This is a genomic window from Stenotrophomonas sp. TEPEL, assembly GCF_004348785.1.
In the GTDB taxonomy this organism is placed as follows: domain Bacteria; phylum Pseudomonadota; class Gammaproteobacteria; order Xanthomonadales; family Xanthomonadaceae; genus Stenotrophomonas; species Stenotrophomonas indicatrix.
In genome coordinates, this window is the sequence record NZ_QQXJ01000001.1 from 2854569 (window position 1) to 2908970 (window position 54402).

At 66.7% G+C, this 54402-nt stretch carries 46 protein-coding genes and 1 pseudogene; 27 read left to right on the forward strand and 20 right to left on the reverse strand.

Annotated elements, in window-relative coordinates; all coding sequences use genetic code 11:
- The first annotated feature begins 83 nt into the window (after positions 1-83).
- The 17 genes and pseudogenes from tsf (at position 84) to TEP_RS13060 (ending at position 21232) form a co-directional block, all read left to right on the forward strand.
- Positions 84-908, forward strand: coding sequence for a translation elongation factor Ts (tsf, locus tag TEP_RS12980; protein ID WP_132826536.1), 825 nt, complete (start codon positions 84-86; stop codon positions 906-908).
- A 270-nt stretch (positions 909-1178) separates the two neighbouring features.
- On the forward strand, positions 1179-2717 hold the full coding sequence (locus TEP_RS12985) for a GGDEF domain-containing protein (RefSeq protein WP_132825538.1): 1539 nt from the start codon (positions 1179-1181) through the stop codon (positions 2715-2717).
- 119 nt (positions 2718-2836) lie between these two features.
- Positions 2837-3565 (forward strand): UMP kinase, encoded by a 729-nt coding sequence (gene pyrH / locus TEP_RS12990; RefSeq protein ID WP_025877663.1) that lies wholly within the window; start codon positions 2837-2839, stop codon positions 3563-3565.
- Between the two features lie 97 nt (positions 3566-3662).
- Positions 3663-4217, forward strand: coding sequence for a ribosome recycling factor (frr, locus tag TEP_RS12995; RefSeq protein ID WP_049465365.1), 555 nt, complete (start codon positions 3663-3665; stop codon positions 4215-4217).
- Positions 4218-4222: 5 nt separating this feature from the next.
- Positions 4223-4990 (forward strand): polyprenyl diphosphate synthase, encoded by a 768-nt coding sequence (gene uppS / locus TEP_RS13000; RefSeq protein WP_132825539.1) that lies wholly within the window; start codon positions 4223-4225, stop codon positions 4988-4990.
- Positions 4987-5823, forward strand: a complete 837-nt coding sequence (locus tag TEP_RS13005; RefSeq protein ID WP_132825540.1) for a phosphatidate cytidylyltransferase — start codon at positions 4987-4989, stop codon at positions 5821-5823. Before uppS ends, TEP_RS13005 begins: the two co-directional genes overlap by 4 nt.
- Before the next feature lie 2 nt (positions 5824-5825).
- Positions 5826-7016 carry a 1-deoxy-D-xylulose-5-phosphate reductoisomerase gene (locus tag TEP_RS13010; protein WP_132825541.1) on the forward strand — a complete coding sequence of 397 codons (1191 nt, stop codon included), beginning with the start codon at positions 5826-5828 and terminating at the stop codon, positions 7014-7016.
- Between the two features lie 55 nt (positions 7017-7071).
- Positions 7072-8430, forward strand: a complete 1359-nt coding sequence (rseP, locus tag TEP_RS13015; protein ID WP_132825542.1) for an RIP metalloprotease RseP — start codon at positions 7072-7074, stop codon at positions 8428-8430.
- Positions 8431-8504: 74 nt separating this feature from the next.
- Positions 8505-10868: an outer membrane protein assembly factor BamA gene (bamA, locus tag TEP_RS13020; protein ID WP_132825543.1), complete on the forward strand. Its 2364-nt coding sequence runs from the start codon at positions 8505-8507 to the stop codon at positions 10866-10868.
- A 421-nt stretch (positions 10869-11289) separates the two neighbouring features.
- A pseudogene (lpxD, locus tag TEP_RS13025) lies at positions 11290-12301 on the forward strand (UDP-3-O-(3-hydroxymyristoyl)glucosamine N-acyltransferase).
- Entirely contained in the window at positions 12298-12753 is a 456-nt protein-coding gene (gene fabZ / locus TEP_RS13030; RefSeq protein ID WP_025877675.1) for a 3-hydroxyacyl-ACP dehydratase FabZ, read from the forward strand. The pseudogene lpxD and the gene fabZ overlap by 4 nt, the downstream one beginning before the upstream one ends.
- 19 nt (positions 12754-12772) lie before the next feature.
- The gene (gene lpxA / locus TEP_RS13035; protein ID WP_132825544.1) at positions 12773-13564 is read left to right on the forward strand and encodes an acyl-ACP--UDP-N-acetylglucosamine O-acyltransferase; all 792 of its coding nucleotides are present in this window, start codon (positions 12773-12775) and stop codon (positions 13562-13564) included.
- A gap of 53 nt (positions 13565-13617) precedes the next feature.
- On the forward strand, positions 13618-14820 hold the full coding sequence (gene lpxB / locus TEP_RS13040) for a lipid-A-disaccharide synthase (RefSeq protein WP_240790759.1): 1203 nt from the start codon (positions 13618-13620) through the stop codon (positions 14818-14820).
- On the forward strand, positions 14817-15488 hold the full coding sequence (locus TEP_RS13045; protein WP_132825546.1) for a ribonuclease HII: 672 nt from the start codon (positions 14817-14819) through the stop codon (positions 15486-15488). The genes lpxB and TEP_RS13045 overlap by 4 nt, the downstream gene beginning before the upstream one ends.
- A gap of 153 nt (positions 15489-15641) precedes the next feature.
- The gene (gene dnaE / locus TEP_RS13050) at positions 15642-19220 is read left to right on the forward strand and encodes a DNA polymerase III subunit alpha (RefSeq protein ID WP_132825547.1); all 3579 of its coding nucleotides are present in this window, start codon (positions 15642-15644) and stop codon (positions 19218-19220) included.
- A 59-nt stretch (positions 19221-19279) separates the two neighbouring features.
- Positions 19280-20143, forward strand: coding sequence for a hypothetical protein (locus tag TEP_RS13055; RefSeq protein ID WP_132825548.1), 864 nt, complete (start codon positions 19280-19282; stop codon positions 20141-20143).
- Positions 20144-20272: 129 nt separating this feature from the next.
- On the forward strand, positions 20273-21232 hold the full coding sequence (locus TEP_RS13060) for an acetyl-CoA carboxylase carboxyltransferase subunit alpha (RefSeq protein ID WP_132825549.1): 960 nt from the start codon (positions 20273-20275) through the stop codon (positions 21230-21232).
- 484 nt (positions 21233-21716) lie between these two features.
- On the opposite strand, the gene TEP_RS13065 is transcribed toward TEP_RS13060, so the two are convergent.
- Positions 21717-22172 (reverse strand): CopD family protein, encoded by a 456-nt coding sequence (locus TEP_RS13065; protein WP_132825550.1) that lies wholly within the window; start codon positions 22170-22172, stop codon positions 21717-21719.
- Positions 22173-22314: 142 nt separating this feature from the next.
- Here TEP_RS13065 and TEP_RS13070 point away from each other — a divergent pair, with 142 nt between their 5' ends.
- Both TEP_RS13070 and phaZ read left to right on the forward strand, forming a co-directional pair.
- Complete coding sequence (locus TEP_RS13070) at positions 22315-22911, forward strand: class I SAM-dependent methyltransferase (protein WP_132825551.1); 597 nt, start codon at positions 22315-22317, stop codon at positions 22909-22911.
- Between the two features lie 86 nt (positions 22912-22997).
- Complete coding sequence (gene phaZ / locus TEP_RS13075; RefSeq protein WP_025877691.1) at positions 22998-24305, forward strand: polyhydroxyalkanoate depolymerase; 1308 nt, start codon at positions 22998-23000, stop codon at positions 24303-24305.
- A 175-nt stretch (positions 24306-24480) separates the two neighbouring features.
- Here the strand turns inward: phaZ and TEP_RS13080 are convergent, their stop codons facing one another.
- The gene (locus tag TEP_RS13080; protein ID WP_132825552.1) at positions 24481-25470 is read right to left on the reverse strand and encodes a sensor domain-containing protein; all 990 of its coding nucleotides are present in this window, start codon (positions 25468-25470) and stop codon (positions 24481-24483) included.
- Positions 25467-25832 (reverse strand): PadR family transcriptional regulator, encoded by a 366-nt coding sequence (locus TEP_RS13085; RefSeq protein ID WP_032975774.1) that lies wholly within the window; start codon positions 25830-25832, stop codon positions 25467-25469. Before TEP_RS13085 ends, TEP_RS13080 begins: the two co-directional genes overlap by 4 nt.
- Positions 25833-25968: 136 nt before the next feature.
- Here TEP_RS13085 and TEP_RS13090 point away from each other — a divergent pair, with 136 nt between their 5' ends.
- Positions 25969-26871, forward strand: coding sequence for a peptidylprolyl isomerase (locus TEP_RS13090; RefSeq protein WP_132825553.1), 903 nt, complete (start codon positions 25969-25971; stop codon positions 26869-26871).
- A 568-nt stretch (positions 26872-27439) separates the two neighbouring features.
- Here TEP_RS13090 and TEP_RS13095 read toward each other — a convergent pair.
- Positions 27440-28312, reverse strand: coding sequence for an EamA family transporter (locus TEP_RS13095; RefSeq protein ID WP_132825554.1), 873 nt, complete (start codon positions 28310-28312; stop codon positions 27440-27442).
- Between the two features lie 116 nt (positions 28313-28428).
- On the opposite strand from TEP_RS13095, the gene TEP_RS13100 reads away from it, so the two are divergent.
- Both TEP_RS13100 and TEP_RS13105 read left to right on the forward strand, forming a co-directional pair.
- On the forward strand, positions 28429-29373 hold the full coding sequence (locus TEP_RS13100; RefSeq protein WP_117309888.1) for a LysR substrate-binding domain-containing protein: 945 nt from the start codon (positions 28429-28431) through the stop codon (positions 29371-29373).
- A gap of 69 nt (positions 29374-29442) precedes the next feature.
- A complete protein-coding gene (locus tag TEP_RS13105; protein WP_025877698.1) occupies positions 29443-29736 on the forward strand; it encodes a hypothetical protein in 294 nt (97 codons plus the stop codon).
- A 119-nt stretch (positions 29737-29855) separates the two neighbouring features.
- On the opposite strand, the gene TEP_RS13110 is transcribed toward TEP_RS13105, so the two are convergent.
- On the reverse strand, positions 29856-30656 hold the full coding sequence (locus TEP_RS13110; protein WP_132825555.1) for a DUF4349 domain-containing protein: 801 nt from the start codon (positions 30654-30656) through the stop codon (positions 29856-29858).
- Positions 30653-31009 carry a GFA family protein gene (locus TEP_RS13115; RefSeq protein ID WP_025877700.1) on the reverse strand — a complete coding sequence of 119 codons (357 nt, stop codon included), beginning with the start codon at positions 31007-31009 and terminating at the stop codon, positions 30653-30655. The genes TEP_RS13110 and TEP_RS13115 overlap by 4 nt, the downstream gene beginning before the upstream one ends.
- A 112-nt stretch (positions 31010-31121) precedes the next feature.
- Here TEP_RS13115 and TEP_RS13120 point away from each other — a divergent pair, with 112 nt between their 5' ends.
- Positions 31122-32930: a DUF885 domain-containing protein gene (locus tag TEP_RS13120; protein ID WP_132825556.1), complete on the forward strand. Its 1809-nt coding sequence runs from the start codon at positions 31122-31124 to the stop codon at positions 32928-32930.
- 129 nt (positions 32931-33059) lie between these two features.
- On the opposite strand, the gene TEP_RS13125 is transcribed toward TEP_RS13120, so the two are convergent.
- The 3 genes from TEP_RS13125 to TEP_RS13135 all read right to left on the reverse strand — a co-directional run bounded on the left by TEP_RS13125 (position 33060) and on the right by TEP_RS13135 (position 37002).
- The gene (locus tag TEP_RS13125) at positions 33060-33296 is read right to left on the reverse strand and encodes a hypothetical protein (RefSeq protein WP_132825557.1); all 237 of its coding nucleotides are present in this window, start codon (positions 33294-33296) and stop codon (positions 33060-33062) included.
- Positions 33297-33432: 136 nt separating this feature from the next.
- Positions 33433-35265 carry a multidrug efflux ABC transporter SmrA gene (gene smrA / locus TEP_RS13130; RefSeq protein ID WP_132825558.1) on the reverse strand — a complete coding sequence of 611 codons (1833 nt, stop codon included), beginning with the start codon at positions 35263-35265 and terminating at the stop codon, positions 33433-33435.
- Positions 35266-35439: 174 nt separating this feature from the next.
- A complete protein-coding gene (locus TEP_RS13135; protein WP_132825559.1) occupies positions 35440-37002 on the reverse strand; it encodes a serine hydrolase in 1563 nt (520 codons plus the stop codon).
- Between the two features lie 110 nt (positions 37003-37112).
- Here TEP_RS13135 and TEP_RS13140 point away from each other — a divergent pair, with 110 nt between their 5' ends.
- On the forward strand, positions 37113-37556 hold the full coding sequence (locus TEP_RS13140; protein WP_132825560.1) for a VOC family protein: 444 nt from the start codon (positions 37113-37115) through the stop codon (positions 37554-37556).
- Positions 37553-38431 carry a DUF72 domain-containing protein gene (locus TEP_RS13145; protein ID WP_132825561.1) on the forward strand — a complete coding sequence of 293 codons (879 nt, stop codon included), beginning with the start codon at positions 37553-37555 and terminating at the stop codon, positions 38429-38431. The genes TEP_RS13140 and TEP_RS13145 overlap by 4 nt, the downstream gene beginning before the upstream one ends.
- Here TEP_RS13145 and TEP_RS13150 read toward each other — a convergent pair.
- A complete protein-coding gene (locus tag TEP_RS13150) occupies positions 38352-38969 on the reverse strand; it encodes a Pr6Pr family membrane protein (RefSeq protein ID WP_132825562.1) in 618 nt (205 codons plus the stop codon). The two genes, TEP_RS13145 and TEP_RS13150, sit on opposite strands and share 80 nt — an antisense overlap.
- Before the next feature lie 77 nt (positions 38970-39046).
- Here TEP_RS13150 and TEP_RS13155 point away from each other — a divergent pair, with 77 nt between their 5' ends.
- Positions 39047-39994, forward strand: coding sequence for a DMT family transporter (locus TEP_RS13155; RefSeq protein ID WP_132825563.1), 948 nt, complete (start codon positions 39047-39049; stop codon positions 39992-39994).
- Positions 39995-40033: 39 nt separating this feature from the next.
- Here the strand turns inward: TEP_RS13155 and TEP_RS13160 are convergent, their stop codons facing one another.
- From TEP_RS13160 to TEP_RS13185, 6 genes are all read right to left on the reverse strand, one after another.
- On the reverse strand, positions 40034-41194 hold the full coding sequence (locus TEP_RS13160; protein WP_132825564.1) for an AAA family ATPase: 1161 nt from the start codon (positions 41192-41194) through the stop codon (positions 40034-40036).
- Positions 41195-41314: 120 nt separating this feature from the next.
- The gene (locus TEP_RS13165; protein ID WP_132825565.1) at positions 41315-42385 is read right to left on the reverse strand and encodes a sensor domain-containing diguanylate cyclase; all 1071 of its coding nucleotides are present in this window, start codon (positions 42383-42385) and stop codon (positions 41315-41317) included.
- An 82-nt stretch (positions 42386-42467) separates the two neighbouring features.
- The gene (locus TEP_RS13170; RefSeq protein ID WP_132825566.1) at positions 42468-43190 is read right to left on the reverse strand and encodes a pseudouridine synthase; all 723 of its coding nucleotides are present in this window, start codon (positions 43188-43190) and stop codon (positions 42468-42470) included.
- A gap of 34 nt (positions 43191-43224) precedes the next feature.
- Positions 43225-44889, reverse strand: coding sequence for a GGDEF domain-containing protein (locus TEP_RS13175; protein ID WP_132825567.1), 1665 nt, complete (start codon positions 44887-44889; stop codon positions 43225-43227).
- A 726-nt stretch (positions 44890-45615) separates the two neighbouring features.
- The gene (locus TEP_RS13180) at positions 45616-48042 is read right to left on the reverse strand and encodes an EAL domain-containing protein (protein ID WP_132825568.1); all 2427 of its coding nucleotides are present in this window, start codon (positions 48040-48042) and stop codon (positions 45616-45618) included.
- A 188-nt stretch (positions 48043-48230) separates the two neighbouring features.
- The gene (locus TEP_RS13185) at positions 48231-50159 is read right to left on the reverse strand and encodes a DEAD/DEAH box helicase (RefSeq protein ID WP_132825569.1); all 1929 of its coding nucleotides are present in this window, start codon (positions 50157-50159) and stop codon (positions 48231-48233) included.
- Between the two features lie 268 nt (positions 50160-50427).
- On the opposite strand from TEP_RS13185, the gene TEP_RS13190 reads away from it, so the two are divergent.
- Positions 50428-50649, forward strand: coding sequence for an RNA-binding S4 domain-containing protein (locus TEP_RS13190; protein WP_132825570.1), 222 nt, complete (start codon positions 50428-50430; stop codon positions 50647-50649).
- 15 nt (positions 50650-50664) lie between these two features.
- On the opposite strand, the gene ubiM is transcribed toward TEP_RS13190, so the two are convergent.
- The 4 genes from ubiM to TEP_RS13210 all read right to left on the reverse strand — a co-directional run bounded on the left by ubiM (position 50665) and on the right by TEP_RS13210 (position 54093).
- Complete coding sequence (gene ubiM / locus TEP_RS13195) at positions 50665-51843, reverse strand: 5-demethoxyubiquinol-8 5-hydroxylase UbiM (protein ID WP_132825571.1); 1179 nt, start codon at positions 51841-51843, stop codon at positions 50665-50667.
- Positions 51844-51923: 80 nt separating this feature from the next.
- On the reverse strand, positions 51924-52313 hold the full coding sequence (locus TEP_RS13200) for an MAPEG family protein (RefSeq protein ID WP_025877726.1): 390 nt from the start codon (positions 52311-52313) through the stop codon (positions 51924-51926).
- 12 nt (positions 52314-52325) lie between these two features.
- Positions 52326-52871: a DUF4019 domain-containing protein gene (locus TEP_RS13205; RefSeq protein ID WP_032975755.1), complete on the reverse strand. Its 546-nt coding sequence runs from the start codon at positions 52869-52871 to the stop codon at positions 52326-52328.
- A 58-nt stretch (positions 52872-52929) separates the two neighbouring features.
- Entirely contained in the window at positions 52930-54093 is a 1164-nt protein-coding gene (locus TEP_RS13210; RefSeq protein ID WP_132825572.1) for a hypothetical protein, read from the reverse strand.
- Between the last annotated feature and the right edge of the window lie 309 nt (positions 54094-54402).

A 54402-nucleotide genomic window follows, 5' to 3' on the forward strand; every position in this document is an offset into this window, starting at 1 on the left:
CCGTCGAGGCTGGCATCACGTGAGCGCAGGCACTGGAAGATCGCGCTGTGCTCGCTGTCGATCGGGATGATCTCGGCGCCGGCATGATGGAATGCAAGAAGGCGCTCACCGAGGCCGGCGGCAACATCGACGCCGCTGCTGAAGCGCTGCGCAAGTCCGGCGCTGCCAAGGCCGACAAGAAGGCTGACCGCGTGGCCGCCGAAGGTCGTCTGGGCCTGGCCCAGGACGGCGGCAAGGCCGTGCTGGTCGAGATCAACTCGGAAACCGACTTCGTCGCCAACGACATCAACTTCAAGAACTTCGTCGATTCCGTCGCTGCCGCTGCCCTGGCATCGGGCGCCGCCGACGTGGAAGCCCTGAAGTCGGCCACCCTGCCGAGCGGCCAGACCGTCGAAGAAACCCGCGCGACCGCCGTGCAGACCCTGGGTGAGAACATCCAGATCCGTCGCCTGGTCAAGCTGGACACCACCGGCAACATCGGTTCCTACGTCCACACCAACGGCAAGGTCGGCGTGCTGGTCGACCTGATCGGCGGCGACGTCGAACTGGCTCGCGGCCTGGCCATGCACGTGGCTGCGCTGAAGCCGCCGCACAACAAGGCTGCCGATGTGCCGGCCGAGTTCGTGGAAAAGGAAAAGGAAATCGAACTGGCCAAGATGTCCGAGAAGGACAAGTCCAAGCCGGCCGACATCCTGGAAAAGATCATCAGCGGCAAGATCAACAAGATCGTCAGCGAAGTGACCCTGTACGGCCAGAGCTACGTGCTGGACGGCGACAAGACCGTCGAGCAGGTGGTCAAGGCTGCTGGCGCCGACGTGGCTGGCTTCCAGCTGCTGGTCGTTGGCGAAGGCATCGAGAAGGTGGTGGAAGACTACGCCGCCGAAGTTGCCAAGGCGATGCAGGTCTGATTCCAGCCTCACGGCTGTAATGAAACCAGAAGGAGCCGCGGGAAACCGCGGCTCTTTTTTTATGCCGCCGGGCCTGTGGGTGCCCTTCACCTGTGGGTGGCCGAATCTGTGGGTGCACACCGTTGGTGCGCACACCGACACCTTTGCGTTGCAAGCGAATCAAGCCGATACTCGGCACAAGGGAACCTGCAGTCACATAACAGGAACGAAAGTCGCGGACTGTGATGCATTCCTAGGTATTCTTGTCCTAATGGAATTGAACGACCCGACATGCCTCCCGAGCTGACAGCTGCCCTGGCGCTTTGCCGCAACCTCCCCTCGCCGCCCGGTATTGCCCTGCGCATCATCGAACTGGCACAGGATCCGGAAGCGGACATCGCAACCGCTGCGGACATCATCGCCATCGACATGGCGTTGAGTGCGCGCATGCTGCGTATCGCCAATTCACCGCTGTATGCCAGCCGGCGCCGGATCGAGAACCTCGGCCAGGCACTGACCATGCTCGGGCTGAATGCCACGATCAGCCTCGCCCTGGGCTTCACTGTCACCCAGGGCCTGACCGGCAACGGCGGCGCCGACCACGACCTGCGCCAACGCGCCTGGAAGCGCAGCATCCTCAGCGCACTGGCTGCCAGCCAGCTCGGCCAGGCACGCGGCCTGCGCCGGCTGGAGGAACTGATGCTGGCCGGGCTGCTGCAGGACATGGGAGTGCTGTGCCTGGCCCAGGCCGAATCCGAACGCTACCTGCCGCTGCTACGCGAGGCGCGCGACAACCCCGACCTGATCGCGCGCGAGCGCCAGGAACTGGGCTGCAGCCACGCCGACGTCGGCGCATGGGTGGCCGAGGAGTGGGGCCTGCCGCGCTATCTGGTGGACAGCATCCGCCACAGCGAGGACGAGGGCACCGCCGAGAATCCGTTCCAGGCCTGCGTACAGCTGTCTGGCGCGGTCGCCGACATCTGGCTGGATGAAGACGCAGATGGCGCACGCGAACGCGCTCTGCAGCAGGTCCATGACCACCTGCAGATGGACAGCGCCCGCTTCGACCAGGTCCTGGCGCGGATCAGCGAAGCGCTGCCGGACATCGCCAGCCTGTTCGAGAACGGCCTGAACTCGCCGGCACGGGTGCGTGAGCTGATCGACCACGCCCAGGAGCTGGCCACCCTGCGCAACCTGCGCGAACTGCAGGACGCCGACCAGGCCCGGCGCCGCGCCGACGAATTCGAGGCCCGCGCCAAGCGCCTGGCCGACCAGGCCCATCGCGATGCCTTGACCGGCGTCCTCAACCGCCGCCAGCTCGAAGCCGTGCTTGAAGAGGAATTCCTGCGCGCCGGCCGCCACGGCTGGCCGTTGTCGGTGGCCTTCATCGACCTGGACGATTTCAAGAAGATCAACGATGCGCACGGCCACCTGACCGGCGACGAGGTGCTGCGCGCCTTTGCCGGCAAACTGCAGGGGCAGCTGCGCAACAGCGACACCGTGGCCCGTTTCGGCGGCGAGGAGTTTGTCGCGCTGCTGCCCAATACCAGCGAATCGGTGGCCCTGGACGTGATCCGCCGGGTGCTGGCGAACATCGTCGCCACCCCGATGGCGGAACTGGAAGGTGGCCCGCTGTTCATCACCTTCTCGGCCGGCGTGGCCACCCAGGGCGGCTACGAGCGCTTTGCCGGCGTGCAGGACCTGCTGCGCGCGGCGGATGACGTGCTCTACCGCTCCAAGAACCTGGGCCGCAACCGGGTCATCGCACGCTCTCCCGGCGAGCTGGGGCATCATGAACAGCCTGCCACGGCTGGCGCCGAGCTGGGCTGAACGATGCGCCCCGGATGTACGGGGCATACCGGTATTTTACGCCGCAGTGCACAAAACGCTTTGGCCGCGCGCCGCTTGCGCGTAGAATCGCCCGCGATTTCCACGCACCCGAGGTCCCTATGTCCAAGCTCGCCTATCGCCGCATCCTGTTGAAACTTTCCGGGGAGGCGCTGATGGGAGATGAGGACTACGGCATCGACCCAAAGATCATCAACCGCCTGGCCCGTGAAGTCGTCGAGGCCCAGCAGGCGGGCGCAGAAGTCGCCCTGGTCATCGGCGGTGGCAACATCTTCCGCGGTGCGGGCCTCGCCGCCGGCGGCATGGACCGGGTCACCGGCGACCAGATGGGCATGCTGGCCACGGTCATCAATGCGCTGGCCATGCAGGATGCGCTGGAAAAAGTGGGCGCCAAGGCCCGCGTGATGAGCGCGATCAAGATCAACGACGTGTGCGAGGACTACATCCGCCGCCGCGCCATCCGCCACCTGGAAAAGGGCCGCCTGGTGATCTTCGCCGCTGGTGTTGGCAGCCCGTTCTTCACCACCGACTCCGGCGCGGCCCTGCGCGCGATCGAGATCGGCGCCGACCTGCTGCTGAAGGCAACCAAGGTCGATGGCGTGTACGACAAGGATCCGAACAAGTACAGCGACGCTGTCCGCTTCGACAGCCTGAGCTACGACGAAGTGATCCGCCGCGGCCTGGAAGTGATGGATACCGCCGCCTTCGCCCTGGCGCGCGACAGCGACCTGCCGATGCGCGTGTTCGACATGGGCCAACCGGGCGAACTGCTGAAGATCCTGCACGGCGAGAACATCGGCACCCTCGTCCAGGGCCGCGACCCGGCCTGAGGCTGAGCGCAAGGCGACCTCCGGGCCGATTCAGGCCCGGCGGCGTCCCGTATTCGCCTATAATCGCCCGATTCCAGTTACATCCAGGACCCTGGCGATGCTCAACGACATCAAGAACAACGCGCAGACGCGCATGGCCAAGAGCATCGACGCTCTTAAGCACACCCTCACCTCGATCCGCACCGGTCGCGCCACGCCGGCCCTGCTGGACCGCGTCACGGTCAATGCTTACGGCAACGCCAGCACCCCGCTGAACCAGGTTGCGTCGATCTCCAACGCCGATGCCCATTCCCTGCTGGTCACGCCCTTCGACAAGAGCATGATCAAGGAGATCGAAAAGGGCCTGTACAACATCGAGCTGACCCCGAACACCATCGGCACCTCGATCCGCGTCAACCTGCCGCCGCCGACCGAAGAGCGCCGCAAGGAACTGGCCAAGCAGGTACAGAAGGAAGGCGAAGGCGCCAAGATCGCCATCCGCAACATCCGCCAGGACGCGAACAAGGAAATCGCCAAGCTGCTGAAGGACAAGGCGATCAGCGAAGACGACAAGAAGCGCGGCGAAGACGATATCCAGAAGCTGACCGACAGCAACATCAAGGATGTCGATAAAGTCGTCGCCGACAAGGAAAAGGAACTGATGTCGGTCTGAAGTCGATGCCTTCAGTCCCGCCTCCCCTGCCGGCCGCCCTGCCCCGCCACGTTGCCATCATCATGGATGGCAACGGGCGTTGGGCGCAGCTGCGCCGTCGCCCCCGCGTGATCGGCCATCGTGCCGGCGCGCGCGCGGTCAACCGCACCATCGAACGCTGCCTGGAACTGGGCATTCCGGCCCTGACCCTGTTCGCGTTCTCCAGCGAGAACTGGGGCCGGCCACAGGAAGAAGTCGATGCCTTGATGAAGCTGTTCCTCGGCGCGCTCGACCGCGAAGTGGATGAGCTGCATCGGCGTGGCGTACGCGTGCGCTTCATCGGCGAACGCGAGCGCTTCGGTGCTGCCCTCGTCAGCCGCATGCAGCTGGCCGAACAGCGCACCGCCGACAACACCACACTGACCCTGTCGATCGCCGCCAGCTATGGTGGCCGTCAGGACATCGCCCGTGCCGCACGCGCACTGGCCGCTGAAGTGGCCGCCGGCCGCCTGCTGCCCGAGCAGATCGACGAATCCCTGCTGGGGCGACAGGTGGCCCTGGCCGATCTGCCGCCACCGGACCTGTTCATCCGCACCGGCGGCGATACCCGCATCAGCAACTTCCTGCTGTGGCAGCTGGCGTATACCGAGCTGTGGTTCACCGAAGCGCTGTGGCCGGATTTCGACGCCGCGCAGCTGCAGCTGGCGCTGGATGCCTACGCCAGCCGTGAGCGCCGCTTCGGCCTGACCAGCGCCCAGATCGCCGCCCTGGCCACCGAGACGTCCAGCCCATGACCAAGACCCGAGTCCTCGCCGCGCTGATCATGGCGCCGGTCGCCATTGCGGCGATCCTGTTGCTGCCGACGCAATGGCTGGCCGCCGCCGCCGCTGCCGTGCTGCTGATCGGCCTGTGGGAATGGCTGAAGCTGGCCGATGTCGAAGACACCCTCGCCCGCACCGTGCTGCTGGTCCTCAACCTGCTACTGATGGTGCTGCTGGTGTGGGCCGATGCCGGCACCCTGGTACTGTTCCAGATCGCGACCCTGGCAGGCGTGGCCTGGTGGCTGGGTGCGCTGGTGTGGCTGCGCTTCTTCAACTTCGGCGCACAGCCCGGCAGCCCGGCGCGCATCCTCAAGCTGCTGGCCGGCACCCTGGCCATCGTGCCGGCGTGGGCCGCGCTGGTACTGATCCATGCCGGCGGCGACCCGCCCGGGCATCAGGGCCACCTGTGGCTGCTGGCCGCGCTGGCACTGGTCTGGGCCGCTGATTCGGGCGCCTACTTTGCTGGCCGTCACTTCGGCAAGCACAAGCTGGCACCGCGGATCAGCCCGAACAAGACCTGGGAAGGCCTCGTCGGCGGGCTGATCGCCGGCGTTGCGGTGGCCGTCGGCCTCGGCTGGCTGGCCGGCATCGATGCCGCGCACCTGCCCGGCCTGCTGGTCACCTCGGTGGTGGCGGTATTCGCCTCGGTACTGGGCGACCTGTTCGAAAGCCTGATCAAGCGCCATGCCGGCGCCAAGGATTCAGGCCACCTGATCCCCGGCCACGGCGGCGTGCTCGACCGCGTCGACGGCGTGCTGGCGGCCATCCCGGTGTTCGCACTGGGCAAGGAAATCTTCGGGTTCTGACCATGGACGCTGCTGCAGACCTGCGCCGGGTCGCCGTATTCGGCGCCACCGGCTCGATTGGTGCCTCCACGCTTGACGTGATCGCCCGCCATCCGCTGCGGTACCAGGCCACCGTGCTTGCCGCCGGCCGCCAGGTCCAGGCGCTGCTGGCCCTGTGCCGGCAGCACCGGCCCGCGCATGCGGTGATCGCCGATGAAACCCTGTATGCCGAACTGCGCGACGGCCTGCGCGACGCCGGCCTGGCCACCCAGGCCCACGCCGGCCATGCCGCGCTGGACCAGCTGGCGGCCAGCGACGCCTGCGACACCGTGGTCGCCGCGATCGTCGGCGCCGCCGGCCTGTCCTCGACCCTGGCCGCCGCTGCGGCCGGCAAGCGCATCCTGCTGGCCAACAAGGAATCGCTGGTACTGGCTGGCGAACTGCTGACCCGTACCGCCGAACGTGCCGGCGCCGAGATCATCCCGATCGACAGCGAGCACAGCGCGATCTTCCAGTGCCTGCGCTCACGTGATGCCAGCCTCGACGGTGCGGGCGTGCGCCGCATCCTGCTGACCGCCTCGGGTGGTCCATTCCGCGGGCGCAGCCGCGCCGAACTGCAGCAGGTCACCCCGGCCCAGGCCGTGGCGCATCCGAAGTGGTCGATGGGGCCGAAGATCTCGGTCGATTCGGCGACGTTGATGAACAAAGGCCTGGAGGTCATCGAGGCCCACCACCTGTTCGGCATCCCCGGCGAACGCATCGAGGTGCTGGTGCATCCGCAGAGCCTGGTGCATTCGCTGGTGGAGTTCGTTGACGGCTCCACGCTGGCGCAGATGGGCCTGCCGGACATGCGCACCACCCTGGCCGTGGGCCTGGGCTGGCCGCAACGGATCGAATCGGGCGTGTCCGGGCTGGACCTGCTCGCCCAGGGCCGGCTGGATTTCGAGCCCCCCGACACCGACGCCTTCCCCTGCCTGGCGCTGGCATGGCAGGCGATGCGCGCCGGTGGCACTGCCCCGGCCGTGCTGAACGCCGCCAACGAAGAGGCTGTTTCAGCGTTTCTTCAGGGCCGCATAGGCTTCCTGACCATTCCGGCGCTGGTTGCTAACGCTCTTTCAACACTGCCGACCGAACCAGCCGATACACTTGAGGTTCTGTTGTCCGCCGACCAGCGGGCCCGCCAGCTGACCCTGAACGCCATCGCCGCCACCTGAACAGCGCACCCATCCCGTATGACGCCGCCGCCCGTGTCCGCCAATGTGAACCTGCATGACTGACTTCATCGGATCGGTCTGGTGGATGATCGTCAGCCTTGGGCTGCTGGTCACCTTCCACGAATTCGGGCACTACTGGGTCGGGCGCCTGTGCGGGGTCAAGGTGCTGCGCTTCTCGGTCGGCTTCGGCCGTCCGCTGTGGTCGCGCCGGGACCGCCATGGCACCGAGTTCGCCATTGCCGCCATCCCGCTGGGCGGTTATGTGAAATTCCTCGACGAACGCGAAGTCGAGGTCCATCCGCACGAGCGCGGCCAGGCCTTCAACCACAAGACCGTGTGGCAGCGCATCGCCATCGTCGCGGCCGGCCCGATCGCCAACCTGCTGCTGTGCATCCTGCTGCTGTGGGCGATGTTCGTGATCGGCAAGCAGGACTATTCGGCAACCGTCGGCCGCGCTACCGGTATGGCCGCCACGGCCGGGCTCGGCAGTGGTGACCGCCTGTTGCGCGTGGACGGCCGCGATGTGATCACCCTGGGCGAGGCCAGCATGGCCCTGACTGCGGCGGCGATGGACCGTCGCGACGTGACCCTGGAGGTGCTCGACCCCGCCGACCAGCTGCGCTCGCGCACCCTGCCGCTGTCGCAGCTGCCGGCCGGCTTCGATGAACGCCGGGTTCCGATCCTGGCCGGCGTGTACTGGCGTGCGTGGCTGCAGCCGCCGCTGGTGGACACCATCGTGAAGGGTTCGGCCGCAGAGGGTCACCTGCAGACCGGCGATCTGATCGTGGCGATCGACGGTCAGCGCATCGACAGCGTCGAACAGGCCATCAGCGAAGTGGGCAGCCTCGGCCGCCGCGGTGGCCCGGCGATGATCGAGGTGCTGCGGGGTGGCGAGCGCCTGGCGCTGGAGATCACCCCGCGCCAGGGCAAGGACGGCAAGGGCCAGCCTATCTGGCAGATCGGCGCCGGCTTTGCCCAGAGCTACAGCCCCGCCTACGACACCCTGCTCAAGTTCGGCCCGCTGCAGTCGGTCACGGTCGCGGTGCGCGAAACCGGCAGGATGGCCGCCGATTCATTGGCCATGATGGGCCGGATCGTGACCGGCAAAGCCTCGCTGCAGAACGTTTCCGGCCCGGTCACCATTGCCCGGGTCGCCAATGTTTCGGCCAAACGTGGCGTGGATTGGTTCATCCAGTTCCTCGCCCTGCTGTCGCTCAGCTTGTGCATCATCAACCTGCTGCCGATCCCCATCTTGGACGGCGGCCACCTGCTGTATTACCTTATCGAGTTGGTCAAGGGCAGCCCGCTGAGCGAGCGTGCCGTCGCCGCCGGCCAATACATCGGCCTGGCGTTGCTGGCCGGGCTGATGGGATTGGCGTTCTACAACGACATCCTCGGCCTGGTCCCGCGATGAACTTTTCCATGTTTTTGCCGTCTACAGCGTCGGCATCCCTTACCAATGAAATCGACCTTCCTACCGGACGTGACATGACGCGACTCCCCAATCGCCGCCTGCTGGCCCTCGCCCTCGCCGCCGTCACCGGCGCTCCCGCCCTGGCCCAGGCAGCCGAGCCCTTCACTGTCAGCGACATCCGCGTCGACGGCCTGCAGCGCATCAGTTCCGGTACGGTGTTCACCTACCTGCCGGTCGAGCGTGGCGAGACGGTCACCGACAGCAAGGTCGGCGAGACCATCCGCGCCCTGTACAAGACCGGCTTCTTCGAAGACGTGCAGCTGGATCGCCAGGGCAGCATCCTGGTGGTGACCGTCAAGGAGCGTCCGGCGATCAACAAGCTGACCGTCACCGGCAACAAGGACATCAAGTCCGACCAGCTGCTCAAGGGCCTGTCCGACATCGGCCTGACCGAAGGCGGCACCTTCGATCGCCTGAGCCTGGATCGCGTCACCCAGGAACTTCGCCGCCAGTACAACGATCGTGGCAAGTACACCGTCGACATCACCCCGACCGTGAGCCCGCTGGACCGCAACCGTGTCGACATCGCCATCGCGATCAAGGAAGGCAAGGCGGCCAAGATCCGCCACGTCAACATCGTCGGCACCGAGAAGTACGACAGCAAGGACATCCTGGAATACTGGGAGTCCAAGGAGCACAACTGGGCGTCGTGGTACCGCCGTGACGACCAGTACTCCAAGGAAAAGCTGTCCGGCGACCTGGAAAAGCTCAACTCCTGGTACCTGGACCGCGGCTATGTCGACTTCAGCATCGACTCGACGCAGGTGTCGATCAGCCCCGACAAGCGCGACATGTTCATCACCGCCGGCGTGACCGAAGGCGACCAGTACAAGATCTCCGAGATCAAGGTCAGCGGCGATACGATCCTGCCGCAGGAAGACGTCGAGCGCATGGTCGTGCAGAAGTCCGGCGACACGTTCTCGCGTGCCCTGCTGGAATTCAGCTCCGACTCGATCACCAACTCGCTGTCCAACATCGGTTATGCCTTCGCCAAGGTGAACCCGATTCCGACCACCAACCGCGCCGAGCAGACCGTGGCGGTCAACATGCAGGTCGTGCCGGGCCCGCGCGTGACCGTCCGCCGCATCATCTTCAAGGGCAATACCCGCACCTCCGATGAGGTGATGCGCCGCGAAATGCGCCAGTTCGAGAACAGCTGGTACTCGCAGGCCGCGATCGACCGTTCCAAGATCCGCCTGCAGCGCCTGGGCTACTTCGAAGCGGTGGACGTGGAAACCCCGCCGGTCAGCGGCAGCAACGACCAGGTCGACGTCGTCTACAACGTCAAGGAAACCACCTCGGGCAGCTTCGTGTTCGGCCTGGGCTATTCGCAGTCCTACGGCATGACCACCTCGGTGCAGCTGTCGCAGAACAACTTCCTGGGCGGCGGCAACCGCGTGTCGGTCGAGGCCTCGCGCAGCAGCTACCTGCAGCGCTACGGCTTCAGCTACACCAACCCGTACTTCACCGATGACGGCGTTTCGCTGGGCTACAACCTGTCCTGGCGCGAACTGGACTACTCCGACTTCAACACCGCGCAGTACAACAGCACCAACGGTTCGGCGCAGGTGGTGTTCGGCGTGCCGATCACCGAGACCGACACCGTCTCGCTGATGTTCGGCATCGACAGCAACCAGATCACCACGTACGCGGGCTCGACCCCGCAGTCGATCATCGACTACATCGATGCCGTCGGCAGCCGCACCTTCCATGCGTGGCGCACCGAGCTTGGCTGGGCCCGCGATTCGCGCAACGACTACTTCATGCCGACCCGCGGCACCTACCAGCGCGTGGGCCTGGAAACCACCCTGCCGGGCTCGACCATCGAGTACTACAAGCTGAACTACCAGATCAGCAAGTACTGGCCGATCATCCCTTCGCTGGTGATCAACACCCGCGCCGAGATCGGCTACGGCGATGCCTACGGCAACGACAAGACCCGCGTGATCGACAACGGCGACGGCACCACCCGTACCGTCACCGCCTCGGGCCTGCCGTTCTACGAGAACTTCTACGCCGGCGGTACCAACTCGGTGCGCGGCTTCGAGGACAATACCCTCGGCCCGCGCGAGGTGACCCGCGGCTACCCGAACGGCCAGCCGCTGGGTGGTTCGCTGAAGACCGTTGGTTCGGTCGAAGCCTACTTCCCTCGCCTGTTCGACAGCCCGTCGGCCCGCGTGTCGGCCTTCGTCGACTTCGGCAACGTCTACAACGGCACCGACAACTTCAAGGCCAACGAGCTGCGCGTGTCCACCGGTGTGGCCCTGCTGTGGCGCGCCCCGGTCGGCCCGATCTCGATCAGCTACGCGTTCCCGCTGAAGAAGAAGGACGGCGACGAGATCGAACGTCTGCAATTCACGTTCGGTGGCCAGTTCTGAGGAACAACGTTCCTCAGAACTGATCCACCTCCGGTGAATTGCCCGCGCATTTCACCTATCCCCCGCGCCGCTGGCGCGCCCCCCTTAACAGAAGGGGGGCTTTCCACCAGACGGGTCTCGAATCGCCGGGCATTGCCCGGCGTTTCCGTTATTGAAGCGCTCGCTGACGCGCGGTGAGCCGAGTATGGCCCGGTGCTGCAGGCGACTGTGGACGTTGGATCCGCTCGCGCGCGGAAGACTATCCGGCGATGGCGCAGGGGGCTGACCAGGACCGTTGGCGCCATGGATGGCGCCAACGAGCCCCCAGTGATGGGTTTACGGCGTGTTCCGGGCAGCCCCTGCGCCATCGCCCCACGGATCAACCAGGCGCCGGCTTTTGCTCCCGCATGACCGCAATGGCGTCACACGTTAAACTCCCGCCGTGAATACTCCTACCTACACCGCCCAGCAACTCGCCGATCAGTTCGGCCTGCAGGTCCATGGCGACCCAGGCAGCGCCATCCATGGCGTGGCCACCCTCGCCCATGCCGGTGCCGGCCAGCTGACCTTCCTTGCCAACCCGCGCTACCGCGCCCAGCTGGCCGACAGCCAGGCCGGCATCGTGGTGCTGCGCGCCGAGGATGCCGACGCAGCTCCCGGTACCGCGCTGGTCGCCAAGGACCCTTACACCACCTTTGCCAAGATCGGCGCGCTGTTCGACATCGCCCCGACCCATCCATCCCAGCGCTGTGATCGATCCGCAGGCGCAGGTCGCCGCCAGCGCCCACATCGGTCCGTTCGTCACCATCGGCGCACGCAGCGTCATCGGCGAGAACTGCATCATCGGCGCTGGCAGCATCATCGGCGAAGACTGCACCCTCGACAGCGGCTGTGAACTGATCGCCCGCGTCACCCTGGTCACCCGCGTCAAGCTGGGCAAGCGCGTGCGCATCCATCCCGGCGCCGTGCTGGGCGCCGATGGCTTCGGCCTGGCCATGGACGCTGGCAAATGGATCAAGGTGCCGCAGCTTGGCGGCGTCCGCATCGGCGACGACTGCGAGATCGGCGCCAACACCTGTGTTGACCGTGGCGCGCTGGAAGACACCGTGCTGGCCGAGGACGTCCGCCTGGACAACCTGGTGCAGATCGCACACAACGTGCAGATCGGCGCCCATTCGGCCATCGCAGGCTGCACCGGCATTGCCGGCAGCGCCAAGATCGGCCGTTACTGCCTGCTCGGCGGCGCCGTTGGCGTCGTCGGTCATCTGGAAATCTGCGACAAGGTCGTGATCACCGGCAAATCGGTGGTCCGCAACTCCATCACCGAGCCGGGCGAGTATTCCTCCGGCACGCCCCTGACCGACAACCGCACGTGGCGCAAGAATGCCGCGCGCTTCAAGCAGCTCGATGCACTGGCCCGTCGCATCCTGTCTGTGAGCAAGGAGAAAGAATGAGCCACACCCAGACCCTGCCGGACATGGCGCAGATCCAGACGCTGCTTCCGCACCGCTACCCGTTCCTGCTGGTGGACAAGGTGGTGTCGATCGACTATGAGAAGCGCACGATCGTCGCGACCAAGAACGTCAGCATCAACGAGCCGTTCTTCCAGGGCCACTTCCCGGGCCAGCCGATCATGCCCGGCGTGCTGATCATCGAAGCCATGGCCCAGGCCGGCGGCGTGCTGACCCAGTTGACGCTTGGCCGCGATGCGCAGTCCAAGCTGTTCTACATGGTCAAGGTCGACAAGGCCCGCTTCACCAAGCAGGTGGTGCCCGGTGACGTGCTGGAGATGCACGTGGAGATCAAGCGGGTGATCCGCAACATGGCCGTGTACGACTGCGTGGCCAAGGTCGACGGCGAAGTCGTCGCCTGCGCCGAGGTGTTGTGCGCCGGCACCCGCGAATGACCCTGGCTGGAGGTCCGAGATGAGCGACAACGCCCCCCTGATCCACCCCACTGCCGTGATCGATCCGTCGGCGCGCTTGGCCGACGATGTCCGCGTGGGCGCGTTCACGATCATCGGGCCGGAGGTTGAGATCGGTGCCGGCACCGAGGTCGGTCCGCACTGCAGCATCCATGGCCCGACCCGGATCGGCCGCGACAACCGTTTCATCGGTCATGTCGCGGTCGGCGGCGAACCGCAGGACAAGAAGTACGGCGGTGAACGCACCGAACTGGTGATCGGCGACCGCAACGTGTTCCGCGAGTTCGTCACCCTCAACCGTGGCACTGGCGGCGGCGGTGGCATCACCACCATCGGCGATGACAACTGGATGCTGGCCTACACGCACGTGGCCCACGATTGCCACGTCGGCAACTTCTGCGTGTTCTCCAACAACACCACGCTGGCGGGCCACGTGACCGTGGGTGACTACGTGATCATCAGCGGCTTCGCCGGTGCGCACCAGTTCTGCCGCATCGGTGCCCATGCTTTCCTCGGCATGGGCGCGCTGACCAATGGCGACGTCCCGCCGTTCACCATGGTCGGCACCGACTCGCTGGGCCGCCCGCGCGGCATCAACAGTGAGGGCCTGAAGCGTCGCGGCTTCGATCCCGAGCGCATCACCGCCATCAAGCGTGCCTACCGCACGCTGTACGTGGCGGGCCTGCCGCTGGCCGAAGCCAAGGCACAGCTGGCCGAGCAGGCGCGCGACAGTGACGACGTCAAGTCGATGCTGGACTTCATCGAACATACCGAGAGGCACCTGCTGCGATGAGCAGCGCGACCGGCCAGGCGCCGGCCGGCGCCGAGGTGATTTCGCTGGCCTCGATGGCCGGCAGCGTGCCTGCACACCGGGTGCTCAGCGAGCGCCCGTTGCGGATCGCCCTGGTCGCCGGTGAAGCCTCCGGCGACCTGCTCGGCGCAGGCCTGGTGCGCGAACTGAAAGCCCGCTTCCCGCATGCCGAATTCGCCGGCATCGGCGGCGATGCCATGCGCAGCGCCGGTTGCCAGACCTGGCACGATGCCAGCGAACTGGCGGTGATGGGCCTGACCGAAGTCCTGCGCCATCTGCCGCGCCTGCTCAAGCTGCGTTCGGCCTTCCGCCAGCGTGCGCTGGAGTGGCAACCGGATGTGTTCATCGGCATCGACGCGCCGGACTTCAATCTGGGTATCGAACGCTGGCTGAAACAGCGTGGCGTGCGCACCGTGCACTACGTCAGCCCTTCGGTATGGGCATGGCGCGAGAAGCGTGCCGAGAAGATTGGCAGCAGCGCCGACCTGGTGCTGTGCCTGTTCCCGATGGAACCACCGATCTACGCCAAGCACGGCATCGACGCGCGCTTCGTCGGCCATCCGATGGCCGATGACATCCCGCTGCACGTCGACCGGGAAGCGGCCCGGATCGAGCTCGGCCTGCCCGCCTCGGCCAAGGTGCTGGCCGTGCTTCCCGGCAGCCGCCTGGGCGAGATATCCAAGCTCGGCGAAGCCTTCTTCGAGGCCGCCTGGCAGGTATCCGAGCGTATTCCCGGCCTGCACGTGGTGGTCCCGGCGGCCAACGCGGCCTGCCGGCGCCTGATCGAAGAGCAGCTGTCACGCTCGGCGCTGCCGGTGGCCTATTCGCATGTACTGGACGGCCAGGCACGCAACGCGATGATCGCCGCCGACGTGGTGGTGCTGGCCTCCGGTACCGCCACCCTGGAGGCGATGCTGGTGAAGCGGCCGATGGTGGTCGGCTACCGGGTCAACGAACTGACGTACCGCTTGGTGAAGGCGCTGGGCTTGATCAAGGTCGACCGCTTCGCCCTGCCCAACATCCTGGCCGGCCAGGACCTTGCGCCAGAGCTGATGCAGCACGACTGCACGCCGGAAAAACTGGCCGCCGCCATCCAGCAGTGGTTCGACCATCCGCAGCGGATCGCCGACCTGCAGGGCACCTACACTCGCCTGCATGAACGCCTGCGCCGCAACGCATCGGCGCGCGCCGCCGATGCCGTTGGCGAGCTGCTGGTGCGCGGCCTGGAAAAGGCATGAGCCGCCGTCACGCCGCAGCCGCCAGCCTGGCCCTGTTCGATGGCACGGCCGTGATCGACCCCGGCCACCGCATCGCCGGTGTCGACGAAGCCGGCCGCGGACCACTGGCTGGCCCGGTGGCGGTGGCAGCGGTGGTGTTCGACCCGCAGCGGCCACGACTGAACGGCCTGGATGATTCCAAGCAGCTGACCGCGGCCCGCCGCGAGCAGCTGCATGACCGCATCCTCGACCGCGCCCTGGCCTGGCACGTGGTGCTGGTGGACGTGGAAGCCATCGATCGCCTGAACATCTATCAAGCCACCCTGCAAGGCATGCGCGATGTCGTCGCGGCGGTGGCCCACGTGGCCGGCTTCGCCCGCATCGACGGCAACGTGGTGCCCAAGGGGCTGGTGCTGCCGGCGCAGGCGCTGGTCGGCGGCGATGGCATCGACCGCGCGATCATGGCGGCCTCGATCCTGGCCAAGGTCTCGCGCGACCGCTACATGCTGGACCTGCACGCACGCCACCCGCAGTATGGCTTCGACCAGCACAAGGGATACGGCACCCCGGCGCATCTGGCCGCCCTGCGTGAACACGGCCCGTGCGCCGAGCACCGGCGCAGCTTCGCCCCGGTGCGCGAGTGCCTGGAGGCACCGCCGGCTGTGGCGGCCGCCATCGCGGTCGCCTGACCGTTCACCGGGCATGCGCGCAATCGCCGTACCGTCAAGCCTTGTCGCCACCCCCTGCCCTCGCTACCCTGACCGGGCACTCCAGCGCTTCCCGACCCCGGCGACGATTCCCGCGTCTGCACCCGGGGCCTGCGCGCTCCAACCTGGTCCGGCATGTCCAACTCCCGCTTCGTACATCTCCACGTCCACACCGAGTTCTCGCTGGCGGACTCCACCATCCGTGTGCCGGCAAAGCCGGACCAGGCCGACCCGAAGAAGGCCAAGCAGGCCAACCTGCTGTCGCGCTCGGTCGAACTCGGCCTGCCTGCGCTGGCGGTGACCGACCTCAACAACCTGTTCGCCCTGGTCAAGTTCTACAAGGCCGCCGAAGGCGTGGGCATCAAGCCCATCGCCGGCGCCGACGTGATGATCGCCGAAGAAGGCCAGGACCCGTGGCGGATGACCCTGCTGTGCCGCGACCGCGAGGGCTACCTGAGCCTGTCGCGTCTGCTGACGCGGGCATGGATGGAAGGCCATCGCCCCGAGGGCGGCGTGGCGGTGCATCCGGACTGGCTGAAGGCCGGCAACGCCAACCTGTTCGCCCTGGCCGGCCGTGAGAGCCTGGCCGGGCGCCTGGCGCTGGATGGCAAGCACGATCTGGCCGAGCAGCAGCTGGCCGACTGGCAGCGCGTGTTCGGCGACGGCCTGCACCTGGAGCTGACCCGCACCGGCCGTGACGGGGAAGAGAGCTTCAACCAGTTCGCGCTGATGGCCGCCGGCCAGCGTGGCCTGCCGGTGGTCGCCAGCAACGACGTCCGCTTCCTGTCACCGTCCGATTTCAGCGCGCACGAAGCACGCGTGTGCATCTCCACCGGCCGCGTGCTGGATGACCCCAAGCGCCCACGCGAGTACAGCGACCAGCAGTACCTGAAGTCGGCCGAAGAGATGTGCGCGCTGTTCGCCGACATCCCCGATGCGATCGACAACACGCTGGCGCTGGCCGAGCGCTGCAACATCGAGATGCGCCTGGGCACCTACTTCCTGCCCGACTATCCGGTGCCCGACGAGGAGACGCTGGACAGCTGGATCCGCAGCGAGTCGCGCAAGGGCCTGGCCGCACGCCTGGAAAAGAATCCCATCGCGCCCGGCATGACCGCGCAGGATTACAGCGACCGCCTCGAGTTCGAGCTGGACACCATCATCAAGATGGGCTTCCCCGGCTACTTCCTGATCGTGGCCGACTTCATCCAGTGGGGCAAGGCACAGGGCATCCCGATCGGCCCGGGCCGTGGTTCGGGTGCCGGCTCGCTGGTGGCATGGGCGCTGCAGATCACCGATCTGGACCCGCTGCCGTACAACCTGCTGTTCGAGCGCTTCCTCAACCCCGAACGCGTGTCGATGCCCGACTTCGACATCGACTTCTGCATGGACCGCCGCGACGAAGTCATCGACTACGTCGCGCGCAAGTATGGCCGCGAGCGGGTCAGCCAGATCATCACGTACGGCACCATGGCGGCCAAGGCAGTGGTGCGCGACTCCGGTCGCGTGCTCGGCTTCCCCTACGGCCTGGTCGACGGCGTCGCCAAGCTGATCCCGAACATCCTCGGCATCTCGCTGAAGGATGCGATGGGTGAGGGCAAGGACAGCGAGATGGCCTCGCCCGAGCTGATCCAGCGCTACCAGAGCGAGGACGATGTCCGCGACCTGATCGACCTGGCACGGCAGCTGGAGGACCTGACCCGCAACGCCGGCAAGCACGCCGGTGGCGTGGTGATCGCGCCCGAGCCGTTGAGCGAGTTCTGCCCGCTGTTCGCCGAACACGATGAAGACGGCCGCGGCAAGAATCCGGTCACCCAGTTCGACAAGAACGACGTTGAAGAAGTCGGCCTGGTGAAGTTCGACTTCCTCGGCCTGCGCACGCTGACGATCATCGACTGGGCGGTGAAGGCGATCAACAAGCGCCACGAGCGCGCCGGCATTCCGCCGGTGGACATCACCCAGCTGCCGCTGGACGATGCGCCCACCTACAAGGACATCTTCGCCTCGGGCAATACCGGCGCGGTGTTCCAGTTCGAATCCTCGGGCATGCGCCGCCTGCTGAAGGACGCCAAGCCCGACCGTTTCGAAGACCTGATCGCGCTGGTGTCGCTGTACCGACCCGGCCCGATGGACCTGATTCCCTCCTTCGTCGACCGCAAGCACGGGCGCGAAGACGTGGAGTACCCCGATCCGCGCACCGAGCGCATCCTGCGCGACACCTACGGCATCATGGTGTACCAGGAGCAGGTGATGCAGATGGCGCAGATCGTCGGCGGCTACTCGCTGGGCGGCGCCGACCTGCTGCGCCGTGCGATGGGCAAGAAGGTGCCGGCGGAAATGGCCAAGCACCGCGAAATCTTCCGTGAGGGTGCAGCCAAGGGCGGTGTCGACGGTCCCAAGGCCGACGAGATCTTCGACCTGATGGAGAAGTTCGCCGGCTACGGCTTCAACAAGTCGCACGCCGCCGCCTACGCCCTGGTGAGTTACCAGACGGCCTGGCTCAAGCGCCATTACCCGGCCGAGTTCATGGCCGCGACGCTGTCTTCGGACATGGACAACACCGAAAAGGTGGTCGGCTTCCTGGACGAGGTGCGCAACCTTGGCCTGACCGTGCTGCCGCCGAAGGTGAACCAGTCCGCCTTCATGTTTGAAGCGGCCACGCCGGACACCATCCAGTACGGCCTGGGAGCGATCAAGGGCGTCGGCCAGGGTGCCTGCGAAGCGGTGGTGGAGGAACGCCTTCGCGGCGGCCACTACACCGACCTGCTCGACTTCTGCACCCGCATCGGTTCGGCCAAGCTCAACCGGCGCACGCTGGAAGCGATGATCAACTGCGGCGCGCTGGATGAGCTGGGCCACAACCGAGCCTCGCTGATGCTGCAGCTGCCGGAAGTGATCAAGGCGACCGAACAGATGGCGCGCGAGCGTGCGTCCGGCCAGAACTCGCTGTTCGGCGGTCCGGATCCGGGCGCGACGACGATCCAGCTGGACCTGCCGCAAGCCGACGAGTGGCCGTTGCTGCAGCGCCTCAACGGCGAGCGCGACACGCTGGGCTTCTACCTCAGCGGCCACCCGTTCGACCCATGGCGCGATGACGTGCGCGATCTGGTCGGTACCGACCTCGGCTCGGTGGAAAAGATCTGGAGCGCCAACAGCAACAGTGGTGGCGGCGAGAAGCGCTGGCGTCCGGAAGTGCAGACCGTGCTTGCCGGCCAGGTGGTCGGCGTGCGCCGCAAGGGCGAGAGCCAGATCTTCATCCAATTGGAAGATGGCCGTGGCCGCGTCGAATGCAGCGCGTTCTCCGATGCCATGGCCGAGTTCGGCCACCTGATGACCAAGGACCGCATCCTGGTGGTCAAGGGCGGCCTGCGCGAAGACGAATTCAATGGCGGCTTCGCCCTGCGCATCCGCCAGTGCTGGGACTTCGACGAGGTCTGTGCGAACTACGCCACGCGCCTGTCGCTGCGGCTGGACCTGCGCCATCAGCGGCCGGTGTGGGAACGCATCGACGCCCTGCTCGACCGCCATCGCCCCGGCCGCACGCCCCTGCGCCTGGACCTGCTGCTGAAGGGACCCGATGGCGGCATCGCCGGCATGCTCGATGTTTCCGGGCAGAGCGCGGTGCGCGTCGATTCCAGGCTGATGGAGGCGCTGCGCGCCGAACCGGCCGTGCGCACGCTGAAGGTGCGCTACAGCCCGCCATGGGCCAGCTGAGACTGGCCCCGGATCCGTTGCTGTTTTCCCGCTGCATACGTCAAGGACGATTGCCCGTAATGAAGAACCTGCTGTTGCCGATGATGGCCGCGCTCGCGCTGGCCGGCTGTTCCTCCAAGGTCGATTTCGAGATCGACAACCCGACCGATGCGCCGCTGGCGATCAGCATCGATGGCAAGGACCTGCCGGTGGCTGCGCACGCCTCGCGACCGATCAGCCTGGCTGCCGGTGAGCATCACCTGCACACCGACCGCCTGGGCGATGTGCGCTTCATCGTCTACGCCGATGGCCGCGGTGGCCTGATCAATCCCAGCCTCAGCGAGTACGTGACGGCGCGCGAGATCTATGTGACCGGCGAGGACAAGCTGAAGAACTTCGGCGTCAGCGGCCTGGGCATCGAGCTGGGCGGCGTCGAGTTCAAGGGACCGTTCGAAAAGCACCACGGCCTGTTCATCGACAAGACCTGGAACTTCGGCGTGCGCGAGCCGTTCCCCGAGGAGCAGGTGGTTGCGCACGTGGATTCGACCGGCGGCAGGATCAGCACCAAGATCTTCACCGCGCCGGAGTTCATCACCTACATCGAGGCCAGCATGGGCGAACCTGGTGCCTACAAGCGCGAGCAGCCCGCCGGCTACGTGGCCCCGGCCTACACGCTGGAACCGGCGCCGGCGCTGCCCGCGCTGGCCCCGGCCTTCGAAGCCCATGCCGGTCCGATGCGCGACCTCTATGCCCGCTGGCTGAAGGCCACCACGGCCAGCGAACAGAAGGCCCTGCGCAAGGAAGACTTCCAGGCGCAGATGGCCTTCACCCAGGCCACCATGACGCTCGGGGCGAAGCTGCCGGTGGCGGCCAACCAGGCCTACAACGACTTCGTGACGATCCGCAGCACCGAAATGGCCCGCAGCGCGCTGGTCCTGCCCTGAACCGGCGGCCGCCGGCCCGACTGGCGCCGCCGGCCCCCACTGCGCTACCGTCGGCTTCCAGACGAAGGCGTACGGGCCGTTCCTGCGCATTCGGCTAGAATTCCCCTCTTCTTTACACGACGGCTTCCGATGAATCCGAACTACCTCGACTTCGAGCAACCCATCGCCGACCTGGAAGCCAAGATCCAGGAACTGCGCAACGCCAGTGCCGGGCCGGCGGTCAATGTCGAGGCCGAAGTGCATGCGCTGCAGGACAAGCTGCGCGTGCGCACCGCACAGATCTTCCGCAACCTGACCTCGTGGCAGGTGCTGCAGCTGGCCCGCCATCCGTCGCGCCCGTACACCGCCGACTACATCCGCATCATCTGTGATGAGTTCCAGGAACTGGCCGGCGACCGTGCCTTCGCCGACGACAAGGCGATCATGGGCGGCCTGGCCCGCATCAATGGCCGCTCGGTGATGGTCATCGGCCACCAGAAGGGCCGCGACACCAAGGAAAAGATCAAGCGCAACTTCGGCATGCCCAAGCCCGAGGGCTACCGCAAGGCCCTGCGCCTGATGAAGATGGCCGAGCGTTTCGGCCTTCCGGTGCTGACCCTGATCGACACCGCCGGTGCCTGGCCGGGTATCGATGCCGAGTCGCGCGGCCAGTCCGAAGCGATCGCGCGCAACCTGATCGAAATGGCCGAGCTGAAGGTGCCGATCATCTGCACCGTGATCGGTGAAGGCGGCTCCGGTGGCGCACTGGCGCTGGGCGTGGGCGATCGTACCGTGATGCTGGAATACGCGGTGTACTCGACCATCACCCCGGAAGGCTGTGCTTCGATCCTGTGGAAGGACGCCGGCAAGGCCAAGGATGCCGCCGAGCAGCTGGGCCTGACCGCGCCGCGCCTGAAGGACCTGGGCCTGGTCGACAAGGTCGTGCGCGAGCCGACCGGCGGCGCCCACCGCAACCCGACGCAGATGGCCAAGCGGTTGAAGGCCGTGCTGCTGAACGAGCTGGAAGCGCTGGATGCGCTGTCCACCGAAGAGCTGCTGGACCAGCGCTACAAGCGCCTGCGCAGCTACGGTACTTACGAAGCGGCCTGAGCCTCTGCTCGAAGCGTTACTTTTCTTTTCGCGAAGAGAAAAGTAACCAAAAGAAACGCTCCGCCAGCCGCGAACCGGTGTGCTCTGCACACCGGTTCCCTGCGCTCCTCAGTCCGCCAAGGGACGGCGCGGAACTCGCTACGCTCAGACATCCGCGCCTCTACGCTCTTGCCGGACCTCCGGTGCTCGGCTCGCTTGAAGGCGGATTGGGAAAGCAGAGCGAAAAGCATCCACGCATGGCGTGGATCTACTGGGTGCAGGTGTGGCGTTTGACGTTGGGTCCGCCTTTTAGCGAGCCGAGCATCGCAGGGGAATCAGGGGCGTAGAGGCGCCGATGTCTGAGCGCAGCGAGTTCGGCGCCGTCCCCTGATTCACCGAGAAGCACAGGGCACCGGTGCGTAGCATCGGCTCGCGACCTGGCGGCGTGTTCTTTGGTTACTATCTTGCACGAGCAAGAAAGTGACATGTTCGAGAGCTCCAGATCTCAGAACGGCTTGGCCAGCACCAGCCAGACGATCGGGATGAAGGCCAGCAGCGGGATCTCGTTGATCCAGCGCAGCGCACGCGAGGATGGCAGGGCCCTGCCCTTGGCCACGCCTTTCAGCAGCCGCCCGATCCAGATGAAGTACGCCAGCAGCACCACCACCAGGCCCAGCTTGGCGTGCAGCCAGCCCGCGCCACCCGGGGCGACCATGGTCGGGAAATCCGGAATCACCTTGTAGCCCAGCCACAGCACCAGGCCGAGCACGAACGCCAGGCCGAACATCGAATGGCCGAAGCGGTACAGGCGCATGCCCATCAGCTGCAGGCGCTCGACCACCGCAGTTTGCCCGGCGGTCTCGGACAGATTCACCAGGATGCGCGGCAGGTAGAACACCGTGGCCATCCACGCCACCACGAACACGATGTGGAAGGTCTTGACCCAGTAGTAGCTCTGCATGCGCTTGCTCCGGCGGCTGGCGTGGATATGCGCTCATTGTCGCAGCAGAGCCAGCCCATGGGTGGCTGCCGCGACACATCGACGCATGACGTGCTGCAACGCCGTACGATAGGCGCCGATTTCACGACTGCACCCGAACGCCATGGACAAGACCTACGACGCCGCCTACTTCCAGCGCTGGTACCGGCACGCCGACATCGGCGGCAGCGCGCGCCTGGCGCGCAAGGTCGCCCTCGCCGTGGCGACGGCCGAGTACTACCTGGAACGACCGATCCGCAGCGTGCTGGACGTCGGCTGTGGCGAAGGGGCGTGGCGCGCGCCGCTGCTGAAACTGCGTCCGAAGGTCGAATACCTCGGTTTCGACAGCAGCGAGTACGCTGTGCGCCGCTACGGCCGCACCCGCAACCTGCACCTGGCCAGCTTCGGCGATTTCGCCTGGCTGCGGCCCTGCGCCCCGGTCGACCTGCTGATCTGTTCGGACGTGATGCATTACGTGCCCAACCGCGAACTTCGCGCGGGCCTGGCCGGGCTGGCCGAGCTGACCGCAGGGGTGGCCTTCCTGGAGACCTTTGCCGCCGAAGATGAATTCGAGGGCGACCATGACGGCTTCCAGTCGCGTCCGGCTCGCTGGTATCGGCGCGAGCTGGCCCGGCAGGGCCTGCAGGCAGTGGGTTCCCACCTCTGGCTGGGGCCAGCGCTGGCCACCGAAGCGACTGCGCTGGAACAGGCAGCCCGCTGAATACGGGTAGTGCGTCTGCTTAACGTCCGGGACAGTCGGATGCGCTATGCTGCGCGGCAACATAAGACCATACATATTCGGTCGGCATGCTCTATCAACTGCACGAACTGACCCGCAACCTGCTCGCCCCCTGGGTGCACCAGGCCCAGGCCAACGCCAAGTTCTTCGCCAACCAGGGACACTGGTGGTCGCAGATGCCCGGCGCTGATCGTCTGGCCGCGGTCAATGAGCTGTTCCATCGCATCGGCAAGGATTACGAGAAGCCCGAATGGGGCATCAACGAAATCGAGGTCGAGGGCGAGCGCGTGCCGATCGTGGTGCACGAGGAACTCAGCAAGCCGTTCTGCAAGCTGCTGCGCTTCAAGCGCCACAGCAATGAAGCCGACCAGCTGCACACCATGCTCAACCAGCCGTTCGTGCTGGTGGTGGCGCCGTTGTCGGGCCATCACGCCACGCTGCTGCGCGACACCGTGCGCACGCTGCTGCGCGACCATCGCGTCTATGTGACCGACTGGGTGGACGCGCGCATGGTGCCCGGCAGCGAGGGCGAGTTCGGGCTGGACGACTACATCGCCTACATCCAGGAGTTCATCCGCCATCTCGGCGTGGAGCGCCTGCACGTGGTGAGTGTCTGCCAGCCGACCGTACCGGTACTGGCCGCGGTTTCATTGATGGCCAGCCGCGGCGAACCGACGCCGCGCACGCTGGTGATGATGGGTGGCCCGATCGATGCGCGCTGCAGCCCGACCGCGGTCAACAACCTGGCCACGCAGAACCCGTTGTCGTGGTTCGAGAACAACGTCATCCACACCGTACCGGCCAGCTATCCCGGTGCCGGCCGCCGCGTGTATCCCGGTTTCCTGCAGCACGCCGGCTTCCTGTCGATGAATCCCAGCCGCCACTTCAGCTCGCACTGGGATTTCTACACCGACCTGGTGAAGGGCGATCTGGAGGATGCCGACGCGCACCGTCGCTTCTACGACGAGTACAACGCGGTGCTGGACATGCCGGCCAAGTACTACCTGGACACCATTTCCGTGGTGTTCCAGGACTTCCTGCTGCCGCGTGGCGAGTGGGTGGTCAATGGCGAAAAGGTCGACCCGTCGGCAATCCGCGATACCGCGCTGCTGAGCATCGAAGGCGAGCTGGACGACATTGCCGGCCTCGGCCAGACCGAAGCGGCACAGGCACTGTGCAGCGGCATTCCGGCCGAGCGCCGTGAACATTTCATCGTGGATGGCGCCGGCCACTATGGCATCTTCAGCGGCCGCCGCTGGCGCGAAGTGGTGTACCCGAAGGTGCGCGACTTCTTCGCCGCGCATGCCGAAGCCCCGGCAGCCAAGGCCACGAAGAAGAAGAGCAACGTCACCCCGCTGCGCCGCAAGGCGGGGTAACCCGCCCTGCTTCCGGTAGTGCCGGCCGCTGGCCGGCAGCTGCTGGTAGATGCCAACCTTGGTTGGCGCTCTGCCGTGAACCCCGATGCCGGCGGCATCGTGCCAACCAAGGTTGGCACCTGCCATGGCGAAGTGCCGACCGAGGTCGGCACCCACCAGAGAACAGATCACTGCCTTACAGGCGCACCAGCAGGTTCTTGGCCAGCATGCCGTGCAGCTTGCCGATGCCGCGTGCCAGGTGCATCGTCAGCAGCAGCAGCAACGCACCCACCGCTGCTACCCCGATCGCCACCAGCGGCGATGCCGCCATCGGCAGTACGTTCACGTCGTTGATGTAGATGCCGGGGATGTCGCCGCTGAAGATCGCCGCCACCGGTGCCCAGATCAAGCCCAGCGACAGCGACAGCAGGGTCACCGCGATGGTGAAGTAGACGATGCCCAGCGGCAGCATCAGCACGAAGTACAGCAGGGTCAGCCAGGTGCGGCCATCGGTGAACATGTCGCCGATACGCTGCAGCCAGCTGCGGCTGCGGTCGGTGTACTGCGGCCGGCGCGGCATGCGCTCGCCCAGCAGCGCTTCCACCAGCCGCCCTTCCAGCAACGCCAGTCCACGCACCGAGCCGAAGAACAGCACGGTCAACGGTACGCCGATGATCAGGATCAGCAGGCCCAGCGACAGCGACAGGCCGGTGACCACCCAGGTGAAGAAGAAGATGCCGGTGCCCAGCGACAACAGCATGTAGAACAGCGCGCCGTAGGTGTGCGGGTCCGTCACTACGCCGAAGAAGCGCGCCAGCAGCGAGCGGTGCACGGGTGCTGCCGGCTGCGCCGCCGGTGCAGCACCGCTGGCCTCGGCCGCTGCACGCAGCACCGGGCCGGTGTCGGCCCGCGGCGTGCGCAGGGCGCGGTTCACCGTGAGCTCGGTTTCGCGGTAGATCTCCGCCACCTCGTCCGGTGCGCCGTAGCTGCCGGCGACGTCCGCGATGACCTCGGCTTCGCTGCGGCCGGGTTGCGCCGCCAGTTCAGAGCGCAGGTATTCCTCGGCGTCGTACAGGGCGTCCTGCACCATCGCCGGATCGGCACCGTCCAGCGCCGCACGCAGCTGCGCCAGGTACTGCGGGATGGTGCTGGGCAGACGGTTGCCTGCCAGGTCCAGGTCGTTCATTGCGGTACCCCCTCCAACACGGAATCGACGGAATCACGGGTGTCGCGCCAAGCCTGGCGCCATTGCTGCAGCACCTCCCGGCCGCGCGCGTTGATGCGGTAGTAGCGGCGCGGCGGCCCGCTGCTGGACGGCTCCACATGGCTCTCCAGCAGGCCGGCGCCCTCCAGGTTGCGCAGCACCGGGTACAGCGCGCTCTGCTTGCCACTGAGCACGCCCTCGCCCACCCGTTCCAGCTCCTTGGCGATCAGGTAGCCGTACAGCGGCTCACCGGCGCGGGCCAGCACTGCCAGCAGGGCCAGCGACACGGTGCCGGCGCTGAGCTCCTTCTGGAACTTCTTCAGGTGGACATCGTCCTCGGACATGACCGGCCCTCCACTACGTTGAAGTCAACAGTAGTGCGAAGTTCGGTATAGCGAATGTGTCGTTAGTCATCCTGCCGGTTGGCGTGGCCGTGCCGCTCGCGCAGAATCGAAGCCTCGTTCATGTTCCGGGGATCACATGCCGCACCGTCGCCGTCTTGCCCTGACCACCCTCGCCCTGGCCTGCCTGCTGCCCGCCCTCGCCTGTGCAGCCGCGCCCTACCGCAGCCCGCAGCAGATTCTTGATGCCTCCGCGGCCAGCGACTGGCGCACGCCGGACCCGGCCAACCTGCTGTACATGGACCTGCCGGCCGGGCGGGTGATCATCGAGCTGGCGCCGCAGTTTGCCCCACGCCATGTCGCCAACATCCAGACCTTCGCCCACGAGCACTTCTGGGACGGCACCAGCATCTACCGTTCGCAGGACAACTTCGTGGTGCAGTTCGGCGATGCCGACGCCGACGATGCGGCCAAGGCCAAGCCGTTCGGCAGCGCGCAGCGCAAGCTGCCGGCCGAGTTCGAGCGCGCCAGCGCTGGCCTGAAGGTGAGCGTGCTGCCCGACCGCGATGGATGGGCAGCACAGACCGGCTTCGTCGACGGCTTCCCGGTCGGCCAGGACCCGCGGGCCGGCAAGGCCTGGCTGGCGCACTGCTACGGCATGCTCGGTGCCGGCCGCAGCAACGAGGAAGACAGCAGCATCGGTGCCGAACTGTATGTGGTGACCGGCCAGTCGCCGCGCCAGCTGGACCGCAACATCACCCTGGTCGGCCGCGTGCTGAAGGGCATGGAACTGCTCAGCGCGATCCCGCGCGGACCGGCACCGATGGGCTTCTACACCGACCCGAAGCTGCGCACACCGATCATGTCGATCCGCCGCGCCAGTGACGTGCCTGCGGCCGAGCGCACACCGATCCAGGTGCTGCGCACCGATTCAAAGACCTTCGCCGATACGGTGGAAGCGCGGCGCAACCGCGTGGATGATTTCTACAAGCGCCCGGCGGGGCATATCGACCTCTGCAATATTCCGGTGCCGGTGAAGTAACGCCGTCGCGGGTTCTGCGCGTGGCGCGTGCTGAAGGTGCTTCATCGTTCATGGGCGTTACTTTTCTTTGTACGCAAAGAAAAGTAACCAAAAGAAACGTTCCGCCGGTCACGAGCCGATGCGCGTTGCGCATCGGTGCCCTGCGCTGCTCGGCCCGTCGAGGGATGGCGCGGGAACTCGCTGCGCTCAGACACCCGCGCCTCTTCGCCCTCGCCGGACCTGCGGTGCTCGGCTCGCTCAAGGCGGACTGGAAGGTCAAGACCAACAGCAAGAGCATCCACGCATGGCGTGGATCTACTGGGTGCAGCTGCGGCCTTTGATCTTGGGTCCGCCTTGAGCGAGCCGAGCATCGCAGGGGAATCAGGGGCGAAGAGGTGCCGATGTCTGAGCGCAGCGAGTTCGGCACCGTCCCCTGATTCACCGAGAAGCGCAGGGGACCGACGTGCGAAGCACGGCGGCTCGCGACTTGGCGGCGCGTTTCTTTTGGTTACTTTTCTTTTCGCGCGAAAAGAAAAGTGACGCCCATGAACGATGAANCACCTTCAGCACGCGCCACGTGCAAAACACCTCAGCCCTTCTGACTCACTGCCACGCTACCCAGAATCAACGCACCCGCAATCAGCATCTGCAGCGTCACCGGCTCGCCCAGGAAAAACCAGGCGAACGCAGCGCCGAACAGCGGAACCAGATAGGTTACCGTTGACGCGCGCGACGGGCCGATACGGCCGATCAGGCGATAGAACATCAGGAAAGCGAATCCGGTGCAGACCACGCCCAGCGCGATCGCCGCGCCCCATGCCTTGCCCGGGATCGGCCCCTGCGGCAGATGAGTGAGCGCCATCGGCAACAACCACAATGAGGCGCACGACAGCGTGGCAGCGGCGGCCGCAGCCGAAGGCAGACCGGTCATGTGCCGCTTCACCAGGTTCACGCCCAGCCCGTAAAGCAGCGAGGCGGCGGCACCGGCCAGTACGGCCGTGCCAATGCTCAGCCCCGAGATCTTGGCCGTGGCCAGCACCACCACGCCGGCAAACCCCACCAGCAGCGCGCCGGCACGGCGCACACCGATCTTCTCGCCGAAGAACAGGAAGGCGATCAGTGCGGCAAACAGCACCGTCATCGCATTGCAGATCGCACCGATGGCCGCCGGCGCGCGCTCTGCGGCGTAAGCGAACAGCACGAACGGCAACGCCGAATTGACCAGACCGATCGGCGCCAACCACAACCAGCGGCGCGGTGGGAACTGCGCGCGTGCGCGCCACAGGAACGGCAGCAACACCAGTGCGCCCAGTACCAGCCGTACCTCGACCAGGGCGAACGGCCCGAATGAAGGCACGGCCACCCGCATGAACAGGAACGAGCAGCCCCAGATCGCGCCAAGCAGGGTCAGTTCCAGCGGTGTGCGCCAATCACGCTCGGTCGCTTGGGGTATCGCATTCATGTGCTGTGTCCGTTGCTCATCGTGGCGCTGTTCCGGCCACACAGGATCAGCCGCAGACGCCCGCTGCACAAGCGCGTAGTATCGCTGCCAGCCACAAATATGGTTTGAGGCTGGACATGCTGCTACGCCCTTCCCTGCTCCCCGCCCTGGCCGTTTTCGCGGTCGCTGCGCGCCATCAGAACTTCGCCCAGGCCGCGCAGGAACTGCATCTGACCGCCAGCGCGGTCAGCCACCATGTGCGACGCCTGGAAGAGGTGCTGGCCACGCGCCTGTTCCTGCGCCATGCACGCGGGGTACGCCTGACCGCCGAAGGCCGGCAGTTGGCCGACGCCGCCAGCGCGGCGTTCACCGATGTCGCCGCCGTCGCCCACCATCTGCAGCCGGACGCGGACAGCGTGCCGCTGCGGATCGCGACGCTGCGCTCGCTGTCGTACTGCTGGCTGCTGCCTCGGCTGCCGCGTTTCACCCAGGCCCATCCACACATCCGCATCGAGCTGCACACCGGCAGTGGCCTGGACCGTTACGACGAGAACGGCCCGGAGGTCGGCATCCGCTACGGACTGGGCCAATGGCCCGGACTGCACGCGCAGCACCTGATGGACGACAACCTGTTTCCCGTCGCGTCCCCGGCGCTGCCGGGAGTCGAAGCACTGCAGGACCCGGCACGCATCGCCGAGCTGCCGCTGCTGAGCGATCTGTCACCACAGGGCTGGCGCGATTGGTTCCGCCATGCCGGCGTGCGTCCGCCGTCACCGCTGCCGGCGATGCACACCTTTGCCGACAGTACCGACGCGATGCGCGCGGCGGTGTACGGCATGGGCGCGGTGCTGGCGCGTACCCACGTCGCCCAACCGTACCTGCAGCGCTATGAGCTGGTACGCCTGCCGGGCCCTGCACTGAAGGCACGCTATGCCTATTACGTGGTGCATGCCGAAGGGCGACCGCCCAGCCCCGCCGCACGGCTGTTCATCGACTGGCTGCTGGGCCAGGCAGCGGATGAGCGCACGCCGGTGCCGGCGTTGCCGGACAGTCTGCTGGGCCGCCCGACCACGCCCGGCTGACTGCGCCCTCACCCGATCTTTGCCCAGCGCTGGCTAGGCTGCAGGCGAACCCCACAATGTGCTTCCGCCATGGCCCTGCTGCGACTGAGAATTACCGGAACCGAAGACGATGCCCGCGCGATCAGCGACCTGCTGCTCGGCCTGGAAGGCATCGAACACGTCGAAGAGACCGACGACCTGATGCCGCACATGGATGACGACGATTCCAGCTCGGCCGGCCTGTCCGACGACATCGGCCCGGGCACCCACGAACTGGAAGTGGAAGTAGGCAACGAGAGCACCGCGCAGAAAGTGCGCGATGCGGTGCAGGAACTGGCACTGGAACTGGATGTGTTCGTCGAATACGAGACCGACGAAGGCTGAGCGTCCGCCGGGCATGGCCCGGCGCTACCCGATGCTCGAGGCACGTCGGTAGCGTCGGCCATGCGCCGTCTGTTCCGGTAGCGCCGGGCCATGCCCGGCGAATACGCGGCGCGGTTCGATCAGGGCTTGCGGCGTCGGCGACGGATCAGCGCACGGACGATCCAGGCCATCACCAGCGCCACCACGCCCACCGGCAGCAAAGCGGCCGCGGCACGGATCAGGAATGCCACGCTGGTGCTGAGAATGCTGCCCGACTCGCTCAACGCTTCGCCGATCTCGCTGCGGCTGCGCTGGCCGGACGTCGTGTCGAAGTGCATGGTCACCAGCTGGGTATCGATGCGCCTGCGCTGCTGGGCGGCGTCCTTGTTGGCCTGCTCCACCCCCGCCTCGATCTCCGACAGGCGCGTGGTGATGGCCATCAGGTCCTCGATCTTCAGATCGCCGCGGTCCTGGTAGGACAGCAACCGCGCATGCTCCTTCTCCAGCCGTGCCTTGGTCAGCGCGGTGTCGGCCACCTGCTGGGCCAGGTCCTCGGCCCGCGTGTTGCGCGCCTGCAGCGTGCCGCCCTCGCCGGCCAGGCCGATCAGCGATTCCACGCCCTTCGGCGCGATGCGTACCTTGACCTCGCCACTGGGCTGTTCGCCACTGCGCTGATCCACCTGCAGCACCGCGCACTCACCGAACTTCGCGTTCTGGCACGCCTGCGCGACCTGCTGGATGCGCGGGGCGATCTGCGCTGCTTCCAGCTGTACCTGCACATCGTGCTCATACGCCAGGAACGCGCCTTCAGGCGAGGCTACACCCGCTTCGGCGGCACCACCGGCATCGGCGGCCCCCTCACCCTGCTTGGCGCAGGCAGCCAACGCCAGCAGCAATGTCGGCACGATCATCACGCGCGTCCACACGCGAGGCGCCGTCATCGCGAGGCTCCGTCGAACGCGGTGATCGACAATCCACCCAGCTCGACCTGTGGCAGGCAGCGCACGTTGATCGCCACCATCGGCAGGCCGCTGCGCGGATCCACCGCCTCGCTGTACGGCGCGGTGCCGCACTCGCGGCAGTGATGGTGATCGATGTTATGGGTGTTGAACTGGTAGGTCGCCACGTCGGCGATATCGGTGCCCAGCTGGAACGCCTCGCGCGGGGCGAACCAGAGCAGGCTGCCGCGGCGGCGGCACATCGAGCAGTTGCAGTCGATGACGTCCTTGATGGGGGCGTCGGCCTGCACGGTGAATGCGATCCTGCCGCAATGGCAGCTTCCCTGGTATTCCATGTCCCGCGCTCCGCTGGAGAGTCCTTGTAGTCGCCCATGGTAATCCTATGGCACGGGGACAAAGCAGCCCCGGGGGCCTATGCTCGAGGATTGACCCCGTACAGGAATGCCGATGCGCCCGCATCTTCTTGCCCTCGCCCTCGTCGCCGCCCTCGCCGGTTGCCAGCCGGCCGATGCCCCGACCAACGGTTCCACCCCGGCCGCCAGCCAGCAGGCCGGAAATGCGGCGGTCGACGCCGCCTTCGCCGACCTGTCCAAGCGTGCCCTGGATACCTGGATGCAGCTGTCCCCGGTCAGCGCCACCCAGATCGGCGACCACCGCTATGACAGCGAGATCGACGACCTGAGCGCGGCTGGCCAGCAGAAGACCGTGGACGCCTACAAGGGTCTGCTGGGCGAGCTGGACAAGATCGAGGTGGCCAAGCTGGGCCGCGAAAACCAGGTGGATGCAGCGATCCTGCGCAACCAGCTGCAGTCGGAAATCTGGAATGCCGAGGTCATGCAGTCCGGCAAGTGGGATCCGCAGCTGTACAACGGCGTTGCCGGCAGCGCGATCTACGGCCTGATGGCACGCGAGTTCGCGCCGCTGCCGGAGCGCCTGAAGGCCGCCACCGCGCGCATGGAGAAACTGCCGGCGATCTTCGCCCAGGCCCGCGAAAACCTGGATCCGGCACGCGTGCCGAAGATCCATGCCGAGACCGTGGCCAAGCAGAACAAGGGTATCCTCAGCATCGTCGATACCTTCATCACCCCGCACATCGGCGAGCTGCCGCAGGCTGACCAGCAGCGCCTGCAGGCCGCCATCGACGGCCTGAAGAAAGCGGTGGACGAGCAGCAGACCTGGCTGGACGAGACCCTGGTGCCGAACGCCAAGGGCGACTTCCGCATCGGTGCGGAAAAGTACGACCAGAAGCTGAAGTTCGCGCTGAATTCCTCGCTGTCGCGGCAGGAGATCGGTGAGCGTGCACGCGCCGAACTCAAGCGCGTGCGCGAGGACATGTACGGCATCGCGCAGACCGTGCTGAAGGACAAGCCGGGCGCACCGGAAATGCCGGCGCAGCCGACCGACGAGCAGCAGCAGAAGGCGATCGAGGCCGCGCTGGAGCTGGCCTACGCTGACAAGCCGGCGCGCGACAAGGTGGTCGACGACGCCAAGGCCGCACTGGAGCAGTCCACTGCGTTCGTCCGCGAGCACGACCTGATGACCCTGCCCGACGCGCCGGTGGACATCATCCTGATGCCGGAATTCCAGCGTGGCGTGGCCGTGGCCTATTGCGATTCGCCGGGCCCGCTGGACAAGAACCTGAAGACCTTCTACGCGGTTTCGCCGATTCCGGACGACTGGAACGACAAGCAGGTTGATTCGTTCCTGCGTGAGTACAACTCGCGCATGATCCACCTGCTCAGCATCCACGAGGGCACCCCGGGCCACTATCTGGAAGGCTGGCATTCGGCCAAGTTCCCCTCCACCCTGCGCGCGGTGCTGCGCTCGGGCCTGTTCGCCGAGGGCTGGGCGGTCTACACCGAGCGCATGATGCAGGAGCAGGGGTATCTCAACAACGACCCGCTGTTCCACCTGGTGCAGCTGAAGTTCTACCTGCGCACGATCTCCAACGCGATCCTCGACCAGGGTGTGCACGTGGACAACTGGGATCGCGAGAAGGCGATGCACCTGATGACCCACGACGCCTTCCAGCAGGAAAGCGAAGCCTCGGGCAAGTGGGTGCGTGCGCAGCTGACCTCGGCTCAGCTGCCGACCTACTTCGTCGGTGCGCAGGAACACTTCGACACCCGCAAGGCGATGCAGGACAAGCTGGGTGACAAGTTCAACCTGAAGGCCTACCACGACCAGATGCTGTCCTACGGCGCACCGCCGGTGCGCTTCGCACGCCAGCTGATGCTGGACCAGCCGATCGAGTGATGGATCGGGTGTGAGATGAATGAAAACGGCCCGGGGAGACCCGGGCCGTTTCTGTTTCCATGTGTGCGGACGCATCCGATCCATCCGGATCCTGCAGTAGATCCACGCCATGCGTGGATGCTCCTCGGCTCAAAGCATGTGGATGTAGAGCTTTTCTGCGTGCAGCCGGACATCGAGAAAATAGCCGGCACCACAGCCCTGGCATCTGGACGGATGTTCCTCGTCGCTGCCGCGCTGCTCATCCAATGTGCTGGCCAGCACCGGATGCCCGCAGTCGAAGCAGAGGAAGGCGATGTTGCTGCCATGCGCATCCGCTTCGATTTCGTCACCTTCATGGTCCATCAGAAGAAAGCCGGTAATGTTCAAGGCGCACCTCTTCGTAGTGTTGGTGGCAGGAAATCAGCCCGTTTCCTTTCATACGTCGGTGCGGGACATCGCCTTCCGACCGATGCATCCACGCATGGCGTGGATCTACTGTTGCGCATCCATCGTGCGGCGTGGGTCATTGCTCCGCGGCGACAAAGCCGCCGGTCTGCCGCGCCCACAAGCGCGCGTACAGTCCACCGGCCTCGATCAGCTCGGCATGGCTACCGGTTTCGACGATCCGGCCCTGGTCCATCACCACCAGCCGGTCCATGCGCGCGATGGTCGACAGGCGATGGGCGATCGCGATCACCGTCTTGCCGCCCATCAGTTCGTCCAGGTTGTCCTGGATGGCCGCCTCCACTTCCGAGTCCAGTGCCGAGGTCGCCTCGTCCAGCACCAGGATCGGGGCGTCCTTCAGCAGCACACGGGCAATGGCGATGCGCTGGCGCTGGCCACCGGACAGCTTCACCCCGCGCTCGCCGACGTGTGCGTCGTAGCCACGACGCCCTTCGCCGTCGACCAGCGTGTCGATGAAGGCCTCCGCGCGCGCCTTGGCCACGGCCGCGCGCAGCTGCGCGTCGGTCGCATCGGGACGGCCGTACAGCAGGTTGTCGCGGATCGAACGGTGCAGCAGCGAGGTGTCCTGGGTGACCACGCCGATCTGCTGGCGCAGGCTTTCCTGGGTGACGTAGGCGATGTCCTGATCATCGATCAGGATGCGACCGCTTTCCAGGTCGTACAGCCGCAGCAGTACGTTCACCAGCGTCGACTTGCCGGCACCGGAGGGGCCGACCAGGCCGATCTTCTCGCCCGGCTTCACCACCAGGTCCAGGCCGGCGATCACGCCGCCCTTCTTGCCGTAGTGGAAATGGACATCCTGGAAGTGCACACCGCCACGAGTCACCTGCAGCGGCACCGCATCCTCGCGGTCCTGTACGGTCAGCGGCTGGGCGATGGTGGTGATGCCATCCTGCACGGTACCGATGTCTTCGAAGATGCCGTTGATGGTCCACATGATCCAGCCGGACATGTTGTGGATGCGGATCACCAGGCCGGTTGCCAGGGTGATCGCGCCGACGGTGATGTGTCCGCCGTTCCACAGCCACAGTGCCAGGCCACAGGTGCCGGCGATGAGGAAACCATTGACGATGGCGATGGTCAGGTCCATGCCGGTGGTGATCCGGGTCTGCGCGCGGTGCTTGACCGCCAGCTCCTGGATCGAATCGGCGACATAGGCCTGCTCGCGGCCACCGTGGGCGAACAGCTTCAGCGTGGGAATGTTGGTGTAGCCATCAACGATGCGTCCCATCGCCTTGGAGCGCGCCTCCGAGGCGATCCAGGCCCGTTCCTTCGCGCGCGGCACGAAGTAGATCATGATCACCACGTAGGCCAGCAGCCACAGGATCAGCGGCACCATCAACCGCCAGTCGGCCTGCGCGAACAGGTACAGCGCGGTACCGGTATAGACCACGATGTACCACAGCGAATCGACCATCTGCACCGCCGACTCGCGCAGCGAGGTGCCGGTCTGCATCACCCGGTTGGCCATGCTGCCGGCGAAGTCGTTCTGGAAGAAGCTCAGGCTCTGCCGCACCACGTAGTTGTGCATCAGCCAGCGCGATCGATTGCTCAGCCCCGGCACGATGGCCTGGTTGACCAGCAGGTTGTGCAGGCCGACCAGGACCGGGCGCGCGATGACGGTGATGAACAGCATCCAGCCGAGGGTATCGGCATGGCGCTGGAAGAAGTCCGCGCCGGGCTGCTCGGCAACCATGTCGACGATGCGGCCGAGGAAGTCGAACATCGCCACTTCCACCAGCGCCAGCAGCAGGCCAGCGACCAGGGTGGCCAGCAGCACCGGCCACACCGGCCGCAGGTAGTGCAGGTAGAACGGCACCACGGTGCGCGGCGGCATGCGCCCGTCAATGGGCGGAAACACCGGAATCAGGGATTCAAACCAACGGAACATCGCATTCCCTCGCCATCGATAGCCGGCGGAGTATCCCACGGCGCGTGTGTACGCCGGCCGACGATCACCACCGGTTCCCGCACGCTCTGGTAGTCGCCCACCTTGGCGGGCGCTCTACCGTATGCCGACCAAGGTCGGCATCTACCGGGCAATGGGGCCGACCAAGGTCGGCTTCTACCGGGCAGTGGGCGTGAACAGCAGGTCCTGGAAATCGAAGCTGAAATCGGTCAGGTCCGAGATCGGCTGCATGCGCACCTCGCGCACTTTTCCGTCCGGGTCCAGGCTGAAATTGACGAACGCATCGGCATTGAGCGAGCGGTCGTCCCAGCGCACGATGAAGGTGTCGTGCTGCCAATGCTCCAGGCGGCCGTTCAACTGTGCGGTCTTCGCAAAGCGCAGGCGCAGGCCCTTGCCTTCCGCCGTCACCACCATGTCGCCGTACCAGCGGTCGCGGTAGGTGGCCGCATACCCGGCCAGCGGCAACGACGGCCTGCTGCCCTTGTCACGCTCGGCCTGGTGCCTGGCCCACGCTTCGTCGGCCTTGTCCTGGCCCTTGGCCACGCCCTTGGCATAGGCATCCACCCAGTCGTGCCTTTCACCGCCAAGGTAGGCATCGAGCACGCTCAGCGTGATCGCATTGAAGGCCGCACCCACTTCCTGGTTGGTCAGCACGACCACGCCCAGCTTCTCGCCTGGCACCAGGGTCAGCCGCGAAACCATGCCCGGCCAGCCGCCGGTATGCCAGACCAGCTTCTGCCCGCGATAGTCGCTCAGGCTCCAGCCCTCGCCATAGCCGGCGAAGTTGGCCCGCGCCGGTGCCAGCTCCGGCACGCTCGGCGCCGGGATCGTCTGCGGCGTGATCATCTGCCACATCTGCTGCTGGCTCTTGGCGGTGAACAGCGCAGTGCCGTCGGCCAGCTTGCCTTCGGCCAGCTGCACCTGCATCCAGCGCGCCATGTCGTGGGCGCTGGAATAGATGCCGCCGGCACCGGCATTGTTCGACCAGGTCAACGGTGCAACGGTGCGCAGGTCCTTGAAATCGTACTTGGCGTGGCCGACCGCAGCGTTGTCGCCAGCCTTGAGGTGATCGGCGTTGTAGCGCGTGCCGGCCATGCCGACCTTGTCGAAGATGCGTGTCTGCAGGAACTGCTGGTAGCTCGTTCCCGAAACCTGCTCGATCACCTGCTGGGCGACCGCATACAGGATGTTGTCGTAGGCATAGCGCTCGCGGAAACCGCCCTTCAGCGGCACCTGGCCGAGGCGCTGCACGACTTCGGCATTGCTGTAGGAGGTGGTCGGCCAGAACAGCAGGTCGCCCGCGCCCAGGCTCAGGCCACTACGGTGGGAAAGCAGGTCGCGGATCGTCATCTGCCCGGTCACGAACGGATCGGACATGCGGAACGATGGCAGGTGGTCGATCACCTTGTCGTCCATCTTCAGCTTGCCGTCCTCGGCCAGCAGATTCAGCGAGGTGGCAGTGAAGGCCTTGGTGTTGGAGGCGATGGCGAACAGGGTATCGGCCTCGACCGGCGCCGGCTTGCCCAGCTCACGCACGCCCCAGCCGCGTTCCAGCACCACCTGCCCGTCCTTGACCACGGCCACGGCGATACCGGGCACGTCGAACTGCGCGCGCACGCGCTCCACGGTCGCATCCAGGTCCTGCAGCTGTTGCGGGGTCGCCGCATTGGCCATGGTCGTGCACGCAAGCAGCACGGCTCCTCCGATCCAGGTTTTCATCCAGCACCATCTCCGAACAGGGGTAGCGGCCATGTGCAGGCCGTCACCGGGGTTTCGCGCGATGGTAACGGCCCCGGGTGCAGCCTGCCCTGTGCCATAGGAGGGGTGTCATGGGTGCGAACGGCCAGAGCAACAACGGCTCCACCATCATTTCGTGCCTGCGCTACCGCGATGCGCTGGCGGCCATCGACTGGCTGCAGCGCGCGTTCGGTTTCCACGCGCAGGCCGTGCATGCCGACGGCGATACAGTGCATCACGCGCAGCTGGTGTTCGGCCAGGGCATGATCATGCTCGGATCTGCCAGCAACAGCGGCGAATGGGCCAGGCTGGCGGTGATGCCCGATGAAGTCGGCGGCCGGCAGACCCAGAGTGCCTGCGTGATCGTCACCGATGTCGACGCCCACTATGCCCGGGCCACGGCTGCCGGTGCGCGCATCGTCATCGACATTGCCGACCAGGCCTACGGTGGACGTGGCTATGCCTGCGCCGACCCGGAAGGCTACCTGTGGTGGTTCGGCAGTTACGATCCGTGGCGGGCGGAACAAACGCAATGACGGCACGGCAAGCGTCTGCAGCGCCGGTCCGCTGCGGTATCGGCGGCTGGGTGTTCCCGCAATGGCGTGGTGGCGCCTTCTATCCGCCAGGGCTGATCCAGCGCGAAGAGCTGGCCTATGCCAGTCGTGCGTTGCGCTGCATCGAGATCAACGGCACCTTCTACCGCACCCCGACAGCGGCCCAGTGCGCGCAGTGGGCAGCGCAGACGCCGGACGGTTTCCGGTTCTCGATGAAGGCCCCGCGTCATCTGGTGCAGCGTCGCGACCTGTCGTCCACGATCGAGGCGGCCAGCGCGTTCCTGCAGGCGGCCATCGCGCTGGGCGACCGGCTGGGTCCGTTGCTGTGGCAGTTCGACCCGCAGCACCCGGCCGATGCCGCCGCACTGGATGCCTTCATGGCACAGCTGCCCAGGCAGCGGGATGGAACGGGGTTGCAGCATGCATTGGAGGTGCGCAACGCCAGCGTCCATGGGCCGGAACTGGTGGAGGCGGCGCGCCGGCATGGCGTGGCCCTGGTGATCGAAGACAGCGACGAATCGCCGCTGCATGGCGACATCACCGCCGGCTTCGTCTATGCACGGATAAAACGCAGCCAGGCCCGACTGGCCGAAGGTCTTCCGCAGCCGATGCAGCAGCGCTGGGCCGATCGCGCGCGGCACTGGGCCCGGGGTGAGGTGGTGGACGACCTGCCCTGCCTGGCCGCACCGGCTCCTGCCGCGCCCCGCGAGGTGTACCTGCTGTGCATCGGCGCCGGCAAGGTGCGCAATCCGGCGGCGGCGATGGCGCTGCAGCGGGTCATCGACGGCGCCAGCGGTCCACTGCCCACAGCAGTGTCCAGCCCAGCACGAACACCCCGCCGACGCGCAGCACGCTGAGGCCGAATGCACGCGAACCGATCCGCTGTACTTCCAGGAACGGGTACGGTGCGCTGCCCAACCACGAGGCCGTGAGCATCGCCCAGCCCAGGTAGGCCAGTGGCACCAGCAGGACCACACCCAACGCACGCCAGCGCAGGCCACCATGTGGCGGCAGCCCCGCCCAACCGGCCAGATACAGCAGCGGCACCACGTAGTGCAATCCGGCATCGGCCCACCATTGCAGGCCAGTTGGCTGCCACAGCCCCTGCAGCGCCAGCAGATAGATCAGGCCGGTGACGCCGATGCACAGTGCCAGGGTGGCGGCTACCGTAGGTCGCAGTGCGCGGCCGCTGCAGAGCCAGAGGCAGCCCAGGCACACGGCCAGATTGCTGAGGATGGTGAAGTAGCTGAAGAAGCGCAGGCTCGCCACGCCGGGTCCCAGGCTGGCGCCGATGCCGCGCATCAGCAGGGCAAACTGCAGCAGCAACGATGCTGCCGCGACCAGCGCGGTCAACAGCGCCCAGCCGCGCAGCAGAAGAAAACGGGCAGCAGGCATGCACGGCTCCCTCGTGGCAACGCCGCGAGCATGCCACAGGCATCGCCCGCCGATGCGGCTTGCCTCACAATACCCCGATGAGCACACCCGACACCCGCAAAGCGCTTTGGCAGATCCACTTCTGTGTCCTGCTGTGGGGCGTCACCGCCATCCTCGGCAAGTTGATCACCCTGCCGGCGCTGCCGCTGGTGTGGTGGCGGATGCTGCTGGTGGTGGCGATGCTGGCGTTGCTGCCGCGGGTCTGGCGCGGGCTGCGCACGTTGCCGCTGCGGCTGGTCGCCGGCTATGCCGGTATCGGCGCGCTGGTGGCCCTGCACTGGCTGACCTTCTACGGCGCGGTGAAGCTGGCCAATGCCTCGGTTGCCGCCACCTGCATCGCCCTGGCACCGGTGTTCACCTCGATCATCGAGCCCTGGGTGGCCAAGCGTCCCTTCCAGCTGCGCGAACTGGCCTTCGGCCTGGCCGTGCTGCCCGGTGTAGCGCTGGTAGTGGGTGGCGTGCCCGACGGCATGCGCCTGGGCGTGTTGATCGGCGCGCTCTCGGCCCTGCTGGTGGCAGTGTTCGGCTCGCTCAACAAGCGCATGGTCAGCCATGCCGATCCGCTGACGGTCACCGCACTGGAACTTGGCGCGGGCACGCTCACCCTGACCCTGCTGGCACCGCTGATGCCGCACCTGCTGCCAGCGCTGGCCAGCCCGCTGTGGATCGTTCCCGACCTGCACGACGGCATCCTGCTGCTGGTACTGGCTGGCGCCTGCACGCTGCTGCCGTTCGCCCTGGCCCTGGTCGCGCTGCGCCATCTCAGCGCCTACACGGTGCAGCTGGTCACCAACCTGGAGCCGGTCTACGCCGTGTTGCTGGCCGTGGTGCTGCTGCGCGAGCAGCATGAAGTCACCCCATGGTTCTACCTGGGCGTGGCGATCATCGTCGGTGCCGTGTTCCTGCATCCGCTGCTCAACCGCCGCAAGCGCGTGCAGCATCCGGAAATCCTCGGCACATCCGAAGCACGCAACATCGCCGATTGAGCGCGTCCGCGCATTGCGTGGATCTTCCCGGCATCCATCTCAGCGCTGCGGCCAATGCCAGGCCGGTGCATCCAGCAGGCCCTGCCCGCTCAGCAGCGTACGCCCGTGTTCCTTGTGCAGGTGCATTGAATGGCACTGCGGGGCCTGTTCCAGCGCGGCAATCAAACGCGTGGCGTGCGATACCACCCAGACCTGGCTGCGTGCACTGGCGGCGATGATCAACCGTGCCAGCGCCGGCAGCAGGTCCGGATGCAGGCTGGTCTCCGGCTCGTTGAGCACCAGCAGCGGCGGCGGCCGTGGCGTGTGCAGGGCCGCTGCCAGCAACAGGAACCGCAGCGTGCCGTCGGACAGTTCTGCCATCGACAGTGGCCGCAGCAGACCGGGCTGGTGGAAGCGCAGTGCGAGTCGGCCATCCAGTTCCTCGAAGCTGACCGTCGCACCCGGGAATGCGTCCTCGATCGTCCGCGCCAGCGCCTGCCAATCGCCGATCTCCAGGATCGTCACCCAGGCGGCGGCGAGGTCGCGGCCGTCGTGGTGCAGCACCGGGGTGCGGGTCGCCATCGCCGGTTGTCGCGCCGGGGCATCGGCATCGCTGCGGAAGTGGTCGTAGAAGCGCCAACGGCGGATGAACTCGCGCAAGGTGATGGCTTCCGGCATGCGCTGCGGATCGCCCACCTGGGTGAACAGGCTGTCGAACAGCGAAAGACGGTCGTCCACCGGGTCCCAGCCGCGTGCGTGGCGCTGCCGCACCAGCGCACCGCGGCGGTCGACCAGCAGATTGGCGCTGCGCAGGAACGGCCCTGCCCAGATCGCTTCAGCCTTGATCTGCGGGTCCAGCGCGAAAGCTGATCGGCTCGGTGGCGGATATCCGAGGTCGATGGCGTAGCCGAATTCATCGGTGGCGAAGCCCAGCTTGAGCCCCACCGATTCCTGGCGCGGCCCGCCCTGCAGCGGGATCTCACCGGCCAGCACGCGGCGGTCGATCTTTTCCGGACCGGCCCACAGCGCCGAGCCCAATCCACCCTCCCGCGCCAGTACCGCTGCAACACCGCCCTGCGCGGTTTCCGCCAGCAGGCGCAGCGCGCGGTACAGGCTGGATTTGCCACTGCCGTTGTCGCCGGTGACCACGTTGAGCCGCTGCATCGGCAGGACCAGCGCATGCAGCGATCGGTAATTGGCGATGGCCAGGGTCTGCAGCATGGTCGACGTCCTTGCGGTGAGACGTTGAGGGTGCCGTACGGGTATCGCAATGGCTGCGACTGCACGCAAAGGCCCGGGCCATCCACGCATTTCGTCGATCTACCGCAGCCGCGCGGGCGGTCAGGGCGCCACTTCCACCCGGTTGCGGCCGGCGCCCTTGGCCCGGTACAGCGCGGCATCGGCACGGGCCAGGGTCTGGTCAGACGTTTCACCGGGCTGGTGCTGTGCCACACCGATGCTGATGGTCACCGGGAAGCCCAGCGGCAGGTTGGACACGGCCACCCGCAGGAACTCGCATTGCAGTTCGGCGCTGCGCAGGTCAGCGTCCGGCATCAGTGCCACGAATTCCTCGCCGCCATAGCGCGCGGCCAGCCCCCCACCGGCGAAGTGCGAGCGCAGCAGCGCCCCCAGTTCGGCCAGCACCCGGTCGCCGGTCGCGTGGCCCTGGAAATCATTGATGTGCTTGAAATGGTCGATGTCCAGCAGGGCCACACAGGTCTGCCGGTGGTTGCCATCGGCGGTCACCATCGCCTCCTCCAGTGCCACTGCCATCGCACGCCGGTTGGGCAGCCCGGTCAAGGCGTCGGTACGGCTCTGTTCGGCCAGGTCGGCATTCTGGGCCAGCAGCACATCGTGGTACTCCGACAACAGGCGTTCGTAATCGGCGCGCTCAAGCATGTGCCGCTGGATATCCAGGGCGAAACGGCGCAGCTCCATCACCACCATCACCTGCCGCGACAGCGCGGCCAGCGCTTCGGCCTTGTCGGTCGCCAGCTGCTGCGGCCGCGCGTCGAACACACACAGGGTTCCCAGCGGCAGGCCGTCGCTGCTGATCAACGGCGCACCGGCATAGAAGCGCACATGGGGGTCGCCGATCACCACCGGATTGTCGTGGAAACGGACGTCCTGCAATGCATCCTCAACCACCATGATTTCCTGCGGCCGCAGGATCGCATGGCCGCACATCGACTCGCTGCGCAGGTTCTCGGCCGCATCGATTCCCTGTATGGACTTGAACCACTGGCGCTCGACGTCGATCAGGGTCACGGCCGCCATGGTCGTGCCACACACCGCCTTGGCGATGGCCACCAGGTCATCGAACGAGCGTTCGCGCTCGGAATCGAGGATCCGGTAGCGGTACAGCGCCTCCAGGCGCAGCGCTTCGTTGGCGGGCTTGTCGGGCTTGATCATGCAGCGTCACGTTCCGGCAGGGCGCCGCAAAGTCTAGCGGATGCGGGCGGCCAATCCGCATTCCGGTAGTGCCGGCCGTTGCTTACCAGTCCTGCTGCTGCGGCAACAGGCCATGGAGCTCCTGCTCGGTCAGGTTGCGCCACTGGCCCGGTTTCAGTGCACCGATCTTGATGTTGTCGATACGTACGCGGCGCAGTTGGGTCACCCGGTAGCCGAACTCGGCCGCCATCAGCCGGATCTGCCGGTTCAGGCCCTGCTGCAGGATGATGCGGAAACCGAACTTGGCGATCCGCGAGGTCTTGCACGGCAGCGTCATCTGGTCATGGATGCGCACGCCACGGGCCATCGCGCGCAGGAATTCGTCGGTGACCGGCTTGTTCACCGCCACCAGATATTCCTTCTGGTGGCCGTTCTCGGCGCGCAGGATCTGGTTGACGATATCGCCGTTGCTGGTCATCAGGATCAGGCCTTCGGATTCCTTGTCCAGGCGGCCGATCGGGAAGATGCGCTGTTCGTGGCCGACGAAGTCGACGATGTTGCCCTTCACCGTGCTTTCAGTGGTGCAGGTCACGCCCACCGGCTTGTTCAGCACGATGTACACATGGCGTCGGGCACCCGGCTTGCGGGGAGTGCGCACGCGCAACGGCTGGCCGTCGACCAGCACCTTGTCATCCTCGCCGACCACCGCTCCGGTGCCGGCGGCATGGCCATTGACGGTGACCCGGCGGGCGGCGATCAGGCGATCGGCCTCGCGACGGGAGCAGAAGCCGGTATCGGCGATGTATTTGTTGAGTCGGCTGGTCATCGCCCCATTATCCGGCATCACCGCCCTTCCCGCCTCATGCCGTGGTCAACGGTTCTTCGGTTTCGCCATCGAACACCCGGTTGCGGCCACTGCGCTTGGCCACGTACATGGCGTGGTCGGCGCGCCGCAGCAGTGCAGCCAGATCATCATCAGCCGGCCGCCACTGCGCCATGCCAATGCTCGCGGTAACCTCCAGACCGGGCACCTGCAGGTCCCGGCAGGCCTCGGTGATGCGCTGGCGCAGGCGTTCCAGGCGGGTGGCGGCAACCTCACGCGGCATGCCCGGCAACAGCAGCAGGAACTCTTCGCCGCCCATCCGCACCACCTGGTCCTCGCTGCGGACAGCGGCGCGAAGCGCGCGGGCCACGGCCACCAGCACCTGGTCGCCGATCTCATGCCCATGGCGATCATTGATGTCCTTGAACAGATCGATATCGAGGAAGCCGATCACCAGCGGCCCCCTCTCACGCTCGCCGCCCTGCAGATGCTGGGCCAGCTGCTGCAGGCCGGCGCGGCGGTTGGGCAGGCCGGTCAGCATGTCGGTCTCGGCAAGCTGGCGCATTTCATCGCGCTGCTGGCGCAGCCTGCCCAGGCGCAGGTTGAGCGCGTAGGCCGCCATCATCAGCAGCCAAGTGACCGCCAGCTGCAGGGCCTCCACCCGATACGCCATCAACCAGTGCGCACTTGCAGCGTCGGCCACGATCAACACCAGCATCGGCGCCAGTGCGGCCAATCCGGCCAGCGACCAGACGTCGCCGCGCAACCGGGCCCAGATGCCCATGGCCAACGACAGCGCGCAGCCGATGACGAACGTCCCCTGCAGAACCTGCGCGACCACGCCCAGTCCATCGCGCTGCAACCACGGCACCAAGGCCGCCAACGCCAGCAGGGACCACAACACCAGCTGCTGGCCCACGCGCGAACGTGGCAGCATGCGGTCGCCGCCGTTCAGGCGCCACAGCGCCGGCAGCACCAGTGCCTGGGTGGCCGCAGTCAGCGCCAGCAGCCACCCGTCACCGCGTTCGCCGACCCGCAGCCAAGGCTCGGGATAGCCGCTGAGGCCGCCAAGGATCGACTGCCACAGCACCAGCACCAGGGTGGCGCCGATGTAGATCAGGAAACTGCGGTCGCGGGTGGTCAGGTAGGCCATCAGCGCCGACAGCGCCAACGCGATCGCCACGGCGATGCACGCGGCGCGCACCAGCAGCCTGGCGGTGTCGTTCTGCTGCACCGGGCTGGGCGCACCCAGCTGCAATGTGGGAACCCAGCGCGCCTTCAGCGGCGTCTGCCAGGAAACCAGGAAGGGCTCGTGGCTGCCGGCGGCGGGGACCGCCACCATGCCGATGCCCGCACGGAAGCGCGAATCGCGGGTGCGCGCATCCTGCATGTTGCCGCAGATCTCGCGATCACCGTGCTGCAGCCGCACTTCGCCGGCAAAGACATTGAAGACATCCAGCGCCTGCGGCTGCCCGGACCAGCCTTCTGGCGGTGCATCCACCCGTGTCTGCTGGCGCGGCCCGGCCAGCATCTCCGGCGTGCACGCGCGATGGGGCGTAGGTTCGGCTGTCGCGGTGCCGACCAGAAGGTAATCGCGGCCAGCGTCGACGCTGCGCGCGTGGCCCAGCCACGGCAACGCCAACCACACCAGCAGCAGGACAAGCACCGCCCCTGTTTCCAAACGCACCTGCCTGCCGCCCACGCCACGTCCTGTTCCTGCTTACGCCCGCGCCCATTGCGCGTCGCCCCTGGCGGCATTATCGCAGCGGAATGCACCACCGATGTGTAGACCATAGTGGCGGGGGTATTGGCCGGGCTGCCGCCCGGCACCCGCTGTAGTGCCGGCCGCTGGCCGGCAACCTCAACAGCAACAGCAACTGCGGGCTACCGAGGTGGGCGGGGGGTTTGGGCAGGCAGGACACGCCGTAAACCCATCCATGGGGCTCGATGGCGCCTTGCTCGTGTGCGCCGTCCTGCGCACACGGCAAGACCGGGGTTGGGCGTCCTGCCCCACCCGCCCGAGGGCATGCCTCGGGCCCATGGCGCCAACGGTCCTGCCTGCCCATACCGCGCCCCACCCTGACAGTTCCCGCGCGTAGTAGATCCACGCCATGCGTGGATGGACGTTCCTACCGATTTCGAGATCATCGAATGGATTGGATTTCATCCACGCATGGCGTGGATCTACGCGTCGACCAAGGTCGACACCCACCAACAGCAGCCGGAATCTGTCGAAGGAGGGGTGGGGCCGGTTGCGGGGGCGTGAGCGCCATGGATGGCGCGACCGAGCCTACAGGGACGTACTTGCGGCGTCCCCCGCAACCGGACCCACCCCGCCATCCCACGGAATGCAGCTGTTGCTGTTGCTGTTGCTGTTGCTGTTGCTGTTGAGGTTGAGGGTGCCGGGCGCAGCCCGGCCGCAGCAGCTTCAGCCGACAGCCGATGGCCCCTGCGTACCGGCCAGCCGCATCGGCCGCAGGTCGGCCAGGGTCAGCCGTTCCAGCGGCTGCGGCCGTTCGATGGCATAACCCTGCAGCCCCTGCACGCCCATGTCTGCCAGCGCCTCGGCAATTTCGCTGGTCTCCACCCACTCGGCCACCACCTCCATCTGCAGTTCGCGGCCCAGCTCGCTGATCGCGCGCACGCTGGCACGGCTGACCGGATCGGTGTCCATGTCGCGCACGAACGCCCCATCGATCTTCAGCATGTCCGCCGACAGCTGCCGCAGATAACCGAACGAGGACAGGCCCGAGCCGAAATCATCCAGCGCCACCCGGCAGCCGCGCGCCTTGACCGCGTCGATGAAGGCTCGCGCCTGGCTCAGGTTGCCGATGGCCGCCGTTTCGGTGATCTCGAAACAGAGCTTGGACGCCAGTGCGCGGTTGCGCTCCAGCAGGTCGCAGACGAAGGCCAGAAATCCGGGCTCGGCGATCGACTGGGCCGATACGTTGACGTTGCACAGGCCCAGCTGCCGTACGTGCGCCGGGCACACCTGCAAGTGGCGGAACAGCAGGCCGAGTACATGCCGGTCCAGCACCACCGCCATGCCGTAGCGCTCCACCGCAGGCATGAACTGGCCCGGCAGGTGCAGTACGCCGTCACTGTCACGCATGCGCACCAGCACCTCGTAGTGCAGGTAGGACGGATCGCCGACCTTGGCGATGCGCTGCGCATACAACAGCATCCGGTTCTCGGCCATGGCGCGACTGACGCCCTGCAGGCGTTCGGCCTCCAGCCGTCGCTCCTCCAGGGCCAGCCGGTTCTCGTTGAAGCAATGCACGCGGTTGCGACCGGCCTGTTTGGCCGCATAGCACGCGCTGTCGGCCGCGCTCATCAACCAGTTCACGTCCGGCGCCTCGGCCGTCACTTCGACCACGCCCACGCTGCAGCTCAACTGGGGGCTGCCCTCGCTGACCGGGAACGTGGCCTGGCCCAGATTGCGGATCAACCGCTGCAGCACGCGCTTGGCTTCATCCTGGTTGGCGCGGGCAAGGAACACCGCGAACTCGTCCGCCCCCAGGCGGCCGACCCAGTCGCCATCCCGCACCGCACCGACCAGGTACTCGGCGAAACTGCGCAGCATCTGGTCGCCGGCCGCGTGGCCGAAGCTGTCGTTGACCAGCTTGAAGTGGTCCAGATTGATGTAGCCCAAGGCATGGGTTCCACCATCGGAGCGGACCTGCAGCAGCGATTTTTCCAGCAGGCGCTCGATCTCCCGACGATTGATCAGGCCGGTCAAGGGGTCATGGCTGGCGTGGTGTTCGATCTCACGTGCCAGGGCGTGGTTCTGGCTGACATCCTCGACGATGGCGAACACCGAAAGGCGGCCGCCGCTGGTGGTGCGCACGCCGGTGCCACTCCAGCGTCCCCACACCAGGCTGCCATCGCGACGCCGGAAGCGCAGCTCGCCCGGGCGCAGCTGGCGCTCCCAGTCGATGCGGCCACTTTCATCGAGCACCAGCTCACCCTCCATCAGCAGCTCGGCCAGCGACATCTGCAGCAACACGTCACGACGATGGTCGAGGATGTCGGCCATCGCCTGGTTGGCCTCCACCACCCGGCCAGCGGCATCCAGCTTGAGCATGCCGACGTTGGCCTGGTAGAACGCCGCCCGGAAGCGGCTCTCATGCTCGGTCAGGTCCTTGCCGACCCGGCGCGCCAAGGCCACCGCCATCAGGCTGATCAGCAGGACCGACAGTCCGCCGACGGCCAGGGTTGCGATGCGCACCGCGCGCGCCATGCGCAGCAGGGCCTGCGAGAACGCCTGCGCCTGCCCACGCAGCTGGTGATCGATGCCACGCAGCCGCTGCAGGTAGTCATCCACGGTGGCCTCGTCCAGCGGTCCTGTGCCATGGCGGCGTTGCAGTTCCTCCGCCAGCGCCTGCATGGCCAACAGGTCCGCGTCGGTCTGCCGCCACAACCAGGTGGCCTCGCGGAAGGCTCCGACGTTGCGCGCATGGCGGAACGAGAAGATCAGCCGCGGAATGTCGGCGCGGGCATTGCCCCCACGCAGAAAACCGGCGCGGGCTGTCGCCTCGTCCGGTTCGGATTGCTCCAGCGCCTTGCGGGCCTGCAGGTCACCCAACGGAACCTGCAGTGCCCGTTGGGCATCCTGCAGATCCTGCAGATGGCCACGCGCCAGATAACGGCTGAGCGCTGCGGTGGCATCCTGCTGCCCCCGCGACCAGTAGCCCTGGCCGGCGATCCACGCCGTCGATGCCGCCTGCAGTTCCTGGATCACGGCTGACAGCGCGACCAAGCCGATCGCCATGCCCGTCAACAGCGCAAATCGCACCCCCAGCCCGCGGGTCATCGGTACCCGTCGGCGCTGCTGGTCCATGCCACTTCTACCCATCCTGGATCCCCCGAATGTGCTGCGGTGACAATCTCCCACGGAACCGCGCCAGCCTAGAACCGCAGATGTGTGGGCCATGCGAAACCGGACCCGGCCGGTGGCCGACAACGGCGGCCGGGCCGCCCTGGCGCCATGCAAACGACAACGCCAGCCCGGAGGCTGGCGTTGTTGGTCTACTTCAGCGCGGCTTAGAAGCTGCGCGGGCCACGTGGCTTGTTGAAGCCATCACGGCGCGGCGGACGGCTGTCGCGGTCGCCGCCGGGGCCACCCGGACCGCTGCGACGCGGAGCTCCCGGGCCACCCGGACCGCCCGGTCCACGCTTGTCGAAGCGCGGCTTGAACGGACGCGGCGCCGGATTGACCTCTTCACCGGCCGCCAACGGGCGCATCTGCAGTTGCTGGCCGGACACCCAGACCTTCTGCAGGTGGGTCAGCACGTCCGACGGCATCTGTGCCGGCAGATCCAGCAGCGAGAAGTCGTCGTGGATGTCGATACGACCGATGAAGCGGCTTTCCAGGCCGGCTTCATTGGCGATGGCGCCGACGATGTTGGCCGGCTTCACGCCATGCTGGTGACCGACCGAAATGCGGTAGGTCTCCATGCCCTGCTCCGGTGCACCGCGCGGCGGCACGTCACGGCGCGGGCGCTGCTCGAAGCCACCCTCGGCATCGTCACGACGCGGGCCACGCTCGAAGCGCGGGCCGCGCTCGTTGCGGTCGCCACGTTCCGGGCGCTCAGTGCGCTCGAAACGCTCGCGCGGCGCACGCTCTTCGCGCGGTGCACGCACCGGCGGCTGCAGCAGGAACGGGGTATCGCCCTGCATCATCTTCGCCAGTGCGGCGGCCACTTCGATGGCCGGCACGTTCTGTTCGGACTCGAAACGCTCCAGCAGCTGGCGGTAGAAGTCCAGGCCGCCCTGGCCAAGCGTCTCGGTGATGCGCGAGGTGAACTTGTTGATGCGGTTGTCGTTGACCGCTTCCACGCTCGGCAGCTGCATTTCTTCGATCGGCTGGCGGGTCGCACGCTCGATCTGGCGCAGCATGCCCTTTTCGCGCGGGGTGGCGAACAGGATTGCTTCACCGCTGCGGCCGGCACGGCCGGTACGGCCGATGCGGTGCACGTAGCTTTCGGTGTCGTACGGGATGTCGTAGTTCAGCACGTGGCTGATGCGTTCCACGTCCAGGCCACGAGCGGCCACGTCGGTGGCGACCAGGATGTCCAGCTTGCCTTCCTTCAGCATGGCGATGGTGCGCTCACGCTGGGCCTGCTGCATGTCACCGTTGATGGCGGCAGCGGCCAGGCCGCGGGCCTGCAGCTTGCTGGCCAGCTCTTCGGTGCCGGCCTTGGTGCGCGCGAACACGATCATCGCGTCGAACGGCTCCACTTCCAGGATGCGGGTCAGCGCGTCCAGCTTGTGCATGCCGCTCACCCACCAGTAGCGCTGGCGGATGTTGGCCGAGGTGGTGGTCTTGTTCGCGATGGTGACTTCGACCGGGTCCTTCAGGTAGGTCTGCGCGATACGGCGGATGGCCGGCGGCATGGTGGCCGAGAACAGCGCGACCTGGCGCTTCTCCGGCAGCTTCTTCAGCACCGCTTCGACGTCGTCGATGAAGCCCATGCGCAGCATTTCATCGGCTTCGTCCAGCACCAGCGTCTTCAGCTCGGACAGGTCCAGCGTGCTGCGGTTCAGATGGTCGATGACGCGGCCGGGGGTACCGACCACGATGTGCACGCCGCGGCGCAGGGCCGTCAGCTGCTGGCCGTATGGCTGGCCGCCGTACACCGGCAGCACGCGGAAGCCGGGGATCTTCGAGGAATAGGACTGGAACGCCTCGGCAACCTGGATGGCCAGCTCGCGGGTCGGGGCCAGCACCAGTGCCTGCGGCTTGATCTGCTGCAGGTCGATGTTGGACAGCACCGGCAGCGCGAAGGCCGCGGTCTTGCCGGTACCGGTCTGGGCCTGGCCCAGCACGTCGCGGCCTTCCAGCATCGCCGGGATGGTGGCAGCCTGGATCGGCGACGGCGTTTCGTAGCCGATGGCAGTGACAGCCTGCATGACAGAATCGGACAGGCCGAGCTGCGCGAACTGCAGCTGCGCTTGGGTTTCTTGGGACATGGGGAACTCCGAAGGCACTGCCACGAGCATGGCAGGCGAAAAAAAGGGGGCTTCCGCGCTTTGGGCGCCCTTCTTATCGCGTGCCCTGGCGCTGCTCGGTTGGAGCTGAGGTTTTACTCGCTCAGAGCGGGATGATACCGCACTGTGCCTGAACAAGGTGTACAGGAAGCCAACGGCATGCCGTTACGGCCCGCCGTGGCGCACAATAGGCGCCCATTTTACCGCCGCGGGCCCTGTCCTGCAGCGCCTGCCCCAGGAAACCCGTTCCATGCAGATCCTCGAATTCGACCTCGACAGCGATTACGTCGAACTCAAGCAGTTGCTGAAGCTGGCCGACCTGGTCACCAGCGGCGGCGAAGCCAAGATGGTCATCAGCGAAGGCCTGGTGCTGGTCGATGGCGAGGTCGAGCTGCGCAAGGCCTGCAAGATCCGCGCAGGCCAGGTGGTCGAGTTCAACGACAGCCAGATCCGCGTCCTGGCCGCCGCGTAAGTCACCGTTTGGCCGTCAGGCCACGCGCTGGGTCAGGTGGGCGGCAATCAACTGCCGGAACGGTGCCACCCCCTGCGCCACCCGCAACCCGGCCGCCCGCAACAGGCGCGCCGGACGGCGGTCGTCGGTATACAGGCTGGCAATCGCATTGGTCGCTTCATACAGCGGCCGCGCCGCCAGCCGATGCCCGCGCTGGTAGCGGCCCAGCATGCCGGGCGCGGCGATGTCCGCTCCACGCCGCTGCTGCTCGGCGATGCCCTGCGCCAGCCGCTGCGCGCTGGCCAGGCCGAGGTTGAAACCATGTGCGGTGACCGGGTGCATGCCCACTGCGGCATCACCGATCAGTGCCGAACGTTCGCCGACAAAGCGGTGCGCATACACCCCGACCAGGGGATAGGCCTGTGGCGTGGCCACCGGCTGCATGCGTCCCAGGCGGTGTTCGAAGAAGCCGCTGATGGCCTCCCCGAACGCGACCTCATCCATCGCCAGCAGCGCTTCGATCTGCCGCGGCGGCAGGGTGATCACCGCCGATGCCTGCCCTTCGTTGAGTGGCAGCAACGCCATCGTGCGGCCATAGCCGAACCATTCCCAGGCCGTGTGGTGATGATCGCGCTCGACCTGCATCCTGCAGACCAGCATCGATTTGCCGAAGTCACGCATCTGCGCACCGATGCCGAGCATGCGGCGGGTGCCGGAGAAGCGACTGTCGGCACATACCAGCAGCCGCGGATGCAGCTCGCTGCCATCGTCCAGGCGCACCACGTGGCCCTGGCTGTCGGCGCGTACCGCCTGCACCTTGCGGCCATCAAACAATTCCAGCCCGGCCTGGCCCTGCACCGCCTGCCAGGCCGCGCGGCGGATCAGATGGTTGGGCACCAGCCAGCCCAGCGGCTGGCCATCTCCCTGGCTGCTGGCAAAGGTCAGGGCGAAGGGCGAACCTCCGTTCAGCACCCGCGCGTCGCGCAGTTCGGCAACCTCGGCTTCGGGCAGGCGCTGCCACAGGCCAAGCTGTTCCAGGCTCTGCCGCGAGGCATGGGTCAAGGCGATTTCGCGGCCGTCGTAGGCCGCCTCGGCCAGGGCCTGGCGCGGCTGTACCTCGACCAGTCCCACCTGCAGGCCAGTGCCGGCCAGCGCGCGCGCAAAGCACAGCCCGGCCGGTCCGGCGCCGACCACCACCACGTCCATCCTGCGCATGCGCGCCTCCTGCCGTTGATCCAGTCGCGGCCAGCATAGCGCTGCGTGCCTGACCGGCCTTGATCTGGATCAGCTGCGCGTCACAGCAGCGCGAACACCATCGCCAGGATCGCCACGATCGACACCAGCCAGACGAGGCTGCGCACATAGGGCACGCCGGCTGCGTACAGCGGCAGGTAGACAACGCGCGCCCAGAAGTAGACCTGCGCCGCCAGCGCGGTGGTGTCGCTGCCACGCCCGGCCAGCACCACCGCAATCGCAGCGGCGGCGAAGAACGGGAAGGTCTCGAAGAAGTTGGATTGCGCCCGCTGCAGTCGCCCGGCCAGTGGACTCAACGGCTTGGACGAGTCGTCACGTGCGGAGGCATTCCATTTCATCCCGCGCTCTCGGGTGACCACGGTGGAGGCGGCAAAGATGTAGACGAAACCCAGCAGCATCGCCCACGCCAGCATCGTCAATTCGGTGGCCATCGTCGATCTCCGTCAGGGGCTGGACGCGCGCAGGCTGTAGCCGGCCAGGCGCCAGGTCTGGTCTTCGTCGAAGCGGAACGACACCAGCTCGCGTACCGGCTGCGCGCTGTTGGCGAAACGGGTCGGGAAGCTGACGTTGATGTACAGGCCTTCGGGCACCGCAGCACCTGCAGCGTATTTCACGCGGGTGATGGTCGGCTGGCCACGCCCGGCCAGCGCGCCAAGACGCGTGCGGTCGGCGGCAAGCTGGCTGACGAAGGCCGCCTTGGGCACCGCGCGGCGGGCAACCGCCGAGGCGCCGTCCCACAACTCACCGGCCCGATTGGCGTCGACCAGTTGCGCGGCCTTCAATGCGGCACTGCCCATTTCCGCGTCCTGTTTCTGCACCTGCGCCTGCTGGGCCGGGCTCAACGCCGGCGCGGCAGCAGTGGCCGGCTTCGCGGCCGTCGGTGCGCTCGGCGCGGGGCGAGCCGGGGCCGGTGCGGGCGTGGCCGGCGCCGGCGTTTGCGCCAGTGCAGCCAAGGGCAACAGGGACAGCAGCAAGAGCACGCGCTTCATGGACACCGCCGGTTCGATGGAAAGAACCGCAGTCTACGCCAGCGCAGTGAGTGGACCGTCAGCGCGCCTGGACGCTGCCTTCCACCGCGCCCGCCTCGGCCTGCGCTGGCGGTGCCGCCGATGTCGCGGGCAGCTGCTCGGCCACCGGCGGCTGCTCCGGCGGTGCCGGGGGCAGCGTAGCCACGTCGATCTCCGACAGCGGGCTTTCCTCCGGGCACACCGGGTCGGGGAAGCCGAAACGCTGCTTCAGCGACTGGCCACAGCTGTTGATCGATTCCATGTCGGCACCGTCGCGCTTGCACTGCTGGTCGAACGCCACCAGGAACGCATCCTTGCGCTGCACGAAGTCGTCGCCGCAGGTCCGCATCTGCTTGATCCGCTCCAGGTCGTCCTGCACGGCGTTGGTCCCGTCCAGGCCGTACTGGCGAAGCTCTTCGGCAGTCAGCAGGCGCAGGCTGCGGTTGGGCACGGTCATCATCAGGTCGGCCACACCCACCGCCACACCATTGCGCTGCAGGTAGTCCTTCACGTTGTCATAGACCTCGTGCAGTTCGCGGTTGAGCTCCGCGCGCGAGGTGGCCTTGGAACTGATGCGCATCATGCGGTGGATGCCGACCTTGCCGGTCAACAGGCGGTTGTCGCCGGCAGCCAGCACGAACACGCAGGCGCTGTGGCAGATCGAGCCCTCGCGCACCCAGATGGTCCAGCCGGATTCGCCGATGCTGTCGCCGGCAACGATGGCCGATTCCACCTGGCCACCGCTGGAATCCAGATCCAGGATGCGCTTGTGGATCTGCAGCTCGTCGGCGACCACGGCCAGCCGCCACATCATCTCGGCAAACCCGGGGTTGATCTTGCCGTTGTAGCGCACGCGCAGCAGGCCACGCTCGGCGCACGGCGCCAGCGCCTGCTTCAACTGTTCGCGCTGCAGGCCTTCCAGTTCAATGCCATCGCCGCCGTCGCCGGCGTAATCGGTGGTGCAGCTGACCCAGGCCTTGCCGTTTTCCAGCTGCGCCTGCGGCCAGGGCCGATCAGCCCGGCTGCGCGCCTGTGCCGGCGGTGGCGGCGCATCGGCGGCATTGATCGACACCATGTTTTCACCATCGCTGGCCGGAGCCCGCGTGGCCTTGTCGGCAGCGGTGACGTTGCCGGGGTTCTCCAACTGGCTGCAGCCCGCCAGGGCCAGGCACAACAGGGGCAACCAGCGGAGTTTGGCGGACATCGGGCAACCGGATTCAGACAGGCAAGAACCACAGTCTACCCGTCCACGGCGCGCATTCAGCGCCCGCCACTGAACCTGTTCTGACCCTCCGACCCTGTCATTTCCTGTCCCAGCGTCATCCGACATCCCCTCCCACATTGCGTGGATCCACATGTCGACCAAGGTCGACACCCACCAAAGAGCAGGCCATGCCATCTCGACAGTTCGCGGAAGTCTGTCGAAGGCGGGGTGGGTCCGGTTGCAGGGGCGTGAGCGCCATGGATGGCGCGACCGAGCTTACAGGGACGTACTTGCAGCGTCCCCTGCAAC

Bases quoted from the DNA above. Each gene is read 5' to 3' on its own strand.
- tsf (WP_132826536.1), top strand. From the start codon at position 84: ATGATGGAATGCAAGAAGGCGCTCACCGAGGCCGGCGGCAACATCGAC.
- TEP_RS12985 (WP_132825538.1), top strand. From the start codon at position 1,179: ATGCCTCCCGAGCTGACAGCTGCCCTGGCGCTTTGCCGCAACCTCCCC.
- pyrH (WP_025877663.1), top strand. From the start codon at position 2,837: ATGTCCAAGCTCGCCTATCGCCGCATCCTGTTGAAACTTTCCGGGGAG.
- frr (WP_049465365.1), top strand. From the start codon at position 3,663: ATGCTCAACGACATCAAGAACAACGCGCAGACGCGCATGGCCAAGAGC.
- uppS (WP_132825539.1), top strand. From the start codon at position 4,223: ATGCCTTCAGTCCCGCCTCCCCTGCCGGCCGCCCTGCCCCGCCACGTT.
- TEP_RS13005 (WP_132825540.1), top strand. From the start codon at position 4,987: ATGACCAAGACCCGAGTCCTCGCCGCGCTGATCATGGCGCCGGTCGCC.
- TEP_RS13010 (WP_132825541.1), top strand. From the start codon at position 5,826: ATGGACGCTGCTGCAGACCTGCGCCGGGTCGCCGTATTCGGCGCCACC.
- rseP (WP_132825542.1), top strand. From the start codon at position 7,072: ATGACTGACTTCATCGGATCGGTCTGGTGGATGATCGTCAGCCTTGGG.
- bamA (WP_132825543.1), top strand. From the start codon at position 8,505: ATGACGCGACTCCCCAATCGCCGCCTGCTGGCCCTCGCCCTCGCCGCC.
- fabZ (WP_025877675.1), top strand. From the start codon at position 12,298: ATGAGCCACACCCAGACCCTGCCGGACATGGCGCAGATCCAGACGCTG.
- lpxA (WP_132825544.1), top strand. From the start codon at position 12,773: ATGAGCGACAACGCCCCCCTGATCCACCCCACTGCCGTGATCGATCCG.
- lpxB (WP_240790759.1), top strand. From the start codon at position 13,618: ATGGCCGGCAGCGTGCCTGCACACCGGGTGCTCAGCGAGCGCCCGTTG.
- TEP_RS13045 (WP_132825546.1), top strand. From the start codon at position 14,817: ATGAGCCGCCGTCACGCCGCAGCCGCCAGCCTGGCCCTGTTCGATGGC.
- dnaE (WP_132825547.1), top strand. From the start codon at position 15,642: ATGTCCAACTCCCGCTTCGTACATCTCCACGTCCACACCGAGTTCTCG.
- TEP_RS13055 (WP_132825548.1), top strand. From the start codon at position 19,280: ATGAAGAACCTGCTGTTGCCGATGATGGCCGCGCTCGCGCTGGCCGGC.
- TEP_RS13060 (WP_132825549.1), top strand. From the start codon at position 20,273: ATGAATCCGAACTACCTCGACTTCGAGCAACCCATCGCCGACCTGGAA.
- TEP_RS13065 (WP_132825550.1), bottom strand. From the start codon at position 22,172: ATGCAGAGCTACTACTGGGTCAAGACCTTCCACATCGTGTTCGTGGTG.
- TEP_RS13070 (WP_132825551.1), top strand. From the start codon at position 22,315: ATGGACAAGACCTACGACGCCGCCTACTTCCAGCGCTGGTACCGGCAC.
- phaZ (WP_025877691.1), top strand. From the start codon at position 22,998: ATGCTCTATCAACTGCACGAACTGACCCGCAACCTGCTCGCCCCCTGG.
- TEP_RS13080 (WP_132825552.1), bottom strand. From the start codon at position 25,470: ATGAACGACCTGGACCTGGCAGGCAACCGTCTGCCCAGCACCATCCCG.
- TEP_RS13085 (WP_032975774.1), bottom strand. From the start codon at position 25,832: ATGTCCGAGGACGATGTCCACCTGAAGAAGTTCCAGAAGGAGCTCAGC.
- TEP_RS13090 (WP_132825553.1), top strand. From the start codon at position 25,969: ATGCCGCACCGTCGCCGTCTTGCCCTGACCACCCTCGCCCTGGCCTGC.
- TEP_RS13095 (WP_132825554.1), bottom strand. From the start codon at position 28,312: ATGAATGCGATACCCCAAGCGACCGAGCGTGATTGGCGCACACCGCTG.
- TEP_RS13100 (WP_117309888.1), top strand. From the start codon at position 28,429: ATGCTGCTACGCCCTTCCCTGCTCCCCGCCCTGGCCGTTTTCGCGGTC.
- TEP_RS13105 (WP_025877698.1), top strand. From the start codon at position 29,443: ATGGCCCTGCTGCGACTGAGAATTACCGGAACCGAAGACGATGCCCGC.
- TEP_RS13110 (WP_132825555.1), bottom strand. From the start codon at position 30,656: ATGACGGCGCCTCGCGTGTGGACGCGCGTGATGATCGTGCCGACATTG.
- TEP_RS13115 (WP_025877700.1), bottom strand. From the start codon at position 31,009: ATGGAATACCAGGGAAGCTGCCATTGCGGCAGGATCGCATTCACCGTG.
- TEP_RS13120 (WP_132825556.1), top strand. From the start codon at position 31,122: ATGCGCCCGCATCTTCTTGCCCTCGCCCTCGTCGCCGCCCTCGCCGGT.
- smrA (WP_132825558.1), bottom strand. From the start codon at position 35,265: ATGTTCCGTTGGTTTGAATCCCTGATTCCGGTGTTTCCGCCCATTGAC.
- TEP_RS13135 (WP_132825559.1), bottom strand. From the start codon at position 37,002: ATGAAAACCTGGATCGGAGGAGCCGTGCTGCTTGCGTGCACGACCATG.
- TEP_RS13140 (WP_132825560.1), top strand. From the start codon at position 37,113: ATGGGTGCGAACGGCCAGAGCAACAACGGCTCCACCATCATTTCGTGC.
- TEP_RS13145 (WP_132825561.1), top strand. From the start codon at position 37,553: ATGACGGCACGGCAAGCGTCTGCAGCGCCGGTCCGCTGCGGTATCGGC.
- TEP_RS13150 (WP_132825562.1), bottom strand. From the start codon at position 38,969: ATGCCTGCTGCCCGTTTTCTTCTGCTGCGCGGCTGGGCGCTGTTGACC.
- TEP_RS13155 (WP_132825563.1), top strand. From the start codon at position 39,047: ATGAGCACACCCGACACCCGCAAAGCGCTTTGGCAGATCCACTTCTGT.
- TEP_RS13160 (WP_132825564.1), bottom strand. From the start codon at position 41,194: ATGCTGCAGACCCTGGCCATCGCCAATTACCGATCGCTGCATGCGCTG.
- TEP_RS13165 (WP_132825565.1), bottom strand. From the start codon at position 42,385: ATGATCAAGCCCGACAAGCCCGCCAACGAAGCGCTGCGCCTGGAGGCG.
- TEP_RS13170 (WP_132825566.1), bottom strand. From the start codon at position 43,190: ATGACCAGCCGACTCAACAAATACATCGCCGATACCGGCTTCTGCTCC.
- TEP_RS13180 (WP_132825568.1), bottom strand. From the start codon at position 48,042: ATGGGTAGAAGTGGCATGGACCAGCAGCGCCGACGGGTACCGATGACC.
- TEP_RS13185 (WP_132825569.1), bottom strand. From the start codon at position 50,159: ATGTCCCAAGAAACCCAAGCGCAGCTGCAGTTCGCGCAGCTCGGCCTG.
- TEP_RS13190 (WP_132825570.1), top strand. From the start codon at position 50,428: ATGCAGATCCTCGAATTCGACCTCGACAGCGATTACGTCGAACTCAAG.
- ubiM (WP_132825571.1), bottom strand. From the start codon at position 51,843: ATGCGCAGGATGGACGTGGTGGTGGTCGGCGCCGGACCGGCCGGGCTG.
- TEP_RS13200 (WP_025877726.1), bottom strand. From the start codon at position 52,313: ATGGCCACCGAATTGACGATGCTGGCGTGGGCGATGCTGCTGGGTTTC.
- TEP_RS13205 (WP_032975755.1), bottom strand. From the start codon at position 52,871: ATGAAGCGCGTGCTCTTGCTGCTGTCCCTGTTGCCCTTGGCTGCACTG.
- TEP_RS13210 (WP_132825572.1), bottom strand. From the start codon at position 54,093: ATGTCCGCCAAACTCCGCTGGTTGCCCCTGTTGTGCCTGGCCCTGGCG.